General features: G+C 67.6%; 57 protein-coding genes. 12 read left to right on the forward strand and 45 right to left on the reverse strand.

Going from position 1 to position 57,671, the window contains the following annotated elements:
• The 4 genes from G154_RS27185 to rimP form a co-directional block, all read right to left on the reverse strand.
• Positions 1-343: translation initiation factor IF-2 N-terminal domain-containing protein (locus G154_RS27185; RefSeq protein ID WP_237742525.1), on the reverse strand; the 343-nt coding region annotated here is incomplete at its 3' end.
• A gap of 102 nt (positions 344-445) precedes the next feature.
• Positions 446-769: a YlxR family protein gene (locus G154_RS26105; RefSeq protein ID WP_081650065.1), complete on the reverse strand. Its 324-nt coding sequence runs from the start codon at positions 767-769 to the stop codon at positions 446-448.
• A 67-nt stretch (positions 770-836) separates the two neighbouring features.
• The gene (gene nusA / locus G154_RS20120; RefSeq protein WP_019512039.1) at positions 837-1,859 is read right to left on the reverse strand and encodes a transcription termination factor NusA; all 1,023 of its coding nucleotides are present in this window, start codon (positions 1,857-1,859) and stop codon (positions 837-839) included.
• Positions 1,856-2,398 carry a ribosome maturation factor RimP gene (rimP, locus tag G154_RS20125; RefSeq protein WP_019512038.1) on the reverse strand — a complete coding sequence of 181 codons (543 nt, stop codon included), beginning with the start codon at positions 2,396-2,398 and terminating at the stop codon, positions 1,856-1,858. The genes nusA and rimP overlap by 4 nt, the downstream gene beginning before the upstream one ends.
• Before the next feature lie 135 nt (positions 2,399-2,533).
• Here rimP and G154_RS20130 point away from each other — a divergent pair, with 135 nt between their 5' ends.
• A complete protein-coding gene (locus G154_RS20130; protein WP_023985611.1) occupies positions 2,534-3,064 on the forward strand; it encodes a hypothetical protein in 531 nt (176 codons plus the stop codon).
• Positions 3,061-3,555: a ferritin-like domain-containing protein gene (locus G154_RS20135; RefSeq protein WP_019512036.1), complete on the forward strand. Its 495-nt coding sequence runs from the start codon at positions 3,061-3,063 to the stop codon at positions 3,553-3,555. The genes G154_RS20130 and G154_RS20135 overlap by 4 nt, the downstream gene beginning before the upstream one ends.
• Before the next feature lie 35 nt (positions 3,556-3,590).
• Here G154_RS20135 and G154_RS20140 read toward each other — a convergent pair whose 3' ends face one another.
• From G154_RS20140 to mqo, 9 genes are all read right to left on the reverse strand, one after another.
• Entirely contained in the window at positions 3,591-5,357 is a 1,767-nt protein-coding gene (locus G154_RS20140; RefSeq protein ID WP_019512035.1) for a proline--tRNA ligase, read from the reverse strand.
• A 78-nt stretch (positions 5,358-5,435) separates the two neighbouring features.
• On the reverse strand, positions 5,436-6,110 hold the full coding sequence (locus tag G154_RS20145; protein ID WP_019512034.1) for a VOC family protein: 675 nt from the start codon (positions 6,108-6,110) through the stop codon (positions 5,436-5,438).
• Positions 6,111-6,316: 206 nt separating this feature from the next.
• Entirely contained in the window at positions 6,317-7,807 is a 1,491-nt protein-coding gene (locus tag G154_RS20150; protein WP_019512033.1) for an MFS transporter, read from the reverse strand.
• Positions 7,808-7,933: 126 nt separating this feature from the next.
• Positions 7,934-9,160, reverse strand: a complete 1,227-nt coding sequence (cobA, locus tag G154_RS20155; RefSeq protein WP_019512032.1) for a uroporphyrinogen-III C-methyltransferase — start codon at positions 9,158-9,160, stop codon at positions 7,934-7,936.
• Positions 9,161-9,179: 19 nt separating this feature from the next.
• Complete coding sequence (locus G154_RS20160) at positions 9,180-10,538, reverse strand: cobyrinate a,c-diamide synthase (RefSeq protein WP_019512031.1); 1,359 nt, start codon at positions 10,536-10,538, stop codon at positions 9,180-9,182.
• Positions 10,532-11,146 carry a cob(I)yrinic acid a,c-diamide adenosyltransferase gene (gene cobO, locus G154_RS20165; protein ID WP_023985609.1) on the reverse strand — a complete coding sequence of 205 codons (615 nt, stop codon included), beginning with the start codon at positions 11,144-11,146 and terminating at the stop codon, positions 10,532-10,534. The genes G154_RS20160 and cobO overlap by 7 nt, the downstream gene beginning before the upstream one ends.
• Positions 11,147-11,165: 19 nt before the next feature.
• Positions 11,166-13,019, reverse strand: coding sequence for a magnesium chelatase subunit D family protein (locus G154_RS20170; protein ID WP_019512029.1), 1,854 nt, complete (start codon positions 13,017-13,019; stop codon positions 11,166-11,168).
• Positions 13,016-13,480, reverse strand: coding sequence for a GNAT family N-acetyltransferase (locus tag G154_RS20175; RefSeq protein ID WP_019512028.1), 465 nt, complete (start codon positions 13,478-13,480; stop codon positions 13,016-13,018). Before G154_RS20175 ends, G154_RS20170 begins: the two co-directional genes overlap by 4 nt.
• 13 nt (positions 13,481-13,493) lie before the next feature.
• On the reverse strand, positions 13,494-14,933 hold the full coding sequence (gene mqo / locus G154_RS20180) for a malate dehydrogenase (quinone) (protein WP_234713120.1): 1,440 nt from the start codon (positions 14,931-14,933) through the stop codon (positions 13,494-13,496).
• Between the two features lie 144 nt (positions 14,934-15,077).
• Between mqo and G154_RS20185 the strand changes: the two genes are divergently transcribed.
• Together G154_RS20185 and mtr are read left to right on the forward strand one after the other, a co-directional pair.
• On the forward strand, positions 15,078-16,070 hold the full coding sequence (locus G154_RS20185) for an alpha/beta hydrolase (protein WP_023985607.1): 993 nt from the start codon (positions 15,078-15,080) through the stop codon (positions 16,068-16,070).
• A gap of 9 nt (positions 16,071-16,079) precedes the next feature.
• Complete coding sequence (gene mtr, locus G154_RS20190) at positions 16,080-17,471, forward strand: mycothione reductase (RefSeq protein WP_019512025.1); 1,392 nt, start codon at positions 16,080-16,082, stop codon at positions 17,469-17,471.
• 5 nt (positions 17,472-17,476) lie between these two features.
• On the opposite strand, the gene G154_RS20195 is transcribed toward mtr, so the two are convergent.
• The 17 genes from G154_RS20195 to dxr all read right to left on the reverse strand — a co-directional run bounded on the left by G154_RS20195 (position 17,477) and on the right by dxr (position 34,803).
• On the reverse strand, positions 17,477-18,565 hold the full coding sequence (locus G154_RS20195; RefSeq protein WP_019512024.1) for a HoxN/HupN/NixA family nickel/cobalt transporter: 1,089 nt from the start codon (positions 18,563-18,565) through the stop codon (positions 17,477-17,479).
• A gap of 72 nt (positions 18,566-18,637) precedes the next feature.
• Positions 18,638-18,958, reverse strand: coding sequence for a helix-turn-helix transcriptional regulator (locus tag G154_RS20200; protein ID WP_019512023.1), 321 nt, complete (start codon positions 18,956-18,958; stop codon positions 18,638-18,640).
• Positions 18,959-19,000: 42 nt separating this feature from the next.
• Positions 19,001-19,729: a FadR/GntR family transcriptional regulator gene (locus tag G154_RS20205; protein WP_023985606.1), complete on the reverse strand. Its 729-nt coding sequence runs from the start codon at positions 19,727-19,729 to the stop codon at positions 19,001-19,003.
• A 12-nt stretch (positions 19,730-19,741) separates the two neighbouring features.
• Complete coding sequence (locus G154_RS20210) at positions 19,742-20,515, reverse strand: 3-oxoacyl-ACP reductase (protein ID WP_019512021.1); 774 nt, start codon at positions 20,513-20,515, stop codon at positions 19,742-19,744.
• Positions 20,516-20,526: 11 nt separating this feature from the next.
• A complete protein-coding gene (locus G154_RS20215; RefSeq protein WP_019512020.1) occupies positions 20,527-21,894 on the reverse strand; it encodes an aldehyde dehydrogenase in 1,368 nt (455 codons plus the stop codon).
• A complete protein-coding gene (locus G154_RS20220; protein WP_019512019.1) occupies positions 21,891-22,655 on the reverse strand; it encodes a gamma-glutamyl-gamma-aminobutyrate hydrolase family protein in 765 nt (254 codons plus the stop codon). Before G154_RS20220 ends, G154_RS20215 begins: the two co-directional genes overlap by 4 nt.
• Positions 22,642-24,003, reverse strand: coding sequence for a glutamine synthetase family protein (locus G154_RS20225; protein ID WP_019512018.1), 1,362 nt, complete (start codon positions 24,001-24,003; stop codon positions 22,642-22,644). Before G154_RS20225 ends, G154_RS20220 begins: the two co-directional genes overlap by 14 nt.
• Before the next feature lie 112 nt (positions 24,004-24,115).
• Complete coding sequence (locus tag G154_RS20230) at positions 24,116-24,679, reverse strand: alpha/beta hydrolase (protein ID WP_023985605.1); 564 nt, start codon at positions 24,677-24,679, stop codon at positions 24,116-24,118.
• Between the two features lie 52 nt (positions 24,680-24,731).
• On the reverse strand, positions 24,732-25,400 hold the full coding sequence (locus tag G154_RS20235; RefSeq protein ID WP_023985604.1) for a hypothetical protein: 669 nt from the start codon (positions 25,398-25,400) through the stop codon (positions 24,732-24,734).
• 9 nt (positions 25,401-25,409) lie between these two features.
• Complete coding sequence (locus G154_RS20240) at positions 25,410-26,891, reverse strand: cobyric acid synthase (protein ID WP_019512015.1); 1,482 nt, start codon at positions 26,889-26,891, stop codon at positions 25,410-25,412.
• On the reverse strand, positions 26,888-27,745 hold the full coding sequence (gene map / locus G154_RS20245) for a type I methionyl aminopeptidase (protein ID WP_023985603.1): 858 nt from the start codon (positions 27,743-27,745) through the stop codon (positions 26,888-26,890). The genes G154_RS20240 and map overlap by 4 nt, the downstream gene beginning before the upstream one ends.
• 10 nt (positions 27,746-27,755) lie before the next feature.
• The gene (locus G154_RS20250; protein WP_019512013.1) at positions 27,756-28,355 is read right to left on the reverse strand and encodes a DUF1707 domain-containing protein; all 600 of its coding nucleotides are present in this window, start codon (positions 28,353-28,355) and stop codon (positions 27,756-27,758) included.
• Between the two features lie 9 nt (positions 28,356-28,364).
• Positions 28,365-30,209, reverse strand: coding sequence for a penicillin-binding transpeptidase domain-containing protein (locus tag G154_RS20255; protein ID WP_019512012.1), 1,845 nt, complete (start codon positions 30,207-30,209; stop codon positions 28,365-28,367).
• A 123-nt stretch (positions 30,210-30,332) separates the two neighbouring features.
• Positions 30,333-31,187 (reverse strand): GNAT family N-acetyltransferase, encoded by an 855-nt coding sequence (locus G154_RS20260; protein ID WP_019512011.1) that lies wholly within the window; start codon positions 31,185-31,187, stop codon positions 30,333-30,335.
• A 58-nt stretch (positions 31,188-31,245) separates the two neighbouring features.
• The gene (ispG, locus tag G154_RS20265; RefSeq protein ID WP_031601440.1) at positions 31,246-32,382 is read right to left on the reverse strand and encodes a flavodoxin-dependent (E)-4-hydroxy-3-methylbut-2-enyl-diphosphate synthase; all 1,137 of its coding nucleotides are present in this window, start codon (positions 32,380-32,382) and stop codon (positions 31,246-31,248) included.
• A gap of 31 nt (positions 32,383-32,413) precedes the next feature.
• Entirely contained in the window at positions 32,414-33,652 is a 1,239-nt protein-coding gene (locus tag G154_RS20270; protein ID WP_019512009.1) for an RIP metalloprotease, read from the reverse strand.
• On the reverse strand, positions 33,649-34,803 hold the full coding sequence (dxr, locus tag G154_RS20275; protein ID WP_023985601.1) for a 1-deoxy-D-xylulose-5-phosphate reductoisomerase: 1,155 nt from the start codon (positions 34,801-34,803) through the stop codon (positions 33,649-33,651). Before dxr ends, G154_RS20270 begins: the two co-directional genes overlap by 4 nt.
• A gap of 130 nt (positions 34,804-34,933) precedes the next feature.
• Here dxr and G154_RS20280 point away from each other — a divergent pair, with 130 nt between their 5' ends.
• The 3 genes from G154_RS20280 (at position 34,934) to G154_RS20290 (ending at position 38,146) form a co-directional block, all read left to right on the forward strand.
• Positions 34,934-35,617 carry a fasciclin domain-containing protein gene (locus G154_RS20280; RefSeq protein WP_023985600.1) on the forward strand — a complete coding sequence of 228 codons (684 nt, stop codon included), beginning with the start codon at positions 34,934-34,936 and terminating at the stop codon, positions 35,615-35,617.
• 125 nt (positions 35,618-35,742) lie between these two features.
• Positions 35,743-36,345 (forward strand): fasciclin domain-containing protein, encoded by a 603-nt coding sequence (locus G154_RS20285; protein WP_019512006.1) that lies wholly within the window; start codon positions 35,743-35,745, stop codon positions 36,343-36,345.
• A gap of 91 nt (positions 36,346-36,436) precedes the next feature.
• Complete coding sequence (locus tag G154_RS20290) at positions 36,437-38,146, forward strand: cytochrome c biogenesis protein DipZ (RefSeq protein WP_019512005.1); 1,710 nt, start codon at positions 36,437-36,439, stop codon at positions 38,144-38,146.
• An 8-nt stretch (positions 38,147-38,154) separates the two neighbouring features.
• On the opposite strand, the gene G154_RS20295 is transcribed toward G154_RS20290, so the two are convergent.
• Positions 38,155-39,633 (reverse strand): amino acid permease, encoded by a 1,479-nt coding sequence (locus G154_RS20295; RefSeq protein ID WP_023985599.1) that lies wholly within the window; start codon positions 39,631-39,633, stop codon positions 38,155-38,157.
• A gap of 152 nt (positions 39,634-39,785) precedes the next feature.
• Here G154_RS20295 and G154_RS20300 point away from each other — a divergent pair, with 152 nt between their 5' ends.
• From G154_RS20300 to G154_RS20310, 3 genes are all read left to right on the forward strand, one after another.
• A complete protein-coding gene (locus G154_RS20300; RefSeq protein WP_019512003.1) occupies positions 39,786-40,040 on the forward strand; it encodes a DUF2631 domain-containing protein in 255 nt (84 codons plus the stop codon).
• A 119-nt stretch (positions 40,041-40,159) separates the two neighbouring features.
• On the forward strand, positions 40,160-42,367 hold the full coding sequence (locus G154_RS20305) for a beta-glucosidase (RefSeq protein WP_023985598.1): 2,208 nt from the start codon (positions 40,160-40,162) through the stop codon (positions 42,365-42,367).
• Between the two features lie 10 nt (positions 42,368-42,377).
• Entirely contained in the window at positions 42,378-42,917 is a 540-nt protein-coding gene (locus tag G154_RS20310; RefSeq protein ID WP_023985597.1) for a TetR/AcrR family transcriptional regulator, read from the forward strand.
• A gap of 1 nt (position 42,918) precedes the next feature.
• Here the strand turns inward: G154_RS20310 and rlmN are convergent, their stop codons facing one another.
• From rlmN to G154_RS20335, 5 genes are all read right to left on the reverse strand, one after another.
• Entirely contained in the window at positions 42,919-44,016 is a 1,098-nt protein-coding gene (rlmN, locus tag G154_RS20315) for a 23S rRNA (adenine(2503)-C(2))-methyltransferase RlmN (protein ID WP_023985596.1), read from the reverse strand.
• A gap of 99 nt (positions 44,017-44,115) precedes the next feature.
• Positions 44,116-44,985, reverse strand: a complete 870-nt coding sequence (locus G154_RS20320; protein WP_019511999.1) for a phosphatidate cytidylyltransferase — start codon at positions 44,983-44,985, stop codon at positions 44,116-44,118.
• Positions 44,985-45,542, reverse strand: coding sequence for a ribosome recycling factor (frr, locus tag G154_RS20325; RefSeq protein WP_019511998.1), 558 nt, complete (start codon positions 45,540-45,542; stop codon positions 44,985-44,987). Before frr ends, G154_RS20320 begins: the two co-directional genes overlap by 1 nt.
• A 24-nt stretch (positions 45,543-45,566) precedes the next feature.
• Positions 45,567-46,310, reverse strand: coding sequence for a UMP kinase (gene pyrH / locus G154_RS20330; protein WP_019511997.1), 744 nt, complete (start codon positions 46,308-46,310; stop codon positions 45,567-45,569).
• A gap of 105 nt (positions 46,311-46,415) precedes the next feature.
• A complete protein-coding gene (locus G154_RS20335) occupies positions 46,416-47,102 on the reverse strand; it encodes a class I SAM-dependent methyltransferase (protein WP_019511996.1) in 687 nt (228 codons plus the stop codon).
• A gap of 36 nt (positions 47,103-47,138) precedes the next feature.
• On the opposite strand from G154_RS20335, the gene G154_RS20340 reads away from it, so the two are divergent.
• On the forward strand, positions 47,139-47,579 hold the full coding sequence (locus tag G154_RS20340; RefSeq protein ID WP_023985595.1) for a MarR family winged helix-turn-helix transcriptional regulator: 441 nt from the start codon (positions 47,139-47,141) through the stop codon (positions 47,577-47,579).
• A gap of 11 nt (positions 47,580-47,590) precedes the next feature.
• On the opposite strand, the gene G154_RS20345 is transcribed toward G154_RS20340, so the two are convergent.
• From G154_RS20345 to rpsB, 3 genes are all read right to left on the reverse strand, one after another.
• Positions 47,591-48,985: an amidase gene (locus G154_RS20345; protein ID WP_019511994.1), complete on the reverse strand. Its 1,395-nt coding sequence runs from the start codon at positions 48,983-48,985 to the stop codon at positions 47,591-47,593.
• 95 nt (positions 48,986-49,080) lie between these two features.
• Positions 49,081-49,908 carry a translation elongation factor Ts gene (gene tsf, locus G154_RS20350; RefSeq protein WP_019511993.1) on the reverse strand — a complete coding sequence of 276 codons (828 nt, stop codon included), beginning with the start codon at positions 49,906-49,908 and terminating at the stop codon, positions 49,081-49,083.
• 21 nt (positions 49,909-49,929) lie between these two features.
• Positions 49,930-50,742 carry a 30S ribosomal protein S2 gene (gene rpsB / locus G154_RS20355; RefSeq protein WP_036480300.1) on the reverse strand — a complete coding sequence of 271 codons (813 nt, stop codon included), beginning with the start codon at positions 50,740-50,742 and terminating at the stop codon, positions 49,930-49,932.
• A gap of 298 nt (positions 50,743-51,040) precedes the next feature.
• Between rpsB and G154_RS20360 the strand changes: the two genes are divergently transcribed.
• Complete coding sequence (locus G154_RS20360) at positions 51,041-51,535, forward strand: M23 family metallopeptidase (RefSeq protein ID WP_019511991.1); 495 nt, start codon at positions 51,041-51,043, stop codon at positions 51,533-51,535.
• 37 nt (positions 51,536-51,572) lie between these two features.
• On the opposite strand, the gene G154_RS20365 is transcribed toward G154_RS20360, so the two are convergent.
• From G154_RS20365 to G154_RS20390, 6 genes are all read right to left on the reverse strand, one after another.
• On the reverse strand, positions 51,573-52,460 hold the full coding sequence (locus G154_RS20365) for a tyrosine recombinase XerC (RefSeq protein ID WP_023985594.1): 888 nt from the start codon (positions 52,458-52,460) through the stop codon (positions 51,573-51,575).
• Positions 52,461-52,506: 46 nt separating this feature from the next.
• Positions 52,507-53,667, reverse strand: coding sequence for a lactate 2-monooxygenase (locus tag G154_RS20370; RefSeq protein WP_019511989.1), 1,161 nt, complete (start codon positions 53,665-53,667; stop codon positions 52,507-52,509).
• A 4-nt stretch (positions 53,668-53,671) separates the two neighbouring features.
• On the reverse strand, positions 53,672-54,523 hold the full coding sequence (locus G154_RS20375) for a siderophore-interacting protein (RefSeq protein ID WP_023985593.1): 852 nt from the start codon (positions 54,521-54,523) through the stop codon (positions 53,672-53,674).
• A 76-nt stretch (positions 54,524-54,599) separates the two neighbouring features.
• Positions 54,600-55,727, reverse strand: a complete 1,128-nt coding sequence (gene dprA, locus G154_RS20380) for a DNA-processing protein DprA (RefSeq protein ID WP_019511987.1) — start codon at positions 55,725-55,727, stop codon at positions 54,600-54,602.
• Positions 55,724-57,235 (reverse strand): YifB family Mg chelatase-like AAA ATPase, encoded by a 1,512-nt coding sequence (locus tag G154_RS20385; RefSeq protein WP_019511986.1) that lies wholly within the window; start codon positions 57,233-57,235, stop codon positions 55,724-55,726. Before G154_RS20385 ends, dprA begins: the two co-directional genes overlap by 4 nt.
• On the reverse strand, positions 57,235-57,603 hold the full coding sequence (locus G154_RS20390) for a YraN family protein (RefSeq protein WP_023985592.1): 369 nt from the start codon (positions 57,601-57,603) through the stop codon (positions 57,235-57,237). The genes G154_RS20385 and G154_RS20390 overlap by 1 nt, the downstream gene beginning before the upstream one ends.
• Positions 57,604-57,671 lie beyond the last annotated feature (68 nt).

Genomic DNA, 57,671 nt, shown 5'->3' on the forward strand with positions numbered 1-57,671 from the left:
GCGACAGTGAACGGTTGCGGGACTTCGCCGAACTTCCGTTTGGCGATGCCGTAGAGCATCCGGGTGAACAGTCGGGCGCCTGCGGCGCGGGCTTCGGTCCGGGCTTGGGGCCGCCGGACGGTGCCGCGGGCTTGCCGGGCGCTTTGGGAGCGGGCGCATCGCCGGCCGCCGGCTTGCCGCCGCCGAACGATTCCCGCAGACGGCGGGCCACGGGGGCCTCGACCGTCGATGATGCGGATTTGACGAACTCGCCCTGATCACTCAGACGGGCGAGAACTTCCTTACTGGTGACACCGAGTTCCTTCGCCAACTCGTGCACACGGGCCTTACCTGGGGCTGCCACTACTTCTCCTCGTTTGGAGGCGACAGCGGTGGGATAGGCCGCGCCTCGGGTTTAGCTATGACGCATGGTCATCGGGACTTCACGGTGTGCTCATGTTCTTCGCTACCTGTTCTCTGACTGGTGGAAAAGTTCTTCCACCACGGTGGTGTCCGGCGAACCGGAGATGCGCAACGCTCGGCCGATTGCTCGCCGGCGGAGTGCAACGTCCAGACACTGCGGATCGGGATGCAACCACGCACCCCGCCCCGGCAGATTACCCGCTGTATCCACAGTCACGGCGCAAGCGCCGGGCCTGTCGGAAACGGTGGACAGTCTGACCAGATCGACGGCCAACGCTCGCTTCCGACAACCCACACACGTACGCACCGGTCCCGCAGGATCTCGATGCGCACGAGGCTGGCCTGCCGGAGTCTCACGCTGGATCACGGTTCAGTCTACCGTTCCGGGGCGTCCAGACTTCAATCGCGTCTCACTACGCCCCGAGCCGGCTTCCCTACGTGGCGTGTTCTGCGCCGTCGGCATCGGGCGCGGCGGCCGAATCGCTGCGGATATCGATGCGCCATCCGGTCAGCCGAGCGGCGAGCCTGGCGTTCTGCCCCTCCTTGCCGATGGCCAGTGACAGCTGGAAATCGGGCACCACGACACGCGCGGCGCGGGCGTTCTCGTCGATGACGGTGACCGAGACCACCTTGGCCGGCGACAGCGCGTTGGCGACGAACCGGGCCGGATCCTCGTCGAAGTCGATGATGTCGATCTTCTCCCCCGACAGCTCGCTCATCACATTGCGCACGCGCTGGCCCATCGGGCCGATGCAGGCGCCCTTGGCGTTGAGTCCCGAGACCCTGGAGGTGACCGCGATCTTGGACCGGTGACCGGCCTCCCTTGCCACGGCCACGATGTCCACCGAACCGTCGGCGATCTCGGGAACTTCGAGGGCGAACAGCTTGCGCACCAGGTTCGGATGGGTGCGCGAGAGCTCGATCTTCGGTTCACGGGCGCCACGCGTCACGCCGATGACGTAGCAGCGCAACCGGTCGCCGTGTTGGTAACCCTCACCGGGCACCTGCTCGGCGGGACGGATCATTCCGTCGGAGCCCTTGGCCTCGGTCCCCACCCGCACCACCACGTTGCCGCGGGTGTTCTCACGCGCATCACGCTGGACGACGCCGGCGACGATATCGCCCTCGTGGGCGGAGAATTCGCCGTACATCTTCTCGTTCTCGGCATCGCGCAACCGCTGCAAGATCACCTGGCGAGCCGTGGTGGCCGCGATGCGACCGAAACCTTCTGGGGTGTCATCCCATTCGCTGATCAGGTTGCCGTCGGCGTCGGTCTCCCTCGCCATCACCTTGACCACACCGGTCTTGCGGTCGACGTCGATACGCGCGTCGGCCTCGTGACCCTCGGTGTGCCGATAAGCGGTCAGCAACGCCGATTTGATGGTGTCCACCACGATATCGACCGAGATACCTTTGTCCGCCTCGATGGCATGTAATGCCGCCATGTCGATATTCACGACCCGGCCCCCTCTTCTGACTGTTCGACCAACTCCAACTCACGTCGATTTGGCGTCGAAAACTCTACTTGCACAATTGCTTTGACGATCTCGTCGACGGCCACCGGCCGCAGGACGAGATTCTTGCCTTCGGCGACCACCAAGGCGACCATCCCGTCGCGGGTGGCACCGATGCGCCCGGTGACCACCGACCCGTCCACAAGGGTCACACCGACCTTGCGTCCCTTCGCCCGGCGGAAGTGTTTCTCCTCGGTCAATGGGCGGTCCACACCCCGGGACGTGACCTCGAGCACGTACGGATCGAAACCGCGATCCGCCTCGTCCAACGCGGCCGAGGCGAGCCGGGACAGTTCGGCCACCGCGTCCAGATCCAGCGGCGCATCTCCGTCGGCGACCACGGTGATGCTCGGCGGCCGGGCGGCCGTGATCGTGACATCTTCGATTTCGTAACCCGCGCGCGAGAACTCACCGGTGAGGAGTTCGATCACCTGCTCACGCGACGGAAGGCGCGCAGACCGCAGCGGGTCATCCGTTGCCACGGCGAGCTCCTCATCTTGAGTTGTGCGGACAACCTCCGACCGGCACGGCCGGAGAATCAACTACCAAACGATACGCCAGCCGTGACGCGACAATCACCAAACGAGCGGCCCGACCCAACATGGCAGGATGTGGGCGTGCCGAGCGCCCTGCCCATCCTGAGTCGGCGTCGCCTGCTGATCGGTGCCCTGCCGGCCGGCGTCGCGCTGGCCCTACTCGGCTCCGCCGCCGCGTGCGCGCCCGCACCGCCGCCCGCCGACCTCGACGACCTGCAGACCGGATTCGACCGGGCTCGCTCCGACAGCGAGTTGGCCGGTGACGCGGCGACGGCGCTGACCGGACCGTCGCGCCAGTCGCAGGTCGCCGCGCTGACCTCGATCGCCGCCGAGCGTTCGGCCCACGCCGACGCGCTGGCCGCCGAGATCACCAGGCTGACCGCGGGCGAGGGCCCGACGACGGCGACCAGCACGACCCCGACCACGACGGCGCCTGACCCGGCGACGGCCCCCACCGTCGCCAAGGTCGTCGAGGAACTCCGCGGTTCCGCCGAACAGGCCGCTCGCGCTGCCGAAGGACTCTCCGGCTATCGCGCCGGACTGTTCGGTTCCATCTCCGCGGCGTGCACCGCGGCGTACCTGGTGGCGCTCGGCGGAGACGAGAAACCATGACAGCTCCGAACACGGCACCCGAGCCGACCCCGGACCCGGACCGCCCGGAGGATGGCGCCGCCGCGGCGTGGTTCGACGCCGTCGCGACCGAGCACGGCGCCATCTACGGCTACGGCATCGTGTCGGCGCACTCCACGCCTGATGACAACTGGCTGGTCGCTGAGGCGATGGCCCAGCACCGGCAACGCCGCGAGGAGGCGCTGGAGATCCTGGCGGGCCGTCGGATCACCGCACCGCTACCGGCACCCGGCTATCAGCTGCCGACTGAGGTCGCCGATCCCGGCGACGCCGCCGAGCTGGCCGTCCGCATGGAGGCCGATACGGCCACCGCGTGGCGGGCCGTGCTGGAACAGGCAGAAGATCCGCAGGACCGCACCTTCGCGCTCACCGCGATGACGCAGGCCGCGGTGCTTGCCGCCCGGTGGCGCAGCATCCTGGGGGTGCCACCGGTGACGGTGGCCTTCCCTGGCGGTTCCGAACAGGCCGGTTAGCCGTTCAGGGCTCAGGCCCGACTCTCGCTCAGCGCTCAGGCCCGACTCGCGCTCAGCGCGGCGGCAACCTCGGCGGCCGCGCCGGCGACAACGAGCTCACGGGCCTCACCGCTGAACCGGTTACGCAGTTCGACCACGCCGTCGGCCCAGCCCCGACCGACCACCACGATCCAGGGCATGCCGAGCAGTTCGGCATCCTTGAACTTGACCCCGGGCGATGAGGTTCGGTCGTCGAGGAGCACCTCCAAGCCCAGCCCGGATAGTTCGGCGGCCAGTTCTTCGGCCCCGGAACGCGCACCGGCGTCCTTGTTGGCGATCACGACATGCACGTCGAAGGGCGCGACCGAGGCCGGCCAGCGTAGCCCGATATCGTCGTGCTGCTGCTCGGCGATGACGGCGACCAGTCGAGATACCCCGATGCCGTAGGACCCCATGGTGAGGCGCACCGGTTTGCCGTTCTCACCGAGCACATCGGCATTGAACGCATCGGCGTACTTACGGCCGAGCTGGAAGATATGGCCGATCTCGATACCGCGGGCCGAGGTCAGCACACCAGCGCCGTCCGGGGACGGATCGCCGTCGCGCACATCGGCGGCCTCGATGGTGCCGTCCGGGGTGAAATCACGACCCGTGACCAGCCCCACCACGTGCTTGTTGGGCTCATCGGCACCGGTGATCCAGGATGTGCCGAACACCACCCTGGGATCGACCAGATACCGGATCCCGTTGTCCAGCAATGCTTTCGGACCCACGTATCCCTTAACCAGGAACGGGTTGGCGGCGAAATCGGCGTCGTCGAGCAGGGCGAACTCGGCGGGCTCCAACGCCGCGCCGAGTCGCTTCTCGTCGACCTCTCGGTCACCGGGCACTCCGATGCCGAGCAATTCCCACTCGCCGCCGGGCTGGCGGGTCTTGAGCAGGACGTTCTTCAGGGTGTCGGCAGCGGTGACGGCGCGGTCACCGAACTGCGGCAGCCCGGCCGAATTCGCCCAGTCGACCAGGGTCGCGATGGTCGGGGCGTCGGGGGTGTCGTACACCTGCGCGGGCGGCTGCCCCTCGATGGGCAGCGCTTCCGGCGCCCGGGTGATGACGGCTTCCACGTTGGCGGCATAGCCCGATTCGACGCATCGCACGAAGGTGTCCTCGCCGACCTCGCTCTCGGCGAGGAACTCCTCTGACGCGCTGCCGCCCATGGCTCCGGACACCGCCGAGACGATCACATAGTCGATCCCGAGCCGGTTGAAGATGCGCTGGTAGGCCTCGCGGTGGTGGTGATAGGCGGTCTTGAGGCCGTCGTCGTCGAGATCGAAGGAGTACGAGTCCTTCATGACGAATTCACGGCCGCGCAGGATGCCTGCGCGGGGGCGGGCCTCGTCGCGGTACTTGGTCTGGATCTGGTAGAGCAGGACGGGAAGATCCTTGTATGAGGAGTACTCCCCCTTGACCATCAGGGTGAAGAGTTCCTCGTGGGTCGGGCCCAGCAGATAGTCGTTGTTGCGACGGTCCTGGAGGCGGAACAAGGTGTCGCCGTACTCGGTCCAGCGATTGGTGGTTTCGTAGGGGGCGCGCGGCAGCAGTGCGGGCAGCAGGATCTCCTGGCCACCGATGGCGTTCATCTCACTGCGCACCACGTTCTCGATCTTGCGCAGCACCCGCAGACCCAGCGGCAACCAGCTGTAGATGCCCGGTCCGACGGCCCGCACATAGCCCGCGCGGATCAGCAGCTTGTGGCTGGGAACTTCGGCGTCGGCAGGGTCGTCGCGCAGGGTACGCAGGAACAGCTCGGACATACGGGTGATCACGAGCGGTCAGCCTAGTCGGGCGACGTAGGAGCCCGACAATTCAGCCTCGTGGGCGACGTAGGAGCACGACAATCCGATTCAGTCGCGGCCCTGCCAGGTGCAGATGCAGGCCTCGTTACCCTCGGCGTCGGCGAGCACCCAGAACGCCGGTGCGGCGGCATCCGAGACCAGCCGCCCGCCCGCGGCCAGCGCCGCCTCGATGCGCGCGGCGGCGCGCTCGGGCGCGACGTCGATGTCGAGGTGAATCCGGTTACGTTGCGGGCGCGGCGAATCCATCTGCTGGAACCAGATCGTCGGTCCGCGCCCCAACGGGTCGATAAGCGCCCCCGCCGGCAGGTCGGTCGCGTCCGGGAGGTCGACGTAGCCGGTGATCGCCCGCCAGAACGGGCGCACCGACGCGATGTCGAGCGCGTCGACGGCGATTTCGAAGACTTGTGGCGTTATCTCCGCATCACCGGGCACCGTGGCCCACCCCGCGTCCGACAGGGCGCCGGTGATCCGGCCGGCCAGACTCAGATCATGGTCGGTGATCGTCCCCGTCGACCGGTCCTGCAGTCGCAGCACCACCCGGTCGTCACACAATTCGACGCGGAGATGTCCGGTGACGGCGTCCGCATCGGCGGCGTTCACGGCGGCATCGGCGACGTGCACGGCGGTGCGGAGCGAGTCGACGGTTACGTGCGTGATCAGCGTTCCGAGGATCAGGCGCCAGCCGAGCAAATCGACCGCGGTACTGATGTCCTGACGCCGCATGCCTGCCTCTGCTCCGATGGATGCGGAGTTATCCACAAGATTCGTCCACAGGTGTGGAGAAATTACACGCTTGTGTTTTCGGCGCGCGACAGCTGAAGCGACCGGCTCCCATCGGCGGTGTACCCATCAGCCGATGCAACCAAACAACACAGATGAAAATTTCTCGACCGGTCCCGATCCGGGGGTCTGCTCGACGGGTCGGGCGCTCAGTTCTCCAGCTCGCCGGCATCGATGGCGTCCTTGACCTCCTGGGCGTGCGCCACCTCCTCCGCGCTGTAACGGATGAACAGTGCGGCGGCACCCACCACCACGGCGACCGCGGCGACCCACAGCAGACCGTAGGTGTATCCCTGGTCCAGCGCGTGGTGCTGCGCCTCGTTCATGTTCTTGACCGGTCCCGTGGTTCCGCCCAGGTACAGGGTGCGTGAGGTGATGACGGCCTGGATGACCGCCAGCACCACGGGGCCACCGAGGTTCTGCAGCATCAGCGCGATGGCCGACACCGGTCCGATCTCGTCGAGGCCCACACCGGCGATGGCCGAGACCGTCAGCGGCACGACGATCATGCCGATACCGAATCCACCAATGGTGATCGGCAGCACGAGGTTGGGGAAGTACGGAATGTCGCCGTTGAGCGTCGAGCCGTAGATCATCGCGGCGAGCACCAGCACGCCACCGGCGATCACCAGCCATCGCGGCGCGAAGCGCGACACCAGCTGAGAGGACAGGCCCAGACCGATCCCGAGTGCGATCACGAACGGGATGAAACCGATACCGGCGCGCAACGCGCTGTAGCCCATAATGTCCTGGACATAGAGCCCGATGAGCACGGTCAGGGTGAACATCACGCCGCCCGCCAGGAAGACCGCGGCGAAGGTGGCGACGCGGTTGCGGTCACGGAACAGCGAGAACGGCACCACCGGGTTCTCCGCGGTGCGTTCGGCGTAGAGGAATGCCAATCCGAAGATTCCGGCGCCGGCCAAGGACGCCAGCGTCAGCGGCGAGGCCCAGCCCTTCTCCGGTCCCATCGAGAACCCGAATACGGCCGCGGTGCAGGTCAGGGTCGCCAGGATGGCACCCGCGGCGTCGAGTTTCATCGGGGCGCGATCGGTCTCACGCAGATGCGTGCGGGCCAGATACAGCATCACCAGGCCGATCGGCACGTTGACCAGGAATGCCCAGCGCCAGGAGACCTCGGTCAGGGCTCCGCCGACCACCAGGCCCATCACCGAGCCGATACCGGTCATGGCGGCGAAGACGGCCGTCGCGCTGTTGCGGGCGGGCCCCTTGGGGAATGTCGTGGCGATCAGCGCCAAACCGGTGGGCGAGGCGATCGCCGCACCCACACCCTGCAATAGGCGGGCGATGACCAGGGTGGCCTCATCCCAGGCCACACCGCAGAGCACCGAGGCGATGGTGAACAGGGTGACACCCACGATGAAGGTGCGCTTGCGGCCGATCGTGTCGCCGAGGCGGCCGCCCAGCAACATCAGACCACCGAAGGTCAGGACATACGCGGTGATGACCCAGCTACGACCGGCATCGGAAAGCCCGAGCTCGTCCTGGATCTTAGGAAGCGCGACGATGGCCACGGTGCTGTCCATCGTGGCCAACAGCTGCATACCGCCGATGGCGATGACGGCGGCGATGAAGTTCCAGGACGGCAGGAACGCCGGTGACTTGCCGTTTTGCTGCATATCCCCTCGGCCTACATGCACTGGCAGGGCCCGGTCGCTGCCACCTGCGCCGTCTCGGCTGGATTTGCGGCCAGCGTCGTTGAGAGCAGTCATACCGGGTTACCTTACAGTAATCTTAAGAATCCTTTAACTGCCGAACGCCGCCACAGCCCCGATGACGATGATGGCGGGCGGTCGAATCCCCTCCGAACGTACCTTTTCGGCAACGTCGGTCAGGGTCGCCCGGACCGTCCGTTGCGCCGCCGTCGTCCCATGCTGGACCACCATCACCGGCGTATCCGCAGGTCTGCCGCCCGACAGCAGCGCCTGAGCGAAGAGTTCGATCCGCTCGACGGCCATCAGCAGCACGATGGTTCCTGACATCGCGGCCAGCGCATCCCAATTCACTAACGATTCGGGGTGCCCCGGCGCAACATGCCCGCTGACCACGACGAACTCGTGGGTGATGTGCCGATGCGTCACCGGCACACCGGCCAGAGCCGGCACCCCGATGGCGCTGGTCACACCGGGTACCACGGTCACCGGTACACCTGCTTCCGCGCACGCGATCACCTCCTCGTACCCACGCGCGAAGACGAACGGGTCGCCGCCCTTGAGCCGCACGACGAACTTGCCCGCCTTCGCACGGTCGATCAGCACATCGTTGATGGCCTCCTGGGCCATCGCGCGCCCGTACGGGATCTTGGCGGCGTCGATCACCTCGACATGGGGCGGCAGCTCGGCCAGCAGCTCGGGCGGAGCGAGCCGGTCCGCGACGACGACATCGGCATTGGCCAGCAGTCGCCGGCCGCGCACCGTGATCAACTCCGGGTCCCCCGGCCCGCCGCCGACGAGGGCAACCCCCTCGTGCACGGTCACACCCTCGGCACCGGTGTTGCGCTCCCGGTCACTGATGAGCCCCTGCTGCAGCGCCTCGTGGATGGCCGAGCGGATGGCCGCCGACCGGCGGTGCTCGCCGCTGGCCAGCACCCCCACCGACAACCCCTCGTATTCGAAGGAGGCGGGCGTGACCGCCGTGCCCTCCCGGGCGACGTCGGCGCGCACGCAGAAGATCCGCCGCCGATCGGCGCCGGCGACGATCGCGGCGTTGACTTCCGGGTCGTCGGTGGCGGCGAGGGCATACCAGGCGCCGTCGAGGTCTTCGTCACGGAACGCCCGAAGGGTCACGGTGACGGTCGCCGACGAGTCGCCGAAGGCTTCCACCGCCGGGGTGGCCGCCAGGGTGATGACGTGGACATCCGCGCCGGCGGCGACCAGAAGCGGCAGCCGGCGCTGCGCCACGGTGCCGCCGCCGACCACGACGACTTTGCGGCCCTCCAGACGCAGACCGACAAGGTAGGCGTTGTCTGTCACTGGGCTCCTCGGGTGCGCGTCACCCGCCGAGCTTAAAGGTTGCCGCCGCGGTGACGAAGCGCGAGCACGCCTTCGGGTGCCCGGCCGGATGCGTGTGCAGATACCCCGCATGCACCCCGGCGTGCACCGCACCGTCCCGGCCGCCGGTCCCCGCGAACCCCCACGCGGGCTCGTAGTCTGTAGCGAAAGTCACTGCGGTCCGGTGGAACTCATGCCCGCTGACCCGCTCGCCCGCGATGTGCATGGACGAATCGGCCACCGCGACGGCATCCCGATAGCCCAGTGTGAGCCGCTCGGTGAACGATGCCGAACCGGCGAGTACGCCACACATCGGCGCCCCGTCCAGATCGTCCATCAGATAGGTCAGGCCGGCGCACTCGGCATGCACGGGGCCGCCCGCGGCCGCCAGCGTCCGAATCTCGGAGCGCACGGCCGTATTGGCCGACAACTCGGTGGTGAACTGTTCGGGAAACCCGCCGGGGATCACCACACCCGCGGTGCCCGCGGGCAGCAGATCGGTGAGCGGGTCGAAGTCGACGACATCTGCCCCGGCGGCGGTCAACAGTTCGCGATGTTCGGCGTAGCCGAAGCTGAAGGCACGTCCGGCGGCCAGGGCGATGGTGACCGACTCCCCGGCGCGGTGTTCGGGCTCCGGGCTCCAGGCGGGAGCCTGCACGCGGGCCGTGGCCGCCCCGGCCAGCGCGGCCACGTCGACGTGCTGGGCGACCAGATCGGTCATCGCCGCGACCGCACGCTGAGCCAGCGCACCGAATTCGACGGCCGTCACCAATCCGAGGTGGCGGGAAGGCACCTCAAGCTCGGCCGACCGCGGGATCGCCCCGAACACCGGCACCCCGGCCTGTTCACAGCCCTGGCGCAACACCTGTTCATGACGCGCCGAACCGACCCGGTTCAGGATCACCCCGGCCAGCCGGATCGAGCTGTCGAACGTCGAGAAACCGTGCAGCAGTGCGCCGATGCTGTGGGCCTGCCCGCGGGCGTCCACGACCAGCACCACCGGCGCGCCGAGCAGGGCGGCCACGTGCGCGGTGGAGCCCTGGGCCGGGCCGGTGTGGTGTGCACTGATGCGCCCGTCGAACAACCCCATCACACCTTCGACGACGGCGATATCGGCGGCCGCGGTGCCGTGCCGGTAGAGCGGTCCGATCAGGTTCTCGCCCACCAGGACGGGATCCAGGTTGCGCCCCGGCACACCGGCGGCCAGCGCGTGGTAGCCGGGGTCGATGAAGTCCGGGCCGACCTTGAACGGCGCCACCCGTCGTCCGGCACGCCGCAGCGCACCCATCAGACCCGTTGCGATCGTGGTCTTTCCGCTGCCCGACGACGGCGCGGCGATGACGATCGCGGGAGCTACCACTCGATGCCCCGCTGCCCCTTGCGGCCCGCATCCATCGGATGCTTCACCTTGGTCATCTCGGTGACCAGGTCGGCGGCGTCGATGAGCGCCTGCGGCGCATCGCGACCGGTGATCACCACGTGTTGGCGGCCCGGCCGGTCGGCCAGGGTCGCGATCACCTCGTCGACATCGATCCAGCCCCATTTGAGCGGATAGGTGAACTCGTCGAGGACGTAGAAGTCGTGCTGTCCGGCGGCGATTCGGCGGCTGATCTCGGCCCAGCCGTCGCGCGCGGTCTCGGCGTGATCCACCTCGGATCCCTGCTTACGCGTCCACGACCAGCCCGAGCCCATCTTGTGCCATTGCACGGGCCCGCCGGCGCCGTGCTCGTCGTGCAGCCGGCCGAGCTCCCGAAAGACGCTCTCCTCGCCCACTTTCCACTTCGCGCTCTTGACGAACTGAAAAACCCCGATGTCGAAACCCTGATTCCACGCGCGCAAGGCCATCCCGAACGCCGCGGTCGACTTCCCCTTGCCCGGCCCGGTGTGCACCGCCAGCAGCGGCGCATTGCGCCGGGCCTTGGTGGTCAGTCCGTCATCGGGCACGGTAAGCGGTTGTCCCTGTGGCATCGGGTCTCCTCGGTTGTTCTCAGGCCGCAGTCTTGACCAGCGAGGTCAGTTCACCGGCCTGCAGGTGCGCGAGCCGGACCGCCGGGGCCTCCAGCTGGCGTGCCAGCTCCTCGGCCAAACCCAGCCGCACGAACGATGTCTCGCAGTCCACCACGACCGCGGCGGCCCCCTCGGCCAGCAACATCCGCGCCGCCGTCCTGGTCCGGCCCAACGGGTCCGGTCCCCCGGTCGCCCGCCCGTCGGTGAGCACCACTACAAGGGGTCGGCGCGCACGGTCGCGTGCCTTCTCGCGCACCACCACGTCACGCGCGGCCAGCAGGCCTTGCGCCAGTGGGGTTTTGCCACCGGTGTCGAACCGGGCCAACCGGCGGCCGGCGATGTACACCGAGGAGGTCGGCGGCAGCAGCAGATCGGCCTGCTGGCCGCGGAAGGTGATCACCGCGACCTTGTCACGCCGCTGATAGGCGTCCCGCAACAACGACAGGGCAGCCCCACCGACCGCCGACATCCGGTCGCGCGCCGCCATCGAACCGGAGGCGTCCACGACGAAGATCACCAGATTGCCTTCGCGGCCCTCGCGGATGGCGCGCCGCACATCCTCGGGTTGGACCTGCGGCCTGCCGGGTCGGCGCTGGTTGTTGACCGCCGCGAGCAAGGTCGCGAAGACGTGTGTGCCGTGTCCCTCGCCCGCCACCTCGGTCGACCCGACGGTGCTGCCGGTGCGGTTGCGGGCCTTGGACCGTCTGCCCGGTGCCCCTTCGCCGACACCGGGGACCACCAGGGCGCGGGTGCGGAACGTCGACGATGGTGGTGCGCTGGACCGGGTCGGCGGAGCGGCAGCCTGGGGCTGCTCGCCGCGATCCGACGAATCGGCCTGTGCGGCCGACCCTTCGGTGGGGGCATCCGATCCCCCGCCGCCACCCGGCGGCTCGGGCTCGGGCTCGGGCTCCTCGGGGGCCTCGGCGGTCTGCGAGAGCGCATCGTCCAGCCGCTCGGGATCCAGGCCGGGATCATCGAACGGGTCGCGGCGGCGGCGATGCGGCAGCGCCAGCTCCGCGGCGACCCGAATGTCTTCTTCCTCCACGACCGTGCTTCCACGCCAGGCGGCGTGGGCAACCGCGGTGCGCGCCAGCACCAGGTCGGCCCGCATCCCGTCCACGTCGAATGCCGCGCACAGCGCCGCAATGCGTCGTAACTCGTTGTCCCCCAGCACCACCCCGGCGAGTGCCGCACGTGCGGTGGCGATGCGGCCGGCCAACTCGGCATCGGCCTCGGCGTAACCGGCGGCAAAGCCGTCCGGGTCGGCCTCGTAGGCCAGTCGCGATCGGATCACCTCGACGCGGGTATCGACATCGCGGGAGGCCGCCACATCGACGGTGAGGCCGAATCGGTCCAGCAGCTGCGGGCGCAGCTCGCCCTCCTCGGGGTTCATCGTGCCGATCAGGACGAACCGGGCGTCATGGGAGTGCGAGACACCATCACGTTCGATGTGCACCCGGCCCATCGCGGCGGCGTCCAGCAGGACGTCGACCAGATGGTCGTGCAACAGGTTGACCTCATCGACGTAGAGCACCCCGCCGTGGGCGCGCGCCAGCAGTCCCGGTGAGAAGGCGTGCTCACCTTCGCGGAGCACCTTCTGCAGATCCAGCGACCCGACGACACGGTCCTCGGTGGCCCCGATCGGCAGTTCGACCAACCGCGCGTCCTCGTCGACATGAGCGAGCACCGCCGCCAGCGCGCGCACGGCGGTCGATTTCGCGGTGCCCTTCTCGCCGCGGATCAGCACTCCCCCGATATCGGGGCGCACCGCGCACAGCACCAGGGCCAGCCGCAGCCGGTCGTGGCCGATCAGCGCGCTGAACGGATATGTCACGAGGCACCGCCCGACGCGGGGCGCACCATCGCGATGTGCGGAATGCCGTCCTCGATGAATTCCTCACCCTCACGGATGAACCCGTGCGCGGCGTACATATCCTGCAGGTAGGTCTGCGCGTCGATCCGGCACGCATAGGTTCCCACCTCGGCGAGCGCGGCCTGCATCAGCCGGGAGGTGTGCCCGCGGCCTCGGTCGGTCCGTTTGGTGCACACCCGGCCGATGCGGAAGACCTTCTCCCCGCCGGGGTGCTCCTCCATCAATCGCAGCGTCGAAATCACCTGTCCGTCTTCACCTTCCAACCAGAAGTGCCGGGTCTCGGCAAGCAGGTCGCGACCGTCGAGTTCCGGGTAGGGACAGGCCTGTTCGACGACGAAGACCTCGACACGCAGCTTGAGCAGTTCGTAGAGGGTGGCGGCGTCGAGATCCTTGGCCCAGTTGCGGCGCAGCGCGACGGTCATGGTGGGGTCACCGTCATACGGGCGCTGGTGCATCGAGTTTGAGCACCTTGGTGCCGTGATCCCAGATCTCGCGGAACAGTGCGGGCTCACCGGAGAGCTTGGTCCCCAGCGAGGGCACCATCTCCTTGAGCTTGGGCAGCCAGGTCGGGTATCGGTCGGCGAAGCAGCGCTCCATCACCTCGAGCATGGCCGGCACCGCGGTCGACGCGCCGGGGGACGCACCGAGCAGACCGGCGATGCTGCCGTCGGCGGCGGTGAGCACGGTGGTGCCGAATTCCAGCACACCACCGGCACCCTTGCGCCGGATCACCTGCACACGCTGACCGGCGATGTCCAGCTCCCAATCCGAATCGACTGCGTTGGGTGCGAATTCACGCAGCGCGTCGACCCGATCGGCCTCGCTGAGCAACAGCTGGCCGATCAGGTACTTCAGCAGGCTCATCTCGGTGAGTCCGACACCCACCATCGAGGCGAGGTTGTTGGGTTTCACCGAGAGTGGCAGGTCGGTGACCTTGCCCTGCTTGAGAAACTTCGGCGACCACCCGGCGAACGGCCCGAACAGCAGGTAGGACTTGCCGTTGATCACCCGGGTGTCCAGGTGGGGCACCGACATCGGCGGGGCGCCCAGCGGCGGCGCGCCGTAGACCTTGGCCTGGTGTCCGGCCGTGAGATCGGGATTGGCCGACCGCAGCCACTGACCGCCGACGGGGAAGCCGCCGAATCCCTTGGCCTCGGGGATGCCCGCCTTCTGCAGCAGCGGAAGCGCACCGCCGCCCGCGCCGACGAACACGAACTTCGCCTTGATCTTGTGCTTGGCCCGGGTGCGCCGATTGATCACCTTGACCGTCCAACCGCCGTCGGAATCCTTGGACAGATCGCGCACGTCGTGGCCGAAGAGCGTGGTCATGCCCTGGCTTGCGGTGTAACCGATCAGCTGGCGCGACAGCGAGCCGAAATCGACATCGGTGCCGGATTGCGTCCAGTTCAGGGCGACCGGCTCGGCGAACGTCCGCTTGGCGGCCATGAAGGGCAGCCGACGGGTGAACTCGTCGGTGTCGTCGATGTACTCCATGGCCGAGAACAGCGGGTTGGACACCAACGCCTCGTACCGGGCGCGCAGGTAGGCGACGTTGTCGGCGCCCTCGACGAAGCTGACGTGTGGGATCGGGTTCAAGAAGTTGCGCACGTCGGGCAGCACGCCGTTCTCGACGGCGTAGGTCCAGAACTGGCGCGAGACCTGGAACTGCTCGTTGACGTTGACCGCCTTGGCGATGTCGACGGTACCGTCGGAATTCTGCGGCGTGTAGTTCAGCTCACAGAGCGCCGAGTGGCCGGTGCCCGCGTTGTTCCACGGGTCACTGCTCTCGGCGGCCGCACCGTCGAGGCGCTCGACCAAGGTGATCGACCAGTTCGGTTCGAGCAGGCGCAGCAGAGCACTCAGGGTGGCGCTCATGATGCCGGCACCGACGAGTACCACGTCCGTCTTCACGGTCTTCGAGTCAGACACGACCACAAGGTTATCGTCGTCGGGCTCGGTGGCCTCGCTCGCCCCGGCCACGCCGACCCTCGGGCCGTACCGGTCACTAGAGTGGCAGACGTGACCGGCTGGGAGCCCGACGTCTTGCCAGGCTATTGGCAGCAGCAGTTGCCTCTCGGTGCCGACCCCGACGGCGAGGGCGAGCTGGTGGCGACACTGGTATCGCGCGGCCGACCGCAGCCGCGCGCCACCCGTGCGGTGCTGGTGGTGCACGGTTACACCGACTACTTCTTCCATACCGCGCTGGCCGACCACCTGGCCGGGCGCGGATTCGCCGTGTATGCCATGGATCTACCCAAGTGCGGGCGGTCGCGGCGCGCCGGCCAAACCCCGCATTTCACCTCCGACCTGGCCCATTACGATTCGGCGCTGCAGGCGGCGCTGACGGCGGTCGATGCCGAGCAGGTGCTGATGTATGGACATTCGGCCGGTGGACTGATCCTCTCGCTGTGGCTGGATCGGCTGCGCCGGCGCGACGACACCGGCCCGATCACCGGGCTGGTGCTCAACAGCCCCTTCCTCGACCTGCACGGCCCGGCGGTCCTGCGCACCCCACCCACCTCGGCGGCGCTGATGGCGCTGGCCCGGGTCCGCAAGATGACGGTGGTCCGCAAGCCGGGAGTCGGCGGCTACGGCACCACCCTGCACCGTGACTTCGCCGGCGAGTTCGACTACAACCTGGACTGGAAGCCCGTCGGCGGATTCCCCATCACCTTCGGATGGATCAACGCAATCCGGCGGGGCCAGAAACGGTTACACCGGGGCCTCGATATCGGTGTGCCCAGTCTGATCCTGCGCTCCGACCACAGCGTCGCCGAGGTCTCCGACCCGGATCTGATCCAGCGCGGCGACGCGGTCCTCGACGTCGACCAGATCGCGCGCTGGGCAGGCTGTATCGGCAACCGGCTCACGGTCGTGCCGATCACCGACGCCAAACACGACGTATTCCTCTCGCTGCCCGAACCGCGGGCTGCGGCCTACCGCGAACTCGATACCTGGCTGGACTGGTATCTGACGAGCGGGACCACATCGACCGCGCCTGATGCCGGATAGGACACTCACATGCAGCATTACGACCTGACGATCATCGGCACCGGTTCGGGTAACAGCATTCCCGACCCGAACGTCGACCCCCGCTATGCGGACATGCGCATCGCCATCTGCGAGCAGGGCACCTTCGGCGGCACCTGCCTCAACGTCGGCTGCATTCCGACCAAGATGTTCGTCTACGCCGCGGAGGTCGCCCACACGGTGCGCCAGAGCGCGCAATACGGCGTGGACGCCCATATCGACAAGATCCGCTGGCCCGATATCGTCTCGCGGGTCTTCGGCCGGATCGACCCGATCGCCAGCGGCGGTGAGGCATACAAGCGCAGCCTGCCCAATATCGACGTCTACGGCAGTCACACCAGATTCAGCGGGGTGTCCGACGGTCGTTACACACTGCGCACAGAGGATGGTGCGCAGTTCAGCTCCGATCAGGTGGTGATCGCCGCGGGCGCACGCGCGGTGATCCCACCGGCCATCACCGAATGCGGGGTGCGGTACTACACCAGCGACGACATCATGCGCATCAGCGAACTACCCGAGCACATGGTGATCGTCGGCGGCGGTTTCGTCGCCGCCGAGTTCGCGCACGTGTTCTCCTCGCTCGGTGTGCGGATCACCATCGTGGTGCGCGGACCTGGTCTGCTGACCCATTGCGACGAGACGCTGTGCCACCGTTTCACCGACCTGGCCGCCCAGAAGTGGGATCTGCGCACGCATGTCAACGTCGTCGGCTCACGCCCGCAGGACGGCGACGGTGTCGTCCTCGAACTCGACGACGGCACCGAACTGGCCGCCGACATGCTGCTGGTGGCCACCGGTCGCCGGCCCAACGGTGATCAGCTGGATGCCGAACTGGCCGGCGTCGACGTCTCCGACGGCATGGTCGCCGTCGACGAGTTCCAGCGCACCAGCGCGCGCGGGGTGTGGGCACTGGGCGACGTGTCCTCGGATTATCAGCTCAAGCACGTGGCCAATCACGAGATGCGGGTGGTGCGGCACAACCTGCTGCAGGATTGGGACGACACCGCAGCGATGGTCGCCAGTGATCACCGGTATGTGCCCTCGGCGGTGTTCACCGATCCCCAACTGGCCACCGTCGGACTCACCGAGGCGCAGGCCCGCGACGCCGGACACGATGTCATCGTCAAGGTGCAGAGCTACGGCGACACCGCCTACGGCTGGGCCATGGAGGACACCACCGGGATCGCCAAGCTCATCGGCGACCGGGCGACCGGCAAGCTGCTCGGCGCGCACATCATGGGGTATCAGGCATCGTCGATCATCCAGCCGCTGATCCAGGCGATCAGTTTCGGCCAGACAGCCAAAGAGGTTGCCACCGGGCAGTATTGGATCCATCCCGCGCTGCCCGAGGTCATCGAGAACGCGCTGCTGGGTCTGGTCTAGCGAGATCAGACGCTGCCGCTCCAGCGCTGCTCGACCCGCCCGAGACGCCAGTACGCCAACGCGATCAGCCAGGTCCCGACGAACATTCCGACGATCATGAAACCGACGAATTCGAGATCGGCCGAACCGATCGCGGCCAGCACGCCGTCCTCCAGGCCGAAGCGATCGGTGACCAATCCGGCCAACACGATGACGCCCACGGCGAGTGCGACGAACACCGAGAGCACCGTCACGGTCAGGTTGTAGTACACCTTGCGGATCGGATGCAGGAACGCCCAACCGTATGCGCGGGACATGAAGATTCCGTCGAGCGCGTCGAAAAGGCTCATCCCGGCCGCGAACAGGACCGGCAGCACCATGATCGCGTACCACGGCAGTGTGAAGGCCGCGGTGCCCGCCGCCAACACCAGCAGCGCGACCTGTGTGGCGGTGTCGAAACCGAGACCCATCAGCAGTCCGACGGGATAGAGGTGCCACGGCTTGCTGACCCGCCTCATCACCCTGCCCAGAAGCCGCGCCAGGAAACCACGATTGTTCAATTGCCGCTCGAGCTCGGCCTCGTCGAAGTCACCGGAGCGCATGTCGCGCAACACCTTGGCGATACCCACGACGGCAAACAGGTTGGTCACCCCGATCAGGATGAGGAACGTCCCTGCGACCACCGAACCGATGAGTCCGAGGGTCTGCAGCATCGACGAGCTCTCATCCTGCACGGGGCCGGCCAGCGCCCGCACCCCGAGAGCGAGCAGCAGCGCCAAGCCGAAGACGACGCTGGAATGTCCGAGCGAGAACCAGAAGCCTGTCGACATCGATCGCTTGCCCTCACCGACCAGCTTGCGGGTGGTGTTGTCGATGACCGCGATATGGTCGGCATCGAACGCGTGCCGCACGCCGAGCAGGTAGGCGGTGACCCCGAGGCCGACGCCGAAGACCCCCGCCGACCCGAGCGTGATGTGTTGGGGGGCAACGGCCAGCACCAAGACTCCCCACCCGAAGGCGTGTAGCGAGATCACGACGGCGGCCATCGCGGCGATCGTCATCCGGTCGGTTCGGTCGAAGGAGACCTTGCTCGACCACGGAGCGGGGATGTTCATCGACCGAGCCTAAGCCGACACTCCAACATCTGTCCAAGCGAAAAGATGTCGGGCCCGCTCCCCGCGCTCGACTCAGCTGTGCCCGGCGCCGATCCAGTGCAGCAGATCGTGCACGATCTCGTCGTCGAGCCGGTAACTCACCGTCCGGCCGATCCGTTCGCTGTCCACCCAGCCTTGCCCACGTAGCACCCGAAGCGCTTGTGAGACGGCATTTTCGGAACGGTTCAGGGCGGCGGCAAGGTCACCGACGCAGATACCGGGCACGCGGTGCAAGCTCAGCAAGATCTCCAGGCGGTGTGGATCGGAGAGCAGATCGAAGCGCCGGGCCCATTCACCGGTGTCGACATCGTTCAGCGCCGATGACGCCTTTCCCACCGCCGACGCGTCCTCCATGACTGGCAATCTAGTCGTCGACCGCGGTGGTCGTCGCGGCGCTCAGTCCAGGAAGCCGTGCAGCAGCGCCGCAGAGCCGGCCAGATGCGCACACATGGCGTCGGCGGCCGCGTTCGCGTCCCCGGCCAGGATGGCCTCGACGATGGCATCGTGCTGTTCGTCGGAATGTGAGATGTTGCGGCCCAGCAGCGGGATCTGGTCGAGTAATGCGTTGATCCGCATCCGGTTCTCGGCGACCAGCGGCACCAGCGAGACCGAACCGGCGGCCTCGGCGATCGCCAGATGCAGCCGCGAGTCCAGGCGCCGGTAGTCCTCGGCGGCGGCACCGCGCACATCCTCGCAACGCGAGCGCAATTCGGCTGCTTCGGCCTCGGTCAGGGTGCGGGTGGCCGCCATCCGCGCCGCCCCCACTTCCAGGATCTCGCGCAGCCGCAGCACGTCATCGAGGACATCACGGGTGACCACGTCACCGTCCGGCGGCTGCGCGGTCTCGGGCAGCGCGTCGGCCAGGAACGTGCCACCGTAGCGGCCGCGTTTGGAGACCAGATACCCGGTGTCGGCCAGCGATTTGATGGCCTCGCGCACGGTGTCCCGGCTGACGCCGAGCCGGGCGGCGAGCTCCCGTTCCGGCGGCAGCGAGTCACCGGGGGCCAACACACCGAGCCGGATCATCTGCAGCAACCTGCCCACGGTGTCCTCGAACGCGTTGCCGAGCCGGACCGGACGCAGCAAAGCATCGCTGGCCGGCTGCGGATCCGGTACCACCGACAACGGAACCTCCCCCTACAGCGGTGTCACATAGGCCGAGCTGATGCCGCCGTCGACGAGGAACGACGAGCCGGTGATGAACGAGGCGTCATCGCTGGCCAGGAAGGCCACCGCGGCGGCGAGCTCCTCGGGTTCGGCGAACCGGCCGACCGGCACGTGCACCAGCCTGCGGGCCGCGCGTTCGGGATCCTTGGCGAACAGCTCCTTGAGCAGCGGGGTGTTCACCGGTCCGGGGCACAACGCATTGACCCGGATACCCTGGCGCGCGAATTGCACACCGAGCTCTCGCGACATGGCCAGTACGCCCCCCTTGGAGGCGGTGTAGGAGATCTGCGAGGTCGCCGAACCCATCACCGCGACGAACGACGCGGTGTTGATGATCGACCCGCGCTGCGCGGGAACCATGTGCCGCAGTGCGGCTTTGGAGCAGAGGAAGACCGATTTGAGGTTGATGTCCTGCACCCGTTGCCAGGCATCCAGGCTGGTGTTCTCGATCAGGTCGTCCTCGGGCGGGCTGATTCCTGCGTTGTTGAAGGCGATGTCCACCCCGCCGTGTACCTCGAAGGCGGTGTCGAACAGGTTGTCCACCGCGACCGGGTCGGAGACGTCGACCTGGACGAAGGTCACGTTGAGATCGTTGGCGACCGACTGGCCGGTGGCCGGGTCGACATCACCGATGACCACGATGGCGCCCTCGGCCTGCATGCGCTTCGCGGCGGCCAGGCCGATCCCGCTGGCACCACCGGTGATGACGGCGACCTTGTCCTTGAGTCGCTGGGTCAGATCCACTTGCCTCTCCTCTACTGGGCTTCGCCGACGGCGATGAATACGTTCTTGGTCTCGGTGAAGGACAGCGGCGCGTCCGGACCGAGCTCCCGGCCGAGACCGGATTGCTTGAAGCCACCGAAGGGGGTGGTGTAGCGGACCGAGGAATGCGAGTTGACGCTCAGGTTGCCCGCCTCGACGGCGCGGGACACCCGTAGCGCCCGCGACAGGTTGTCGGTCCAGATCGAACCGGACAGACCGTATTCGGTGTCGTTGGCCAGCGCGATGGCATCGGCCTCGTCGTCGAACGGCAGCACCGTGACGACGGGTCCGAAGATCTCCTCGGTGACGGTGCGGTCGGTGCGCCGCGGGGTCAGGACGGTCGGCGGGAACCAGAACCCGGGGCCCTCGGGCGCCGATCCGCGGAACGCGATCGGCGCGTCGTCGGGCACGTAGCTGTGCACCGACTCCCAATGCCTGCGCGATACCAGCGGCCCCATCTCGGTCTCCGGCGATGTCGGGTCACCCACCTTGACCGCGGCCACGGCGGGCTCGAGGAGTTCCATGAATCGCTCGTAGACATTGCGTTGCACCAGGATCCGGCTACGTGCGCAGCAATCCTGTCCGGCGTTGTCGAACACGCCGTAGGGCGCGGTCGCCGCCGCTCGTTCCAGATCGCAGTCGTCGAAGATGATGTTGGCGCTCTTGCCGCCCAGTTCCAGGGTCACCCGCTTGACGTGCGCGGCGGCCCCGGCCATCACCCGGGTGCCCACCGCGGTGGATCCGGTGAAGACGACCTTGCGAACGTGTTCGTGGGTGACGAACCGCTCCCCGACCACCGGGCCGGCGCCGGGCAGCACCTGAAACAGGTCGGGGTCCAGGCCCGCGGTGACGGCCAGCTCGGCCAGCCGCAGCGTGGTCAGCGGGGTCCACTCGGCGGGTTTGACCAGCACGGCATTGCCTGCGGCCAGCGCGGGTGCGAATCCCCAGGACGCGATGGTCATCGGGAAGTTCCACGGGGTGATGATCCCCACCACTCCGAGCGGTTCGTTGAACGTCACGTCGATGCCACCGGCGACCGGGATCTGCTTGCCGGACAGGCGTTCCGGGCTGGCCGCATAGAAGTTCAGCACATCGCGGACATGACCGGCCTCCCATTCGGCCTGCCCGATCGGGTGCCCGGAGTTGGCCACCTCCAGGGCGGCGAGCTCGCCGATGTGGGTATCGACGGCCGCAGCGAAGGCACGCAATGCGGCCGCCCGCTCCGCGGGTGCGAGCCGGGCCCACTTCCGTTGCGCGACGACGGCACGGGCCACCGCATCGTCGACGGCGGCGACGTCGAGTAATTCGACCCGGCGCAGCAGTTGCTCGGTCGCCGGGTTGATGACGTCACAGCTGGTCATGAAACGCTTTCTGTCGATGGATGTCTGGTGTGCGCGTACTCCCGGGCGGCGGCGACGACGGCGGCGAACAGCCGCAGATCGTCCAGACGCTCCTCGGGATGCCATTGCACGGCGATCGCGAACTGGTCCGGGTGGGCACCGGGGTCGAGTTCCACGGCCTCGATGGTGCGGTCGGCACCGTCGAGCGCGCTGACGATGAGCCCGCGTCCGAGCCGGTCGATGCCCTGGTGGTGATAGCACTGGGCATCGGTGTTCTCACCGATCAGCGCGGCAAGCCGGGTGCCGGGCACCGTCACCACCGCGGAGGTGGTGAACACCGCGTTGCCGAGTTGGTGGCGGCTGTGCCCGAGCACATCGGGCAGATGCTGGTGCAGTGTGCCACCGAGCACGACGTTGAGAACCTGTGCACCGCGGCAGATCCCGAGCACCGGAAGTCGACGCGCCAACGCCCGCTCGACGAGGGCGAACTCCCAGGCATCGCGATCACCGGCGGGCTCATCGGTCAGCTGGTGCCTGCCCTGACCGTAGGCCGCGGGATCGACATCACGGCCACCGGTGATGATCAGCCCGTCGAGCCCGTCGAGCACCCGGTCTGCGACGTCGGGCTGCTGGGGCGGTAGCAGTACAGCTGCGCCGCCTGCCAGGTTCACCCCCTGCAGATAGATGGCGGGCAGGAAGCTGGCCTGCACATCCCAGACACCGGTCTGGGCCTGCTGCAGATAGGTCGTCAGGCCCAGGACCGGATTCTCAGAGCCGTTCAAAACCACGCACTCTCTCCCAGTCGGTGACGGCGGCGTTGAAGGCCTTCAGCTCGACACGAGCGTTGTTGAGGTAGTGCTCGACGACCTCGTCACCGAACGCATCGCGCGCGACCTGCGATGCCTCGAAGAGATCGGCGGCCTCGGCCAGGGTGGTCGGCAGGCGGTCGGCACCGCTGGTATAGGCATTGCCTGCCAACGCATCCGGGAGTTCCAGCTCGTTGTCGATACCGTGAAGCCCACCGGCGATAAGTGCGGCGACGGCCAGGTACTGGTTGACATCACCACCGGGCGCCCGGTTCTCCATCCGCATGCCCTGGCCGTGCCCGACGACGCGCAGCGCGCAGGTCCGGTTGTCCAGTCCCCAGGCCACCGCAGTCGGGGCGAAACTGCCGTCGGCGAATCTCTTGTAGGAGTTGATGTTCGGCGCGTACCACAGGCTCATCTCGCGCAGCGTGGCCAGCTGGCCGGCAACGAAGCTGCGGAACATCGCCGACATCCCGAGCGGATCATTGTCATCGGCGAAGACGGCTTCTCCGTCATTGTCCGCGCCTGCACCCCGAAGAGATATGTGGATGTGGCAGCTGTTGCCCTCGCGTTCGTCGAACTTGGCCATGAAGGTCAGCGACTTGCCGTGCTGGTCGGCGATCTCCTTGGCACCGTTCTTGTAGATGGTGTGGTTGTCGCAGGTGACCAGCGCTTCGTCGTACCGGAAGGCGATCTCCTGCTGGCCGAGGTTGCACTCTCCCTTGACACCCTCGCAGTACATCCCGGCGCCGTCCATGCCGAGTCGGATGTCGCGTAGCAGCGGTTCCATCCGGGTCGAGGCCAGCATCGCGTAGTCGATGTTGTAGTCGCTGGCCGGGGTCAGCCCGCGATATCCCGCCTTCCACGCATCGCGGAAGGTGTCGTCGAAAACCATGAACTCCAGCTCGGTGCCCACATACGCACTCAGCCCGCGGTCGGCCAGCCGCTTGAGCTGCGCGGCCAGGATGCTGCGCGGCGCGGGGGCGACCGGCTTACCGTCTGTGAACGACAAATCGGCCATCAGCAGCGCCGAGCCGGGCAACCAGGGCAGCAGGCGCAGCGTGTCGAAGTCGGGGGTCATGACCATATCGCCGTAGCCGGTTTCCCAGCTGGACATGGCGTAGCCCTCGACGGTGTTCATGTCCACGTCGACGGCCAGCAGGTAGTTACAGCATTCGGCGCCGTGGGCGGCGACTTCCTCGACGAACAGCCGTGCTGATACCCGTTTACCGGTCAGCCTGCCCTGCATGTCGGGGAAGGCGACGATGACCGTGTCGATCTCTCCGGCGGCGACGAGACGCTCCAATTCGGCTTGCGTCAGCATGCTGGCTCCGTCCTGTCGGCTCGGCGCGGATCGGCATCGACCCAGCCGTCACCTCTAAAGGTAGGCCATCAGACCAATGGAAAGCGAGAGGACCCGCCCGGTCGGGAGGAAGTCACCAGGTGCTGGTGCGCATCACGATCTCGGCGGCCAGTTGCGCCGTCGATTCGCCGGCATTACGACGGCCCAACAATTCGACGAGACGGAACTCACCGTAGACATAGCGCTGGCTGGCCTTGGCGACATCGGCGGCCTTGGCGTTGCTGACCAGTACCGTCGTCGCCACCTCGACCGGCGTGCAGTTCTCGTCACGGGTCACCCCGGCCTCATCGGCGACCCGCGGGTGACCGCGATCGATGACCACCAGACCGGTGAACCGGTCCAGGCGGGTCGCGGCAAGCTCCCAGGCGATCTCGGCGCCGGCGCGATCACCGACCAGGGTGCTCCACCGGATGTCGAAGGTGTCCATGATCGCGATGACCGTCGCCGCATCCAGTTTCGGGTGAGCGGCGATCACCACGGTGCGCAGCGATGCGGTGTGCAGCCGTTGGCACACCCCGTCATAGGCGGCGGGTGCCAGTTGTGCCGAGCCGAGCAGCACCACCACACCGGCGTTCTCCGGACCCGCGACGTCCACCGCGAATCCAGTTCCGTCGACGGTCACGGTCGTGGTGGGCATCTCGGTCACGCTAGGTCATTCCGCTGTCCGGCGGGGCTGTTTTCACGGGTCTTCACGCCTGTTCCAAGCGTTCGGCCTGCTTGCCCATTGCCTCCAGAAAGGTCTGTGGCAGCGTCGCTTTGACCGGGATCCGGGGGTCCGGGGTGGGAAACGCGACGCCGAACACCGCCATCGAACCCACATTCTCGAACGAGAAGAACACGCTGCTGCGAGCCCCACCCAGATCCATGGTCTGTTGATAGACCAGCGCTCCGTCGCGGTCGGTGTCCAGTGCGGTCGTGGTCATCGGGATCGAGGGCGATCCCGGTCCGAAATAGGTGACGAACCGCTCACAGCGTTCGGCGATCGCCTGCAGTGTCTCGGTGTCCAGGGACCAGCTCAACACGGTGATCAGCATTCGCGCGCCGTTGTATCCGACGACGTACTTCGCGGCGCTGCCGGGACCGCGCTCGGCCGTGGCCCCGATCGACTTGCTGAAGCCCTCGCTGCACCCCGGCGGGTCCGAGAGCATCGGCGGCGGCCCGCCCGCCCCGTCGGGAACGCCTTCCTCTTCGACGATGCGGTCGTACTGGACACCGTCCGGGAAATCGGCCGACGTCAGGACCACTTTTTCAAGGCGCGCACCGGGCCAGGTCGGCGTGCCCGACACGGCGCTCGTGCAGCCCGTCAGCGTCGCCAGCACGGCGACCAGTGCGGACAACCACCGGAGTGCGCGGATCATCAGCACAGGCTACCGAGCGTGGTGGGTGATGACCGGACGCTGCGGGGCGCCCGACAGCAGCGCCAGCAGCGCGTCGATGTCGACATGTGCCTGCAACGCATCGGCCATCGCGTCGAGCTGGGCGTCCCGGCGGGCGGGCACGCTGACATCGGTTGCCACCACGAAGCCGGTCCGACCGGCCGCCTCGGCGACCTCGGCCAGCCAGGCCCGGCGCAGTTCGTCGTTGTCGAGCAGGCCGTGCCAGTGGGTGCCGTACACCTGGTCGCGCCGGATGCCGACGCCCAACCAGTCGGCCTCCGCGCCACCGACGACCTGACCGTGGTGTATCTCATAACCGGTCAGTGGGGATTCCCAGTGCCGCAAAGTCTTCTGCTGCGCGAAGACGATATCGGCGGACAGCAGACCCAGTCCGGCGACGGTGCCCGCCTTCGACTCGACCGGATCATCGATCGATCGGCACAGCATCTGGAAGCCACCGCACACACCGAGTACCGGACCACCGGCCGCCGCGTGGGCGGTCACCGCGTCAGCCAACCCACGGGCCCGCAGCCAGTCCAGATCCGACACCGTGGCCTTGCTGCCCGGCAACACCACGACGTCAACGTCGACGAGCTCGGCGGGTTCGGTGATCCAGTGCACCTGCACGCCGGGTTCACAGGCCAGCGCCTCGACATCGGTGGAATTGGAGATGCGCGGCAGCCGGATCGCCCCGACGCGCAAACCGTCGCGTCCCACGGCGGGGACCGGTGCGCCCAAGGTGCGGCCGGCCTGTACCGACAACGAGTCCTCGGTGTCCATCCACAGCTCGTCCAGGTACGGGATCACCCCGTAGGTGGGGCGGCCGGTCAGCTCGCGCAGCTGGTCCAGTCCGGGCGCCAACAGTCCCGGATCGCCGCGGAACTTGTTGACCAGGAATCCGCTGATCAGTCGCTGGTCCTGCGGCGACAGCACGGCGACGGTGCCGAACAGGTGGGCCAGCAGGCCACCACGGTCGATATCACCGACCACCACCACCGGCAGGTCGGCGGCGCGCGCCAGACCCATGTTCGACAGATCGGTGGCGCGCAGGTTGATCTCGGCAGGCGAGCCGGCCCCCTCACAGATGACGACGTCGAATTCGGTTCGCAAGGACCGCAATTCGTCGTTGACGATCTCGGCGAGCTGGCTGCGCTTGGTGAAATAGTCGCCGGCGGCCATGGTGCCTGCGACCTGGCCGCGCACCACCAGCTGGGAAGTGCGGTCACTACCTGGTTTGAGCAGCACGGGGTTGAATCGCACGCTGGGCGCCAGCCCACAGGCGCGGGCCTGAACCGCCTGCGCCCGGCCGATCTCACCACCCTCGACCGTCACCGCGGAGTTGTTGCTCATGTTCTGCGCCTTGAATGGCGCCACGCTGATGCCCTTGCGCGCCAGCAACTTACAGAGCCCGGCCACCACCATCGATTTACCGGCATCGGAGGTGGTGCCGGCGATCAGCAGTGCGCCCCTCAAGGCAGGGTCAGAATCTCGGCACCGTCCTCGGTGACGACGAGCGTGTGCTCGAACTGGGCCGTCCACTTCAGGTCCCGGGTCGCCACCGTCCAGCCATCATCCCAGATCTCGTAGTCCAGCGATCCGAGGTTGATCATCGGTTCGATGGTGAACGTCATCCCGGGCTCCAGCACGGTATCGACGGCCGGCTGGTCGTAGTGCAGGACGACCAGCCCGTTGTGGAACGTCTCACCGATGCCGTGCCCGGTGAAATCGCGAACCACGTTGTAGCCGAACCGGTTGGCATACGCCTCGATGACCCGTCCGACGATCGAGAGCTGACGACCGGGTTTGACGGCCTTGATCGCCCGCATGGTCGCCTCGTGGGTGCGTTCGACGAGCAGTCGGTGTTCCTCGGAGACATCGCCGGCCAGGAAGGTCGCGTTGGTGTCGCCGTGCACGCCGTCGATATAGGCGGTGACGTCGATGTTGACGATGTCACCGTCGGCGATCACCGTCGAATCCGGGATGCCGTGACAGATGACCTCGTTGAGCGAGGTGCAGCACGATTTGGGAAAGCCCTTGTAGCCGAGCGTCGACGGATAGGCACCGTGGTCGATCATGTAGTCGTGGGCCACCCGGTCGAGGTGGTCGGTGGTGACACCGGGCGCGACGGCCTTGCCCGCCTCGAGCAGCGCGCCCGCGGCGATGCGCCCGGCGACTCGCATCTTCTCGATGACCTCCGGGGTCTGGACCCAGGGCTCGCTGCCCTCGGCTGCCGTGGGCTTCCAGACGTACTCCGGGCGCTCGATCGATTTGGGCACCGGCAGGGTCGGTGACAGCTCTCCGGAGCGCAATGGGGCACGAACAGGCATGACGATCAGCCTACCGAGATCGGGGGCCGCGCCGTACCGGTGTCCGCAGGCTCGGCTTCCAGGTGCGCCGCGGCCCGCGGATGTCCACCGACCCGCAGACCACCTTGCCGGTGAGGATGATGTGCGGGGTGCCCTCGGCGGGTGCGTCGGCGCGGTGATCGCGGGCGCTGCCGACCACCACCTCCACATCGTCGATGGAGGCGCTGGCGCCGGCGGGCAGGCGCAGGTCGAGTGAGCCGAACTTGAGATCGAGTTCGATCACCACCATCGGTCCGGCGAACCGCGCGCGGGTCAGGTCCAGGTCCACCGAACCCATGCGCCGGGTGAGCGCCAGCCGGGTCGGAACCACCCACTCCCCCTGGCGTTTCAGCGAACCCATCACGCCCCGCAGTTCGACCCGGTCGGCGGCGGAGGTGACGATCGCACCGGGGCCGGGCAGGTCGTCGACCAGGGCGGTCAGATCCGAATGCAGTCGGGCCGAGGCCACCCGCGCGGAGCGCTCCTCGAACTCCTCGATATCGATGAGCCCGAGCGCGACAGCGTTGTGCAGCCTGCGCAGCGTGCCGTTGCGGTCCGCATCGGAGACCCGCAGCGTCAGATCGTCGGTCACCGGTCCAGGCTAGGCCAAGTAATCCGGGGGCAACCCGTTGAGCATGTCGCGGCACATCCGCACCGCGTACTCCGAGCTGCCGCCGCCGACGATGAGCGCGGCGAACGCCATGTCTCCGCGATAGCCGGTGAACCAGGCGTGGGAGCCGCCGTCGAACTCGGCCTCACCGGTCTTGCCCCGCACATCGCCGAGTCCGTTGAGGTCCTTGGCGGTGCCGTTGGTCACCACCAGCCGCATCATCGGCCGCAGCCCGTCGACGATCTCCGGGTTCAGCGGCTCGCCCGCCTGCCCGTGGATCTCGGTCTGACGTCCCTCGATCAGGTGCGGCACCGGGGTCTTGCCCGCCGCGACCGTCGCCGCGACGAGGGCCATGCCGAAGGGGCTCGCCAGCACCTTGCCCTGGCCGAACCCGTCCTCGGTACGTTCGGCGAGATCGACCGTGGGCGGCACCGATCCGGTGACCGTCGGCACGCCGTCGACGATGAAGTCGGGTCCCAGTCCGTAGCGGGCGGCCGCGGTGGTCAGTCCACGCGGCGGCATCACGCTGGCCAGCTCGGCGAAGGTGGTGTTGCAGGAGTTGGCGAAGGCCCGCGACAGTGGCACGGTGCCGAGGTCGAAGGCGTTGTAGTTGGTCACGGTGCGGTGCCCGATGTCCAGGGTGCCCGGACAGCCGAGCAGGGTGTTGGGAGTGGCCATATCGCGTTCGAGAGCCGCGGCCGCGGTGACGATCTTGAACGTCGACCCTGGCGGGTAGAGGCCCATCGTCGCGGTGGGACCGTCGACATCGGCGGCAGCGTTCTGCGCCACGGCCAGGATCTCGCCGGTCGACGGCTTGATGGCCACGATCATCGCCTTCTTGCCGACCATGTTCACCGCGTCCTGCGCCGCGTTCTGCACCGAGCGGTCCAGGCTGATGGTCACCGACGGCGCCGGGGTGCCGGGCTCCTCGCTGAGCACGGCGACGTCGACACCGTTCTGGTTGACGCTGACCACCCGCCAACCCGGCTCACCGGCCAGATCACCGCTGACCGCCTTCTTGACCTCCTGGACGATCGCCGGCGCGAACTTCTCGTCGGTCGGCAGCATCTCCGGTTGCGGTGTGGCCACCACGCCAGGTCGCGAGCCGATCGCCGCGAACACCCGGTCGTGGTCGGTCTTGCGCAGGGTGATCAGGCTCAGCGGGGTGGCCTTCGAGCTGGCCTCCTCCGCCAGACGCTGGGCATCGAGGGTGGCGTCGAACGGTCGCAGCGCGTCGACGATGGCGCGGGCCGTCGGCATCAGCTCGGCGCCGGCGGCGCGTGCGTCGAGGGCGTAGTGATACAGGTAGCCCGGCACCAACACATCGCTGCCGGAGCGTTCGTTGACCGAGGCCCGCCGCGGCGGATCGGCGCGCAGGGCCAAGGTCTGGTTGGCACCGAGTCCCGGGTGCAGGCCGGTGGTGGTCCAGCGGACCTCCCACTGTCCCTCGTTGCGGACCATGTTGAGCTCACCGTCATAGGTCCAGGTCCGCTCCTTGGGCAGGTGCCAGGTGTAGCGGTATTTCACTGTGCCGGTATCGAGTTCGTACTTCGATCCGGTGATCTGGGTGTCCAGCCGGTTGGCCTGCAGACCCGCCCAGGCCTCGTTGAGCGCCTCCTTGGCCTCCTCGGGCTTGTCGGCCAGGGCCGCGGCGCCGGCGGTGTCCCCGGTGGACAGCGCCGCGAAGAACTTCGCGGCAGCGGGCTCGGGTCCGTCGGGTTTCGGCGTGCAGGCGCTCAGCGAGGTGCCGAGGGCAGCGACAGCCAGCACGGCGACCGCGGTCCGCAGCCGCGCACGCCGTGATACGGATGTGGTCACCGATGCCTGTGTTGTCATTGAGACAGATGTTAAAAGCGCAACGGGCGCCGACGGCTTAGGCGCACCGACACACAACTGTGATTGCGTCGAGATCAACACTTTTGCGGTCCACGGCGCGCGTAGACCACAGAAACGTCGATCTCAGTCGAGCAGGATCGTGGCGAACGTGCCGACCTGGGTGAAACCGATCCGGGCGTAGGTCGCGCGCGCGACGTGATTGAACCCGTTGACATAGAGGCTCGCGATACGGCCGCCGCGCAGCACTGCGGCCGACACCGCCGCGGTCCCGGCTGCACCCAGCCCCCGGCCACGCCAGTCCGGGTGCACCCAGACACCCTGAATCTGCCCGACCGTCGGTGACTGCGAACCGATCTCGGCCTTGAAGACGACCTCGCCGCGCTCGAATCGCGCCCAGGCACGCCCCGCAGCGATCAGGCCGGCGACCCGACGGCGGTAGCTGCGGCCACCGTCGCCCATCCGCGGATCGATACCGACCTCGCCGATGAACATCTCGATCGCGGCCACCAGGTAGGTGTCCAGCTCTTCCATCCGAACCTGGCGAACCGCCGGATCGGGGGCGCAGACCGGGGCGTCGGTCAGCGCCATCAGCGGCTGGTCATCGCGGACATCGCGGGCCGGTCCCCACCCGGGCGCCAGATGCCGCCACATCGGCATCACCAGCTCGGCCCGGCCGACCAGCGACGAACAGCGCCGCGGGCCGCTGAGCGCCTTGGCCGCGAAGGCGGCGAGATCGTCGCCACCGCCACGCAGCGGAATCAGGTTCGCCCCGGCGTAGCACAGGGATTCGGCAGGGCGCCGGCGCGTCCACAACTCGCCGCCGATGGCGCTGGGGTCCACCCCGAATTCCTGTACCCGGCAGGCCACCATGCATGCGGCGACGGGATCCTGGTCCAGGACCGCACGCACGGGCTCCAGGTCGCGCACCACCGAGACCCTGCGGTCTGCGGTGAAGCGGGACAGCGGTGGAGCCGACATTGGGGACTCTTTCTGGGGGCCGGCCGACAGTGATGGCCCCGCAGCGCAGGGCCGTTTCTCAGCTTACGGTGACAACCGGTGGGCCGGAGGGAGTTCCCTGCTCGTCCGCCTCCCCGGCGATCCGCATGGCCTCCTCGATGAGGGTTTCCACGATCTGGGCCTCGGGGACGGTCTTGACGACCTCACCCTTGACGAAGATCTGCCCCTTACCGTTGCCCGAAGCCACCCCCAGGTCGGCCTCCCGCGCCTCGCCCGGTCCGTTCACCACACACCCCATCACGGCGACCCGCAGCGGTACATCGAGCCCGTCCAGACCGGCGGAGACCTCGTTGGCCAGCGTGTACACATCGACCTGGGCGCGCCCGCAGGACGGGCAGGAGACGATCTCCAACCCGCGCGGACGCAGGTTCAGCGACTCCAGGATCTGGTTGCCGACCTTGATCTCCTCAGCGGGCGGCGCCGACAACGAGACCCGAATGGTGTCGCCGATCCCGCGGGAGAGCAGCGCACCGAACGCGACGGCGGATTTGATGGTGCCCTGGAACGCCGGCCCCGCCTCGGTGACACCGAGGTGCAGCGGGTAATCACACTGCGCGGCGAGCTGCTCGTAGGCCGCGACCATGATGACCGGGTCGTTGTGCTTGACGCTGATCTTGATATCGCCGAAGCCGTGCTCCTCGAACAGCGAGGCCTCCCACAGCGCGGACTCGACCAACGCCTCCGGGGTCGCCTTGCCGTACTTCTCCAGCATGCGCTTGTCCAGCGAGCCGGCGTTGACCCCGATCCGGATCGGAATACCCGCCGCGCCCGCGGCCTTGGCCACCTCCTTGACCCGACCGTCGAACTCCTTGATGTTTCCTGGGTTCACCCGAACCGCCGCGCATCCGGCGTCGATGGCCGCGAAGATGTATTTGGGCTGGAAGTGGATGTCCGCGATGACCGGGATGTTGGCCTTCTTGGCGATGATCGGCAGCGCGTCGGCGTCTTCCTGACGCGGGCAGGCGACGCGGACGATATCGCATCCGGAGGCGGTCAACTCGGCGATCTGCTGCAGCGTCGAGTTGATGTCATGGGTCTTGGTGGTGCACATGGACTGCACCGAGATCGGGGATTCACTGCCCACACCGACATCACCGACCTTGAGCTGCCGGGTCTTGCGGCGGGGGGCCAGCACGGGCGGCGGCGGGGCCGGCATGCCGAGGCCGATGGACGTCACAGTCGAACTCCTAGTCGAAGATGCTGATCGGGTTGACAAAGTCGGCGGTGACCGTCAACAGCATGTACCCGGCAACCACCGCCAGCACAACGTAGGTGGCGGGCATCAGCTTGAGATAGTTGACCGGTTCCGCGGCGACTTTGCCGCGGGCCGCACGGAACATGTTCCGTAACTTCTCGTAGGTGGCCACCGCGACGTGACCACCGTCGAAGGGCAGCAGTGGGATCAGGTTGACCGCTCCCAGCACGAAGTTCAGCTGGGCCAGGAAGAACCAGAAGGCCACCCACAGCCCGGCGTCGACGGTCTCGCCGCCGATGATCGAGGCGCCCACCACCGAGATCGGGGTCTCCTTGTCGCGTTCCCCGCCACCGATGGCGTCGACGAGGGCGCCGATCTTGGTGGGGATCTTCGCCAGCGCCTTGCCGAGTTCGACTGCCAGATCACCGGTGAAGGTGAAAGTCGCCGGGATGGCGGTCAACGGGTTGTACTGCGTGGGCCCGGGCGGTTGCACCGCGCTGACACCGATGGCACCGACCGTGTCCGGGGTGGCCGCCTCGGCCGAGGTGAAACGCTGGGTCCTGGCGACGTCGACGACGGTGGACAGGCGCTGGCCGTCTCGCTCGTAGACCACCTGGACCGGACCGTCGAGCTTGCGGATCTCGGCCGCCATCTCGGGGAATGTCGCCACATCGGTGTCGCCGACCTTGACGATGGTGTCCCCGGGCTGCAGTCCGGCCAGGGCCGCCGGGCCGGGGCCGGGCTGCGGACACGGACCGTAGAGGGTGTCCCCCTCCTTGGCCACCTGCGGTGCCACACAAGCGGTTTCACCGATCACGGCGGTCGTCGGTGGCGGCGTCAGGCTGGGCAGCCCCCACACGACGGCGATGCCGTAGATGAGGACCAGGCCGATGATGAAGTTCATCGCGGGCCCGGCGAACAGCACCGCGACGCGCTTCCACACCTTCTGGCGGTACATCGCGTAGGGCCGGTCCTCATCGGCGATCTCGTCGACGGCGGTCATGCCTGCGATATCGCAGAACCCGCCGAGCGGGACGGCCTTGATGCCGTATTCGGTACTGCCGAGCTTGTTGGGTCGCCGCGTCGACCACAGCGTCGGACCGAAGCCGACGAAATAGCGGCGCACCTTCATACCGGTGGCTCGGGCCACCCACATGTGCCCGCACTCGTGCAATGCCACCGACGCGAGGATGGCCAGTGCGAAGAGCACGATGCCGACAGTGAACATCATCGGCTTGCGACTACCTCCCGGTCGATGGCGCTGCCGGCCCGTGCTCGGGCCCAGTCCTGCGCTTCGAGTATCTCTTCCACGGTAGCTGGTTGCGCGGCCCACTGATCGGCGGCGTGCAGCACATCGGCGACGGTTCGGACAATCGCCGGAAAACGGATCCGGCCGTCGAGGAATGCCGCCGCGGCCTCCTCGTTGGCGGCGTTGTAGACCGCGGTCAGGCTGCCGCCCCGGCGGCCGGCCTCGCGGGCCAGGTCGACGGCCGGGAACACCGCCGCGTCCAGCGGCTCGAACGTCCAGGTCGAGGCGGTAGACCAGTCACAGGCCGCGGCGGCGCCGGGCACCCGTGCCGGCCATCCCAGCGCCAGCGCGATCGGCAACTTCATATCCGGCGGACTGGCCTGGGCCAGCGTCGACCCGTCGGTGAAGGTCACCATCGAATGCACGATCGACTGGGGATGCACGACCACCTCGATGCGGTCGTAGTCGACGCCGAACAGCAGGTGCGTCTCGATCAGCTCAAGACCCTTGTTGACCAAGGTCGCCGAGTTCAACGTGTTCATCGGTCCCATCGACCAGGTGGGGTGGGCGCCGGCCTGTTCGGGGGTGACATCCTCCAGTGCCTGCGAAGCCCAGCCCCGGAACGGTCCACCCGAGGCAGTCAGGACCAGGCTGGCCACTTCCTCGGGGGTCCCGCCGCGGAGGCACTGCGCCAACGCGGAGTGCTCGGAGTCCACCGGCACGATCTGGCCGGGGGCCGCGGCGGCCAGGGCCAGCGGCCCACCTGCGACCAGGGATTCCTTGTTCGCCAGCGCCAGCCGGGCGCCGCTGTGCAGGGCGGCCAGGGTCGGTTTGAGGCCCAGCGCCCCGACAAGAGCGTTGAGCACCACATCGGCGTCGGTGTCCTCGACCAGTCGGGTGGCGGCCTCCGGTCCGCGGTAGCGGGCCTCGATGGGCGCATCGGGGTCGGCGACGGCCACGTTCGTGACGCCGGTCTCGGCGGCCTGGCGGGCCAGCAGTTCGGCGTTGCCACCGCCGGCGGCCAGCCCCACCACCTCGAAACTGTCGGGGTTCGCGGCGATGACGTCGAGGGCCTGCGTACCGATCGACCCGGTACTACCCAGGATCAGCACGCGCCGGCGGTCAGAACTCACATCGACCATTGTGCCCCGCCCAGACACGAATTCTGCTGCAGACCCATCCGGGCCGCGGTGGGCACCGAATGACCTATGTAGGGCCAACCGGGTCGGTACCAGCCACCCGCCAACAAGGAAGTTGAGTCTCATGACATTGACCCACCAGCATCGCATCGCATTTGCCGGGTTCGCCGCCGTCGCGGCGCTCGGGCTGTCCGCCTGTTCGGGCGGCACTTCGTCAGTCGAGAGCAGTGCCAGTGAAGCCAGTTCCTCAATCTCCTCCATGACCTCGTCGATGGCGGCACCGGAGACCACGTCCAGCATGGCCGCGCCGGCCGGCAACCTGATCGGTTCGGGCTGCGCCGCGTACGCCGAGCAGAACCCCGAGGGGCCCGGATCGGTGACCGGTATGGCCGCCGACCCGGTGACCGTCGCCGCCTCCAACAATCCGATGCTCAAGACCCTCACCCAGGCGCTCTCGGGCCAGCTCAACCCGAACGTCAACCTGGTCGACACGCTCAATGGCGGCGAGTTCACCGTCTTCGCCCCGACCGATGACGCGTTCGCCAAGATCGATCCGGCCACGCTGGAGACCCTGAAGACCGACTCGGACCTGCTGACCTCGATCCTGACCTACCACGTGGTCCCCGGCCAGGCGAGCCCCGATCAGGTCGCCGGTGAGCACACCACCGTTCAGGGCGCCCCGGTCACCGTCACCGGTGCGGGTAACGACCTCAAGGTCGGCGACGCCGGCCTGGTGTGCGGCGGCGTGAAGACCGCCAACGCCACGGTCTACATGATCGACACCGTCCTGATGCCGCCGGCTGCCTGATAGCCGGCACCGAGCCGGCGAGGCGGCCCGTTCCCCCGACCGGGCTGCCTCGCCCCTCCGGACGGCACCGCCGTCCCCACTCCCCATACGAAACGTGAACACGACCAAGTAAAAGGATTCGATCGATGACCCTCTCGCTGAACACCCGCAAGCTCGCCGGCGTCGCATGTACCGCCGCGGCCGCCACCGGCCTCATCTTCGCCTCCGCCGGCGTCGCCCAGGCCGCGCCGGTCGGCCCCGGCTGCGCCGCCTACGCCGCCCAGAACCCCGTCGGTCCGGCCTCGGTGACCGGTATGGCCGCCGAACCGGTAGCCGTCGCGGCGGCGAACAACCCGATGCTCAAGACCCTCACCCAGGCGCTCTCGGGTCAGCTCAACCCACACGTGAATCTGGTCGACACGCTGAACGGCGCACCCGCGCTGACGGTGTTCGCGCCCACCGATGAGGCGTTCGCGAAGATCGATCCGGCCACCATCGAGCGCCTCAAGACCGACTCAGCGCTGCTGACCAGCATCCTGACCTACCACGTGGTCGAGGGGCAGGCCAGCCCCGAGCAAGTGGTCGGTATGCACAAGACCATGCAGGGCGCCGACGTGAACGTCACCGTGCCGAACATGGCCATGCCCGCCGAACTGAAGGTCAACGATGCGAACGTGGTGTGCGGGGGCGTGCAGACCGCCAACGCCACCGTCTACCTCATCGACACCGTGCTGATGCCGCCGATGTGATCTGTTCTCCACCACATCAGCCCGGCCGCGATGCGGCCGGGCTGATGTGTGTTCGGGCCATCCAATTGCCTTGCCGTGACGAATAACTCATATGGCCACTCTGATCGCGATCGGCTTCCTCGGTGGCCTGATCACCGGCATCTCGCCGTGCATCCTGCCGGTGTTGCCGGTCATCTTCTTTTCCGGCACCCAGAGCGGGGACACCGACACACCTGCCCGCTCGGCGCCGACCTCGCGACTGCGGCCCTATTTGGTGATCGCCGGCCTGGTGCTCAGCTTCAGCCTGGTCACACTGGTCGGTTCGGCCCTGCTCGCACTACTGCGCCTGCCCCAGGACACGATCCGCTGGGTGGCGCTGGCGGCCTTGGTGGCGATCGGCCTGGGGTTGATCTTCCCGCGATTCGAAGCGCTGTTGGAGAAGCCCTTCGCACGGCTACCGCAGCGGCAGTTCGGTTCGGGTACCAGCGGTTTCGTACTGGGTCTCACCCTGGGCGTGCTGTACGTACCGTGCGCGGGTCCGGTGCTGGCCGCGATCGTCGTCGCCGGCGCCACGGGCAGCATCGGGGCCGACATCATCGCATTGACGCTGTCGTTCGCGATCGGCGCTGCCCTGCCGCTGCTGTTCTTCGCGCTGGCCGGGCGGCGGGTCACCGAGCGGGTGGCGGCATTCCGCCGCAGGCAGCGTGAGATCCGCGTGACTGCGGGCCTCGTCACGATCCTGTTGGCCGTGGCGCTGGTGTTCAATCTGCCCGCGGCGCTACAGCGCACCATCCCCGACTACACCGCAGCCCTGCAGGACCGGGTCGGTGGTGAGGAGCAGCTGCGCGAGAAGCTCAACCTCGGCGGGTTGGTCAACGAGCAGAACGCCGAATTGTCGAACTGCACCAACGGTGCGCCCGAGCTGGAAAGCTGCGGCACCGCACCGGATATCAAGGGCATCACGGCATGGCTCAATACTCCGGGCAATACACCGATCGACCTGAAGTCGCTGCGCGGCAAGGTGGTACTGATCGACTTCTGGGCCTACTCGTGCATCAACTGCCAGCGGGCCGCACCACATCTGGTCGACTGGTATGCGGCCTACCGTGATCGCGGACTGCAGGTCATCGGTGTCCACACTCCCGAGTACGCCTTCGAGAAGGTACAGGCCAATGTCGTCAGCGGCGCAGCCGATCTCGGCATCACCTATCCGGTGGCGATGGACAACAACTTCTCGACCTGGACCAACTACCGAAACCGCTACTGGCCGGCCCACTACCTGATCGACAAGAACGGCGTGGTGCGCCACATCAAATTCGGCGAGGGCGACTACGCCACCACCGAAAGGCTGATCCGCCAACTCCTTTCCGACGGCGACGGCCGCGCCCTACCCGCGGCGACGGAACGCTCGGACGACACCCCAACCGCCCCCACCACGCCTGAGACATACTTCAGCGTCGGCAAGGTGGTCAACTACGGCGGCACCGGGGTGTACGACGAGGGGACCCACACCTTCGACTTCCCGGACCGGCTCGCCGCGGACAGCTTCGCCCTGCGCGGGCCGTGGGCGCTGGACTATCAGGGCATCACCGCGCAGGCGCCGGGGTCGACGATCCGGCTGAACTATCGCGCGCGCAACGTCTATCTGGTCGTCGGCGGTGATGGCACCGTGCGGATCACCCGCGACGGCGTCACCCGCGAGATGCCGGTCACCGGCCCACCGAACATGCGGCAGATCATCGCCGACGACCCCGTGGGCGCCGGCACCGTCGAGGTGTCACTCGACGGTGGGCTGCAGGCGTATTCGTTCACCTACGGCTGAGTCGGTGTTCAGATCTTCCCATCCAGCGCCAACCGCTGCCCCAGCAACGAATGCCTGCGGCCGTACGCCAGGTAGATCAGCACACCGAACGCCATCCACACGACGAACCTGATCCAGGTCAGCGCGGTGAGATTGAGCATCAACCACAGGCACGCGACGATCGAGGCGATCGGCAGCAGCGGCACCCACGGCACCCGGAAGCCACGCTCGAGATCGGGGCGATTGCGCCGCAACACGATGACACCCGCCGACACCAGCACGAAGGCGAACAGTGTTCCGACATTGACCATCTCTTCGAGCCGATTGACCGGGAACAGCGAAGCGGCCAGCGCCACCAGCACGGCGACGATGACGGTGATCCGGACCGGTGTTCCCCTGGTGCCGGTGCGGGCGAGCGAGCGCGGGAGCAGGCCGTCGCGGGACATCGCGAACAGCACCCGCGACAGACCGAGCATCAGAACCATCACCACGGTGGTCAGGCCGGCCAGCGCGCCGATCGAGATGACCTTGGCTGCCCAATCCACACCGTTGAGCTCGAAGGCCGTCGCCAGGTTGGGATGCCCTCCACCGGCCTCCCTCATGTCGACATAGGAGGCCATCCCGGACAGCACCACCGAGACCGCCACGTAGAGGACCGTCACGATCGCCAGCGAGGCCAGGATGCCCCTGGCGACATCGCGTTGGGGGTTGCGGGTCTCCTCGGCCGTCGTCGCGACCACGTCGAACCCGATGAAGGCGAAGAACACGATCGACGCACCGGCGAGCAGACCGTAGACGCCGTAGTGGCTGCCCGCCGCACCGGTCAACAGCGAGAAGACCGACTGGTCCACACCGGAGCCCGCGGACTCCCCGGATTCGGTGGGCGGGATGAACGGGGTGTAGTTGGACACCTTGATGTAGAAGGCGCCGACGATCACCACCAGTAGCACCACCGACACCTTGATCGCGGTGATGACGAGACTGAAATGAGACGACAACTTGGTGCCCAGGGCCAGCAGTGCCGCGACGGTGCCGACGATCAGCAAGGCGCCCCAGTCGAAGTCGAGCGGCCCGACCGCGACGACACCACCGGAGAATCCGAAAACGGTTCCCAGGTAGCTCGACCAGCCCTTGGCCACCACGGCGGCGCCGACGGCAAACTCCAGGATCAGATCCCAGCCGATGATCCAGGCGATGAACTCGCCGAAGGTGGCATAGGAGAAGGTGTAGGCGCTGCCGGCCACCGGCACCGTCGAGGCGAACTCGGCGTAGCACAGGGCGGCCAGGCCGCAGGTGACGGCGGCCAGGATGAACGACAGCGAGATGGCCGGGCCGGTGATGTTGGCCGCGGTCGAGGCGGTGACGGTGAAGATGCCGGCGCCCACGACGACCGACACACCGAAGACCGTCAGGTCCCACCAGGTCAGATCCTTGCGCAGCCGGGTCCCCGGTTCGTCGGTATCGGCGATGGACTGCTCCACGGATTTCCTGCGCAATCGTTCCGTCACGCACGCAACGTACCCACTACAGGCCCTTTTCCACGCCTTTTTCCGGGCCTGTTTCCGGGCCTGTTTCCGGGCCTGCTCGCGAGCCTCGTTCTGGCGCGTCCGTCGCGGTGTGCCAGAATGGGCGCACTGTCCACCGGACGTGAGGAGAAGGCGTGTCCAGCACCGAGGTCGAGCGTCACAACGGCGTCGATACCGAAGATGTGCCCTCGGCGGCATGGGGCTGGTCCGTGGAGAACCCCCGGGTACTGCACATCATCGGAATCTTCGCCGCGATCTTCCTGGTCGTGATGACCCATGGCAACCATGTCGGACACGTCGAGGACGTCTTCCTCATCTTCTTCGCCGTGCTGATCCTCGGCATCGTGGCGCGCGACTGGATCGCCCGCAGCCGCGGCTGGTACCGCTAGCCCACACCATTTACGAGAACGCCCCGGAGCCCTGGCTACCGGGGCGTTCTCGTGCGCGGGGGTCCGTGGACGGATCAGCTGTGGGCCTTGGGACCGCGGAACTGTGGACAATGGGACAGGTGACCGAGCGCTCCGATGACATCACCGCACTGTCCACCGCCGAACAGGCCGCCCTCGGAAGTGGCGCCACGTTCTGGACCACCAAAGCCGTCGGGGATGTCCGCTCCATCCTGCTGACCGACGGCCCCCACGGGGTGCGCAGGCAGTCCGGCGCCGCCGATCACGTCGGGATCGCCGCGAGCGAGCCGGCCACCTGTTTCCCTCCGGCAGCGGGTCTGGCGCAATCCTGGGACCCGGAGCTGGTGCACCGGGTCGCCATCGCGTTGGGTACCGAGGCGCGGGCACTCGGGGTGAACGTGCTGTTGGGCCCCGGGATCAACATCAAGCGAGATCCGCGGTGCGGCCGCAACTTCGAGTATTTCTCGGAGGATCCGTTGCTCACCGGGGTGCTGGGTGCGGCGTGGGTGTCCGGCGTGCAGAGCCGCGGTGTAGGTGCCTCACCGAAGCATTTCGCCGCCAACAATGCCGAGGACGATCGGATGCGTGTCAGCTCCGAGGTCGACGAGCGCACCCTGCGCGAGATCTATCTGCGCGGTTTCGAACACGTCATCACCCGTGCCCTCCCCTGGACGGTGATGTGTTCCTACAACCGCATCAACGGCGTGTACGCAGCCGAGAATGATTGGCTGCTGAGCACCGTGCTGCGCGACGAGTGGGGTTTCGACGGCGTCGTGGTCAGCGATTGGGGTGCCGTGCGAGACCGGGTCGCCGCGGTCGCCGCTGGGCTGGATCTGGAGATGCCGGGTACCGGCGGCAACACCGACGACGCGGCCTGCGCCGCGGTGGAGTCCGGCGATCTGGATCCCGACGTTCTGACCCGTGCCGCCCAGCGGGTGGCACGGTTGGCCACGAGAGCCCACGAACACGATTCGGCGACAGCGACTTTCGATATCGACGAGCATCACGACCTGGCTCGGACCGCGGCCACACGCTCCATCGTGCTGCTGAAGAACGACGACGATGTGCTGCCGTTGAGTCCGGCATCCTCGGTCGCCGTCGTCGGCCCGTTCGCCGTGGCGCCGCGCTATCAGGGCGGGGGTAGCTCCCATGTGAACCCGACCCGGCTGGACATTCCACTGGAGGAGATCGAGATTCGGGCGCGCACAGTCACCCATGCCGACGGCATCACCGAGGACACCCTTGCCGCGGTGGCTGCCGCCGACGCCGCAGTGGTCTTCCTGGGCCTGCCCGCCGAGGACGAGTCCGAGGGTTTCGACCGTGCCGATATCGAGCTGCCCGATGAGCAACTCCAGCTGCTGGCCGCCGTCGTTCGCGCCCAGCCGCGCACGGTGGCGGTGCTGAGCCATGGCGGTGTGGTGCGGCTGCAGCCGGTCGCAGACCTGGCACCGGCGATGCTGGACGGCGCCCTGCTGGGGCAGGGCGGCGGAGCGGCCATCGCCGATGTGCTCTTCGGCGCGGTCAATCCCTCGGCCAAGCTCACCGAAACGGTGCCGGTACGCCTGCAGGACTGCCCCGCGTATCTGAACTTCCCGGCCGAGAACGGCAAGATCGTCTACGGGGAACGGATTTTCGTCGGGTACCGGGGCTACGACGCGCGCGATCTGGAGGTGACATTCCCGTTCGGGCACGGCCTGTCCTATACCAGCTTCAGCTATGACGACCTGACGGTCGAAGAGGGAACCGACCTCTGGACGGTGCGGGTGACGGTGACGAACACCGGATCACGGCTGGGTCGCGAGGTGGTGCAGATCTACGCGGGGCGCGCCGAGTCCCGGGTATCTCGGCCGCCGCGATGGTTGGTCGGTTTCGGTGAGCTGACGCTGCCGCCCGGTGACCGCCGCACCGTCGAGATCGCCGTCGCACGTGCCGAACTCGCCCATTGGGATGTCACCGCGTCGCGGTGGGTCGTCGAAGCCGGCGACTATTCCCTGGCCGCGGGCGCCTCCAGCCGTGACGTGCGCTTGAGCACCACGGTGAGCGTCTCCGGCGATGCGGTGCCGACGTCGTTCACCGTGGACTCCACGCTCGGGGAACTGCTGTCCGATCCGGCGGCCGCACCGGTGGTGATGACCGCGATGGCCGGGGCGGCGCCAGAGCACGATTCGGGCCAGGGACTGGGTACCGACATGCTGCGGATGCTCTCCTCGATCCCGATCGGCCGGCTCGCATCGCTCAGCGGCGGCACCGTACGCCCGGAGCAGGTTCAGGAGCTGCTCGAGACCATCAACGCTCGGCGGTCCTACTAGCATCATGGGCGTGAACAAGCCCCTGACCGCACATCCCGACGGTGCCGAGGACACCTCGACGCAGCGCCGGATCCTGGCCGCCACGGCCGAGGTGCTCGGCCGCAACGGTCAGACCAAACTGAGCCTGTCGGAAGTTGCGTTGCAGGCCGGAGTGTCCCGGCCCACGTTGTACCGATGGTTCGCGTCGAAGGAAGAGCTGTTGCGCGCCTTCGGAAGATACGAATCCGAGCTGTTCGACACCGGGATGGGCGCAGCCACAGCCGGTCTGCGCGGCACCGAAAGGCTGGATGCCGCATTGCGTTTCATCGTCGAGTACCAGCAGTCGTACTCCGGGGTGCGGGTGGTGGACATCGAACCCGAGGTTGTCATCAAGCAACTGGGTTATGTCATCCCGATCATGCGGGCACGCCTGCTCAAACTGCTCGGCGGCGCGAACGCCGAGGTGAAGGCTGCGACGGTGATCAGGGTGGCGATATCGCATTACATCGTGCGCAGCGACGACGATGCCCAGTTCCTGGCGCAGCTGCGCCACGCCGTCGGCATCAAGTAGATCAGCCCTCGGCGGCCAATTGCCCGCAGGCCGCGGCGATCTCGCGGCCACGGGTATCGCGCACGGTGCACGACACTCCCTTGGCCTGCACCCGTCGCACGAATTCACGCTCGACCGGCTTGGGACTCGCGTCCCATTCGCTGCCTGGTGTGGGATTCAACGGGATCAGGTTCACGTGGACCAGCGGGCCGAGCTTGCTGTGTAACTTCTTGCCCAGAAGGTCTGCGCGCCAGGGCTGATCGTTCACATCGCGGATCAGCGCGTACTCGATGGACACCCGGCGTCCGGTCGAATCGGCGTAGTAGCGCGCGGCGTCGAGCACCTCGTCGACACTCCAGCGGTTGTTGACCGGGACCAGGGTGTCGCGCAGTTCGTCGTCGGGGGTGTGCAGCGAGACCGCCAACGTCACGCCGAGCTTCTCGTCGGCCAGTTTCCGGATAGCGGGTGCCAGTCCGACGGTCGACACCGTCACCGACCGCGCACTGATGCCGAAGCCCTCCGGAGGCGGCGCGATGATGCGCTTCACGGCGGCCAGTACCCGGTTGTAATTGGCCAGCGGCTCCCCCATCCCCATGAAGACGATGTTAGACAGCCTGCCGTCATGTTCATTACGCATTGCCGCCGATGCCGCCCGCACCTGTTCCAGGATCTCGGCGGTGGACAGATTGCGCTGCAGGCCGCCCTGACCCGTCGCACAGAACGGGCACGCCATCCCACAGCCGGCCTGTGAGGAGATGCACACGGTATTGCGCTGGGGATAACGCATCAACACCGACTCGAAGGTGGTGCCATCGACCGCGCGCCACAGCGTCTTGCGGGTCTCGCCGGCATCACACTGGATCTGCTTGGCCGGCTGGATCAGGGTGGGGAACAGCGCTTCGGCCACCTGTTCGCGCACCGCGGCGGGCAGATCGGTCATTTCCCGTGGGTCGGCGCTCAGCCTGCCGTAATAGTGGTTGGCCAGCTGTTTGGCCCGGAATTTCGGCAGCCCCAGCTCGGTGACGGCGGCTATCCGGCCGTCGGCGTCGAGGTCGGCAAGATGCCGCGGCGGCAGAGCGCGTCGCGGGGCGTCGAAAACCAGCGGAAGGGAAACGGCCATGATCTGGTCCAGTATCTCATCCGGCGGGGCCGGGCCACCAATCTGCGATTTGTGGAGTCTGCGCCGCGACCATGGCGGCTGCGGCGCCACAAATCACAGTCAGGCGAGCAGCGTCAGCACGATCCAGCCGACGACGGCCGAGGGCAGCATCGCGTCGATGCGATCCATGATGCCGCCGTGCCCGGGGAGCAGCGTGCCCATGTCCTTGATGCCGAGGTCGCGTTTGACCTGAGATTCGACCAGGTCTCCCAGGACACCGGTGATGACCAGCAGCACACCCAGCGGTACACCGATCCAGGCCGGCCGGTCCAGCAGGAATGCCACCGAAAGGATCGCGGCGGCGGTGCCGAAGACCAGCGAGCCGCCCATCCCCTCCCAGGACTTCTTGGGGCTGATCGCCGGGGCCATCAGGTGTTTACCGAACAGCACACCGGCGACGTAACCACCGATATCGGCGAACACGACGGTGGCGATGATGGTGAACACCCGTTCCCCACCGTCGTCGGCGAAGATCAGCAGCGCGGTGAACGCCGCGAACAACGGCACCCACGTCGCCAGCAGCACCGACGCCGCGATATCGCGCAGATAGTTGATGGGCTGCTTGTTCAGCCCTTGGCCCAACAGCCGCCAGAACATGCAGATCACGACGGTGCCCGCATAGGCGCCCAGCAGTCCGGCGGCGCCGAACGGCCACGTCAGCCAGATCATCGCCTGGCCGCCGACCAGCAACGGCACGGTCGGTAGGACGAAGCCGTGCTCGCGCAGCCGTCGGATCACCTCATGGGTGGCGATGGCGATGGCGACGGCCAGCAGCGGCAGCCACCACAGCGGCGCGAACAACAACGTGCCGATGGCCATGCCGCCGAGCACGACGCCGACAGCGATGGCCGCGGGCAGGTCACGACCTGCACGCGAGGGCTTCTTCGGTTTTTCGGCGTCTACCACGGGAGTGCGCTGCTGAAAGGTCATCAGACCTCCAACAGCTCGCCTTCTTTGTGCTTGACCAGTTCGTCGATCTGGGTCACGTACTGCCCGGTCGTCTTGTCCAGGTCCTTCTCGGCGCGTCCGACCTCGTCCTCGCCGGCCTCGCCGTCCTTCTTGATCCGGGCCAGCTCGTCCATGGCCTTGCGCCGGATATTGCGCACCGACACCTTGGCGTCCTCGCCCTTGCTCTTGGCCTGCTTGACCAGTTCGCGACGGCGTTCCTCGGTGAGCTGCGGAATCGAGATCCGGATGACGCTGCCGTCGTTGGACGGGTTGACCCCCAGGTCGGAGTTACGGATCGCGTCCTCGATGGCCTTGAGTTGGTTGGCCTCGTACGGCTTGATCACGACCAGCCGCGCCTCCGGCACGTTGATGCTGGAGAGCTGGGTGATCGGGGTCATCGAACCGTAGTAGTCGATGTTCAGACGGGAGAACATGCCCGGGTTGGCACGGCCGGTGCGGATCGACGACAGGTCGTCGCGAGCCACCGACACCGCCTTCTCCATCTTCTCCTCGGCGTCGAAGAGGGTTTCGTCGATCACGTGTCTATCTCCTTAGAAGCGCGCTCAGCTGGTGACCAGAGTTCCGATCTTCTCACCTGCGACCGCTCGCGCGATATTGCCATCGGTGAGGAGATTGAACACCAGAATCGGCATGCCGTTGTCCATACAAAGGCTGAAAGCGGTCGAATCGGCCACCTGCAGGCCCCGGTCGATCACCTCGCGGTGGGTGATGGTGGTCAGCAGCTCGGCATCGGGCACCTTGCGGGGGTCCGCGGTGAAGACGCCGTCGACGGCCTTGGCCATCAGCACCACCTCGGCGCCGATCTCCAATGCGCGCTGCGCTGCGGTGGTATCGGTGGAGAAGTACGGCAGGCCCATGCCTGCACCGAAGATGACCACCCGGCCCTTCTCCAGATGTCGGCGCGCCCGCAGCGGGATGTAGGGTTCGGCGACCTGACCCATCGTGATGGCGGTCTGCACCCGGGTGTCGATGCCTTCCTTCTGCAGGAAATCTTGCAGCGCAAGGCTGTTCATGACGGTGCCGAGCATGCCCATGTAGTCGCTACGGGTGCGTTCCATACCGCGCTGCTGCAACTGTGCGCCCCGGAAGAAGTTGCCACCGCCGATGACGACGGCAACCTGCGCTCCAGCGCGCACCACGTCGGCGATCTGGCGGGCCACCAGGGCGACGACATCGGGATCGAGCCCGACCTGTCCCCCGCCGAACATCTCCCCGCCGAGTTTGAGCAGGACCCGCGTATAGGCGGGTCGGATGACCCCGGGGCTCGCGCTGCCTGGCTCTGCCATCAGACTCCTTCGGTCCCGTGACACAGAATTCGCAGACAATCCTGCCTCATCAACGTGCCCCTGCGACGCTCGGGTCGCAGGGGCACGTCATGACCGGTTCGACAGTCAGTCCAGATGGGCAGACAGCAGCCACGCACCGACCGATTTGAGGCCGGTGGGCTCCTCGCGGATGTCGTTACCCGCAAAAGGTCCGGCCGCCAGGATCGCATCGGGGAAGTTGGCATGGATGCGGGCAGGGCGGATCTCGTCGATCTGCCAGTACCTGCCGACCACATCCCGCAGTTCGGGCTCGGTGACGGCGTTCACGGGACCGCCGTTGGGCAGCGCTGCCGCATCGAAGACGAGCACGTGATAGGACGCACCGGGTGCGGCCGCCCGCACGATGGACCGTTGGTAGCCCTCGCGCAGCTCCACCGGCATCGAGTGGAACAGCGTCGAGTCGATGATGGTGCCGAAACGGCCGTCGTAGCCGGTGAACGAGCTGATATCGGCCACCTCGAAGTTGGCATTCGTCAGCCCGCGGCGGGCCGCCTCGGCGCGGGCGAGCTCGATGGCCGTCGGCGACTGATCCAGGCCGACGGTGGTGAAACCCCGGGCCGCGAGTTCCAGGGCGGTGGCGGCCTCACCGCATCCCGCATCCAAGACGTCACCGTGCACCTTGCCGGCCTCGATGAGCGCCGCGATCTCGGGTTGCGGCGCACCGATGCTCCACGGCGGACGGACGCCCTGGAACTCGGGCGCATCACCCCGGTAGGCCTGTTCGAACATTTCCTGCGGCTCGGGTGTCGTCATGAATCCGGTATATCAACCTGGTTGATATGTGTCAACATGGTTGACATGTCTTCTCCGCAGGCGGACCAACCATTGGGCTATCTGCTGCACCGCGCTGCGATGCGGTTGCGCGCCGACGTGACCGCAAATGTCCTCGAACCGTTGGATCTCGCCTTCCCGCAATACCTCTGCATGCGCATCCTGTCCAAGTCGCCGGGCCGGTCCAATGCCGATCTGGCGCGCGACCTTTCGGTCTCGCCGCAGGCGACGAACATGGTGCTGCGCGCCCTGCAGGAAAGAGGTCTGGTGACGCGGCCGGCCAGCGTGCCCTCCGGGCGCGCCCGACCGGCCGAGCTGACCCGCGAGGGCCGGATGCTGCTCACCCGCACCGATGAGGGCATCCGCGCGGCCGAGCACCGCGTGCTCGGGCGGCTGAGCGATACCGACCGCAGCGCGCTGAAACGGATCCTGGCCGCGGTCGGCGCGGAGCACAACTAGGTTCGCAAACGTCAGTCCTGGATACGCGGGAACGGGCTGGCCTGCTCCAGCTCGAAAGCCAGCTCCAACAGGACGCGATCGTTGCCCTGAGTTGCGGAGAACATCGCACCGAGCGGCAAACCGTCATCAGATGTGCCCAGCGGCAAGGAGATCGCCGGGTCACCGGTGATGTTCTGTAGCGGTGTGAAGGCCACCCAGTCGATCAACCGGTCGATGATCTGCCGATAGTCCGCGGTGGGATCGAGGTGCCCGATCCGCGGCGTGACATCGGCCAGCGTCGGCATCAGAAGGACATCGTATCGATGCCCCAGTTGCGCGGTGATCCGGCGGATCCGCGACAGTCGGGCGATGACCAGCGGCATGCGGTGCAGATTGCGGGCGGCCACCCGCTCCAGCCCCCGCGTCAGGTTGTCCAGCCGGTCCGGGTCGAAGCTGGGCCCGAAGGTGCGCTTACCGCCACGCACGAGCGCGAAGGCAAGCAACGACCAGTACTGCAGGAAGTCGTTGATGAACGATGACGGGATCGGATTGGCGATCTCGGTGACCTGGTGGCCGAGACCCTCCAACAGCGCCGCAGTCTTCATCGTCGCCTCACGCACCTGCGGGCCGGCCTCGCGCGCAATCGATTCGGTGGTGACCGCGATGCGCAGGCGACGCCGCCCCGGTCCGGTCACGTCACCGATGGCAGGCAGTTTGGGATTGCGGTAAAGCAACTCCATCTCCCGGTAGAACGCGGCCGTGTCGCGGACCGACCGCGTCACCACACCGTTGGCGACGATGCGCAGCGGCATCTGGCGCATCTGCCGGTCCAGCGGCAGTCGACCCCTTGTCGGCTTCAGGCCGACCAGTCCGTTGCACGCGGCCGGGATCCGGATCGAACCGCCACCGTCGTTGGCATGGGCGATCGGGACCACGCCGGCGGCGACGAACGCACCGGATCCCGATGACGACGCGCCCGCGGTGTGGTCGGTGTCCCACGGGTTGCGCACCGCACCGAGGCGCGGATGCTCGGCCGAGGCGCTGAACCCGAACTCCGAGAGCTGCGTCTTGCCCAGTGCGACCAGTCCGGTACCCAGATAGGCGCGCGCGAAATCACCGTCGGCGGGTGCGGGCCGCGGCGTCCAGGCGTCGGTGCCATCCATCGTGGGCATACCGGCCACGTCGGCGTTGTCCTTGACGAAGGTGGGCACTCCGGCGAAGAAGCCGCCCCGTGCGGCGGATGCGCGCGCCCGGTCATAGGCGCGGTAGGCCAATCCGTTCAGCGCCGGGTCGACCGTTTCGGCGCGGGCGATGGCTGCCTCGATGACCTCGGCGCGCGATACCGCACCGGCGCGCAACGCGTCCGCCAATCCGACCGCGTCGTGGTCACCGAGAGCGTCATCGCCGAAAGCGTGAATGCGGGCCATTCGACCGACGGTACCAGTCCGTACCACGGCGCTGTGCCAAAGCAGAGAACCCCGCGCCACCGAGGTGACGCGGGGTTCTGGCGAGACGAAACGTGTTAGTTCTGGCCGACCTCGAAGCGGACGAACCGGGTCACGGTCACGCCTGCCTCGTCGAGGAGCGCCTTGACGGTCTTCTTGTTGTCGGACACCGACGGCTGATCCAACAGCACGACGTCCTTGTAGAAGCCGGTCACGCGACCCTCAACGATCTTGGGCAGCGCCTGCTCGGGCTTGCCCTCGGCCTTGGCGGTCTCCTCGGCGATACGACGCTCGTTGGCGACGATGTCCTCCGGCACGTCCTCACGGGTGAGGTACTTGGCCTTCAGCGCCGCGATCTGCAGGGCCACGGTGTGCGCCGCGGCTTTACCCTTTTCGGCATCGCCGGCTTGGTACTCCACCAGCACACCCACGGCCGGCGGCAGATCCGCGGCGCGCTTGTGCAGGTAGGTCTCCACCTGACCGTCGAAGTACGCGGCGCGGCGCAGGACCAGCTTCTCGCCGATCTTGGCCGACAGGTCGGCAACGGCCTGCTCGACCGTCGAGTCGCCCACCTTGGCGGCATTGAGCGCCTCGACATCGCCGGCCTTCGCCTCCAGTGCGGCGGCCACGATCGTGTCGGCCAGACCCTGGAACTCGGCGTTCTTGGCGACGAAGTCGGTCTCCGAGTTGAGCTCGATCAGCACGCCGTCCTTGGCGGCCACCAGACCTTCGGCGGTCGCACGCTCGGCGCGCTTGCCGACATCCTTGGCGCCCTTGATGCGCAGCAGCTCGACGGCCTTGTCGAAATCGCCGTCCGATTCGGCCAGCGCGTTCTTACAGTCCATCATTCCGGCGCCGGTCAGCTCCCGCAGGCGCTTGACATCGGCAGCGGTGTAGTTAGCCATAAAGCCTTCTCCTGAAAAGATTTAGGAAGCGTCAGTGGTGGTCTCGGCGGCGGGAGCGCCCTCTGCGGCACCGGCCAGCAGCTCCTGCTCCCACTCGGCGAGCGGCTCGGCGGCGGCGTCCTGGCCTGCCTCGGCCTTACCGGCACCCGAGCGGGCCTGCAGACCCTCGGCGACCGCGGAGGCGATCACCTTGGTGAGCAGTGCGGCCGACCGGATGGCGTCGTCGTTACCCGGGATCGGGTAGTCGACCACGTCGGGATCGCAGTTGGTGTCCAGGATCGCGATGACCGGGATGTTCAGCTTGCGAGCCTCGGCAACGGCCAGGTGCTCCTTATTGGTGTCGACGACCCAGACGGCCGAGGGAACCTTGGCCATGTCGCGGATACCGCCGAGCGAGCGCTCCAGCTTGTTCTTCTCACGCGTGAGCATGAGGATTTCCTTCTTGGTGCGACCCTCGAAGCCACCGGTCTGCTCCATGGCCTCCAGCTCCTTCATCCGCTGAAGGCGCTTGTGCACGGTCTGGAAGTTGGTGAGCATGCCGCCGAGCCAGCGCTGGTTCACGTAGGGCATCCCCACGCGGGTCGCCTCTTCGGCGATCGATTCCTGCGCCTGCTTCTTGGTGCCGACGAACATGATGCTGCCGCCGTGGGCGACGGTTTCCTTGACGAACTCGTAAGCCGAGTCGATGTAGGTCAGCGTCTGCTGCAGGTCGATGATGTAGATGCCGTTGCGGTCGGTGAAGATGAACCGCTTCATCTTGGGGTTCCAGCGCCGGGTCTGGTGTCCGAAATGGGTGCCGCTGTCGAGCAGCTGCTTCATGGTCACGACGGCCATGGTTGTGCCTCACTAGGTGTTCGGTTGACGCCCGACATCGGTTGATGCCCGGCCCTGGCGCCTGCCGCTGCCGGACCCGTCCGGTTTCCCGGTCGGGACCGCCCGGCATGCTGAGCAACCTGTTTGTGCGGGTTGCGGTGCAGACGCGCGAAGTCAGCCCACGGATGTGAGCTGCGGGAAGAAGTTTACACCGTGCGAACCTGTGCTTTTACCACGCGCGTTTTCCACAAACGCCCGTTCATCCACAGTCGGCCGGTGTGGGGTTCCGATTCCGACGATAGCGCGCTGAACTGGGCAGATGAGATGGGCGGTGACCATCGTCGCCGCGGCGCTGGCCGTCGCGGCACCGGTGTCGGCCGAGGCGGCGCGGCTGTCCTGGCCGTTGCGGCCCGCCCCCGCCGTCACCCGGGGTTTCGACGCCCCGCAGCCGAATTGGCGGCCCGGTCATCGGGGGGTCGACCTGGGCGGTGCCGACGGGCAGACCGTGTACGCGGCGGGCGAGGGTGTGGTCGTGTTCGCCGCGGTGCTGGCCGGCCGGCCGTTGGTATCGGTGCAGCATCCCGGCGGATTGCGGACCAGCTACGAACCCGTCGAGGCCGCGGTGCGCCCCGGGCAGCACGTGTCGGCCGGGACCGCATTGGGCACGCTGCGCGCCGGTCATCCCGGCTGCCCGGTGTCGGCCTGCCTGCACTGGGGGGCCATGTGGGGTCCGGCCGCACGGGCGGATTACATCGATCCGCTGGGCCTGCTGGCCGGGACGCCGATCGTGCTCAAGCCGATTTCGGCGCGCTGACGCTCGCTCACCGAGCGCGAGCGCGCCGAAATCGTGTTCAAGCCCGCGGGTGCGCCTGATCGTGCACCGAGCGCAGCCTGGCCACGCTGACGTGCGTATAGAGCTGGGTGGTCGCCAATGTCGAATGGCCGAGCAGTTCCTGCACCACACGAAGGTCTGCGCCGCCTTCGAGTAGATGGGTGGCCGCGCTGTGCCGCAGGCCGTGCGGACCCAGGTCGGGCGCCCCGTCGACGGCGGCCATGGTCTGGTGCACGACGGTGCGCGCCTGCCGCTGGTCCAGCCGGCCGCCGCGGGCGCCCAACAACAGCGCCGGACCCGAGTGCGCGGTGGCCAGCGCGGGTCGACCGGTCTGCAGCCAGGCCGTCAGCGCATCCTCGGCGGGTTCGCCGTAGGGCACGGTGCGCTCCTTGTTGCCCTTGCCCAGGACCCGCAACAACCGGCGCGCGGTGTCGATATCGTCGACGTCCAGCCCGCACAGCTCGCTGACCCGGATCCCGGTCGCATACAGCAACTCAACGATCACCCTGTCCCGCAAGGCCAGCGGATCATGTTGCTGCGCACCGATGCTGAGCGCTTCCATGGCATCGAGGGCCTGGTCCTGGCGTAACACGGCGGGCAGCACGCGGTGCGATTTCGGTGTCTGCAACCGTGCGGCCGGGTCGGTGCCGAGCAACCCGCGGTGCAATGCCCAGCCGGTGAAGGTCTTCACCGCGGAAGTACGCCGGGCCAGGGTGCTGCGCGCCGCTCCGGCACCGGCCTGCGCGGCCAGCCAGGACCGCAGCCGGGGCAGGGTCAGGGTGCTCAGCCCGCCGCCGGTGAATTCGAACAGCGAACGCAGGTCCGACAGGTAGGCCCGGCGGGTATGTGCCGATCGGCCGCGGTTCAGCTCGAGATACTCGTCGAATTCCTCGAGCAGGGTCTCGATCGACGGTTCGGTCACCGCTTCACGGTCGCAGAATTCCCGAACGTGTCTAGTGGACGCGCCGCAACGTGTCCGGGGTGAGATCGGCCAGGCTGCGATAGCCGTCGATGGCCATCGTCAGGTCGGTCTCGGCCAGCAGCGACCGCAGCACGTGGACCACGCCGTCGGTGCCGCCGAGCGCGAGCCCGTAGACGTAGGGCCGTCCGACGCCGACGGCGGAGGCACCCAATGCCAGCGCCTTGACGATGTCGGTACCGCTGCGGACGCCGGAATCGAAGAGCACCGGTACGCCATCGGCGGCCTCGATCACCTCGGGCAGGCAGTCAAGGGCCGGCAACCCGCCGTTGGCCTGCCTGCCGCCGTGGTTGGAGCAGTAGATGCCGTCCATACCGACGTCGATGGAGTGCCGGACATCGTCGGGGTGCTGGATGCCCTTGACGATCAGCGGAAGTTCCGTCTGGGCCCGCAACCAGCGCAGGTCATCCCAGGTCACGGGTTGGCCGAAGGTGCTGACCCACTTCAGGATCGCGGCCTGCGGATTCTCTTCGGGCGACTGGGCCAGACCGGCCCGGAAGACCGGGTCACTCATGTAGTTGGACAGGCACTTGCCGCGTAGCTGCGGGAAGTTGGAGGTGCTCAGGTCGCGCGGGCGCCAGCCCGGCACCCAGGTGTCGAGGGTGACGATGATGGCCTTGTAGCCGGCCTTCTCGGCCCGCGAGACCAGGCTTGCGGCCAGCTCCCGATCCTTGGGGGTGTAGAGCTGGAAGAAACCGGGGGTGTCGCCGAACTCGGCGGCGACATCCTCCAGCGGGTCGGCCGTCAGGGTCGAGACCGTCATCGGCACCCCCGTGCGCGCGGCGGCCCGGGCGACGGCGAGGTCACCATGACCGTCCTGGCTGCAGATGCCGGTGACGCCGATGGGCGCCATGAATATCGGGGACGGCAGTGTCAGCCCGAACAACTCGATCTCGAGGTGTCGTTCGGTGGCCCCGACCCCCATCCGCGGGATCAGCCCCCAGTGCTCGAAGGCGGTGACGTTCACTCGCTGGGTGCGCTCATCCCCCGCCCCGCCGGCCACGTAGGACCACACCGACGGCGACAACGCATATTCGGCTCGCTGCTCCAGTTCGGCGAACAGAATCGGATACGACGGCAGCACCCCCGCCAGCCCTTGTAGATAGATCTCCAGCTGGTAGTCGCCGTATGCCATGGGGTCAGTCTGTCTGGCCCGCCTCGGCTTTGGCTAGCTCCGACTTCCATTCGCGGAAAGTTTCTTCGGTGCGGCCGCGGCGCCAGTAGCCCGAGATGGACGCCCACTTGGCCTCGACACCGCGTTCCTTGCGCAGGTAGGGACGCAGATTGTGCATCACCGCCTGCGCCTCGCCGTGGACGAAGACCTGGACCTGTCCGGGCAGCCACTTGGCCTCCTTCACCGCGGCGATCAGCGGGGCGTGGTCGCCTGCCTGTGCCTCGCTGACGAGGTCCGCGCGGCCGCCGCGGTAGATCCAGTGCACGTCGACGCCCTCCGGGCTGACGAATTCGATCACATCGTCGGGACCGCTGACCTCGATGAAGGCCTGGCCGATTGCGTTGGGCGGCAGCGCTTCCAGCGCCGCGCTGATGGCGGGTATCGCCGATTCGTCACCGGCGAGCAGATGCCAGTCGGCTGCCGGGTCGGGTGCGTAGGCGCCGCTGGGCCCCATCAGGTACACCGGCTGGCCCGGTTCCGCTGCCGCCGCCCACGGACCGGCCACCCCCAGTTCGCCGTGGACGACGAAGTCGATGGCGATCTGACGTGTGGCATCGTCGATGCTGCGCACCGTGTAGGTGCGCACCGTCGGGCGCTTGGACTCGGGCAGTTCGTTGAAGCTGTCGAGGGTCAGTGGGTGCGGCAGTGCCACGACGTCGACATCGGCCGGGACGATGACGATCTTGACGTAGGAGTCGGTGAACCCGCCGGGCTTGAAGGTGTCGAACCCGACACCGCCGAGCACCAGGCGAATCATGTGCGGTGTCAGCTGCAGCTTGCTGATCACTTCGAACGTATGAATAGGGCGTCCTGCCATGGCACTACCTCGCAATATCGTTAGCTGATCCGTTCACCACTCTACGAGGCACGCGTGGGTCGTGGTGGGCTCCGCGTCAATCGCAGGTGATCCGCCACCGCCCGTCGCGACGCTCAACCCGGCCGGCGATCTCCAGCAGCGCCAGCGGTCCCAGCACGAGTTCGGGCGGCACACCCGCGTCGACAGCGATCTGCTCGACGCTGCGCAACCCGCGCGCGGGCAACGCCTCGTACACCAGCATCTCCTCTCTGGACAATCCGTCGAGGGGCATCTGCGGATGCTCGGGATCATCGGCGAGTTCGCCTATCCTGCCCACGATTTCGACGATCTCCTCGGCCCGGCCGACCAAATCCGCCGTCCCGTTCCTGATCAGCACATGACACCCCGCCGAAGCGGCCGAGGTGACCGGTCCGGGCACCGCGCACACGGTCCTGCCCATCGCCCTGGCCCAGGCGGCGGTGTTCGCCGCGCCACTGCGCACACCCGCCTCGACCACCACGGTCGCCCCGCCGAGCGCGGCCACCAACCGGTTTCGGGTCAGGAACCGGTACCGGGTGGGCCGCTCCCCCGGCGCGTACTCGCTGAGCACCAGACCACTCGTCGCGATCCGATGCAGCATTCCGGAATGCCCAGCGGGGTAGGACACGTCGACGCCGCAGGCCAGTACCGCCACGGTGATGCCCTCGACCCCCAGCACCGAGCGGTGCGCAGCACCGTCGATGCCGTACGCACCGCCGGACACCACGGCCACATCACGCTCGGCCAGACCGGCGGCCAGATCGGCCGCCATGTGCTCACCGTATGACGTACACGCCCGGGTTCCCACGATGGCCGCCGACCGTGCCGCCACATCATCGAGCGCCGCGGGTCCCAGCGCCCACAACACCAGCGGTGACCGGCCCGATTCGCGGTCGGTGACCTTCGACGAGCCGAACACCCCGAACGCCAGGTGCGGCCACTGCGGATCATCGATGGTGATCAGCCGGCCGCCGCGCCGATCGAGCATCTCCAGATCCACTGCGGCACGGTCGATATCCCGGCGCGCGGATACCGCGTTACGCAACTCGTCCGGTTCGGCCCCGGCCCGGATGATCGCGGCGGCCTCGACGGGACCATGGGTGGCAACAAGTTTCGCGAGTTCGTGGTTGGGCGGCTCGGCGACCCGCGACAGGTACGCCCAGGCGCGCCGCACATCGTCGGTCATCGCGCACCCCCTTGGCGGAAGCTCAACGCGGTGGCCACGTGCTCGGGAGTCGGTGATTGCGCGCCGGCAAGATCGGCGATCGACCAGGCGATCCGCAGCGTGCGATCGGCACCGCGCAGATTGAGCTTTCCGCGGTCCACCGCCGCCCGCAGCACTGCCATCGTGGCCTTGCCGGGCCGGAAGGTGGTGCGCAAGGCCGTTCCCGGTACCTCGGCATTGGTCCGCACACCCAATCGTTGCCACCGATCGGCCGCTGTGGCGCGGGCCATCGCGACCCGGTCGCGCACCGCCGCGGTCGGTTCCGCCATATCGTGGGTGAACGCGCCCGAGCGAATCGCGTGCATCTCGACCTTGAGATCGACGCGGTCCATCAGCGGGCCCGACAGCTTGCCCAGATATCGCCGCTTGGCCCCCGGATTGCACAGGCAATCGGCCGGATTCGTGGGTGCGCACGGGCACGGGTTGGCCGCCATCACCAGTTGGAACCGCGCCGGGTACCGGGCCACGCCGTCGCGACGGGCCAGTCGGATCTCGCCGTCCTCCAGAGGAGTTCGCAGTGCTTCCAACACACTGGTGGCGATCTCGGCGCACTCGTCGAGGAAGAGCACACCGCGATGAGCCCGGCTGACCGCGCCCGGGCGCGCGAGTCCCGTACCACCGCCGACCATCGCCGCCACGGTCGAGGAGTGGTGCGGCGCGATGAACGGCGCCCTGGTGATCAGCGGGGTGTCCGGCGACAATGTGCCCGCGATCGAGTGAATAGCCGTGACCTCGATGGACTCCTCATCGGTCAATACCGGAAGCAGACCCGGTAACCGTTGCGCCAGCATCGTTTTCCCGATACCGGGCGGCCCGGTGAACAACAGATGATGCGCCCCCGCCGCCGCGATCTCGACGGCCATCCGCGCCTCGGTCTGCCCGATAAGATCGGCCAGGTCCGGGCACGGCGGCGCCGACGGCGTCTCCACATCCTCGATCCGACCGGTCAACCGCCCCGCGCCCTTGAACCAGGCGTGCAACTGCCGCAGACTCTGCACGCCCCACACCTCGATCCCGTCGACCAGGCTGGCCTCGGCCAGATTCCCGACCGGCACCACCACCGCGGGCCAACCATCGCGCTTGGCCGCCAACACCGCGGGCAACACACCGTTGACCGGCCGCACCCGGCCATCGAGCGCCAACTCGCCCAGCAGCACCGTCTTCTCCAACGCCGGCCACTGCTGCTTGAGCTGCGCCGACATCACCGCCGAGGCCAACGCCAAGTCATAGGCCGAGCCGCCCTTGGGCAACGTCGCCGGCGACAGCGCCAACGTCAACCGGGTGTCGGGCCAGCTGTTATCGCAGTTGGTGATCGCCGCCCGCACCCGGTTCCGTGCCTCCTGCAACGCGGTATCGGGCAACCCCACCAGGAACACCCCCGGAAGACCGCTGGTGATATCGGCCTCGATCTCCACCGTGATGCCGTCCAGCCCGCGGATGGCCACCGCGAACGCCCGTCCCAACGCCATCAGCCGACCGCCTCGAGATGACGCAGCTCCGGCTCCCGGCTGCGCCCGAATCGGATTCCGATCACATCGAGGCGCAGCCCGGCATAGCCGTCGGGATGCGCCGCCAGCCACAGCCCCGCCAACCGCCGCAACCGGCGCACCTTCTCGGGGGTGACGGCATACGCGATACCGCCGAACCGATCGCTGGTGCGCGCCTTCACCTCCACGAACACCACGACCCGAAACACCGGATCGAACGCGATCACATCCAACTCGCCGTATCGGCACCGCCAATTACGCTCCAGCACCGTCAAACCGAGCGAGCTCAGATGATCCGCCGCGATCTGCTCGCCCAAAGCCCCGATCTCGGCGCGGGTCCAGGTTTCCATGCCCCGACCCTGCACCCGGCCACAGACACCCACCGCCACGAAAGACCGACGCCGACCTACTTATCCAC

Origin of the sequence: Mycobacterium sp. VKM Ac-1816D, assembly GCF_000416385.1 — a bacterium.
GTDB classification, from domain to species: Bacteria; Actinomycetota; Actinomycetes; order Mycobacteriales; family Mycobacteriaceae; genus Mycobacterium; species Mycobacterium neoaurum_A.

Excerpts from the sequence above, each read along its gene's own strand:
- G154_RS20135 (WP_019512036.1), top strand. The coding sequence starts at position 3,061 with ATGACAGCTCCGAACACGGCACCCGAGCCGACCCCGGACCCGGACCGC.
- G154_RS20145 (WP_019512034.1), bottom strand. The coding sequence starts at position 6,110 with ATGCGGCGTCAGGACATCAGTACCGCGGTCGATTTGCTCGGCTGGCGC.
- G154_RS20150 (WP_019512033.1), bottom strand. The coding sequence starts at position 7,807 with ATGCAGCAAAACGGCAAGTCACCGGCGTTCCTGCCGTCCTGGAACTTC.
- cobO (WP_023985609.1), bottom strand. The coding sequence starts at position 11,146 with ATGCCACAGGGACAACCGCTTACCGTGCCCGATGACGGACTGACCACC.
- G154_RS20175 (WP_019512028.1), bottom strand. The coding sequence starts at position 13,480 with ATGACCGTCGCGCTGCGCCGCAACTGGGCCAAGGATCTCGACGCCGCC.
- mqo (WP_234713120.1), bottom strand. The coding sequence starts at position 14,933 with ATGAGCGCCACCCTGAGTGCTCTGCTGCGCCTGCTCGAACCGAACTGG.
- mtr (WP_019512025.1), top strand. The coding sequence starts at position 16,080 with ATGCAGCATTACGACCTGACGATCATCGGCACCGGTTCGGGTAACAGC.
- G154_RS20195 (WP_019512024.1), bottom strand. The coding sequence starts at position 18,565 with ATGAACATCCCCGCTCCGTGGTCGAGCAAGGTCTCCTTCGACCGAACC.
- G154_RS20200 (WP_019512023.1), bottom strand. The coding sequence starts at position 18,958 with ATGGAGGACGCGTCGGCGGTGGGAAAGGCGTCATCGGCGCTGAACGAT.
- G154_RS20215 (WP_019512020.1), bottom strand. The coding sequence starts at position 21,894 with ATGACCAGCTGTGACGTCATCAACCCGGCGACCGAGCAACTGCTGCGC.
- G154_RS20225 (WP_019512018.1), bottom strand. The coding sequence starts at position 24,003 with ATGCTGACGCAAGCCGAATTGGAGCGTCTCGTCGCCGCCGGAGAGATC.
- G154_RS20230 (WP_023985605.1), bottom strand. The coding sequence starts at position 24,679 with ATGCCCACCACGACCGTGACCGTCGACGGAACTGGATTCGCGGTGGAC.
- G154_RS20235 (WP_023985604.1), bottom strand. The coding sequence starts at position 25,400 with ATGATCCGCGCACTCCGGTGGTTGTCCGCACTGGTCGCCGTGCTGGCG.
- map (WP_023985603.1), bottom strand. The coding sequence starts at position 27,745 with ATGCCTGTTCGTGCCCCATTGCGCTCCGGAGAGCTGTCACCGACCCTG.
- G154_RS20255 (WP_019512012.1), bottom strand. The coding sequence starts at position 30,209 with ATGACAACACAGGCATCGGTGACCACATCCGTATCACGGCGTGCGCGG.
- G154_RS20260 (WP_019512011.1), bottom strand. The coding sequence starts at position 31,187 with ATGTCGGCTCCACCGCTGTCCCGCTTCACCGCAGACCGCAGGGTCTCG.
- ispG (WP_031601440.1), bottom strand. The coding sequence starts at position 32,382 with ATGCCGGCCCCGCCGCCGCCCGTGCTGGCCCCCCGCCGCAAGACCCGG.
- G154_RS20270 (WP_019512009.1), bottom strand. The coding sequence starts at position 33,652 with ATGATGTTCACTGTCGGCATCGTGCTCTTCGCACTGGCCATCCTCGCG.
- G154_RS20280 (WP_023985600.1), top strand. The coding sequence starts at position 34,934 with ATGACATTGACCCACCAGCATCGCATCGCATTTGCCGGGTTCGCCGCC.
- G154_RS20285 (WP_019512006.1), top strand. The coding sequence starts at position 35,743 with ATGACCCTCTCGCTGAACACCCGCAAGCTCGCCGGCGTCGCATGTACC.
- G154_RS20290 (WP_019512005.1), top strand. The coding sequence starts at position 36,437 with ATGGCCACTCTGATCGCGATCGGCTTCCTCGGTGGCCTGATCACCGGC.
- rlmN (WP_023985596.1), bottom strand. The coding sequence starts at position 44,016 with ATGGCCGTTTCCCTTCCGCTGGTTTTCGACGCCCCGCGACGCGCTCTG.
- G154_RS20320 (WP_019511999.1), bottom strand. The coding sequence starts at position 44,985 with ATGACCTTTCAGCAGCGCACTCCCGTGGTAGACGCCGAAAAACCGAAG.
- pyrH (WP_019511997.1), bottom strand. The coding sequence starts at position 46,310 with ATGGCAGAGCCAGGCAGCGCGAGCCCCGGGGTCATCCGACCCGCCTAT.
- G154_RS20335 (WP_019511996.1), bottom strand. The coding sequence starts at position 47,102 with ATGACGACACCCGAGCCGCAGGAAATGTTCGAACAGGCCTACCGGGGT.
- G154_RS20340 (WP_023985595.1), top strand. The coding sequence starts at position 47,139 with ATGGTTGACATGTCTTCTCCGCAGGCGGACCAACCATTGGGCTATCTG.
- G154_RS20345 (WP_019511994.1), bottom strand. The coding sequence starts at position 48,985 with ATGGCCCGCATTCACGCTTTCGGCGATGACGCTCTCGGTGACCACGAC.
- tsf (WP_019511993.1), bottom strand. The coding sequence starts at position 49,908 with ATGGCTAACTACACCGCTGCCGATGTCAAGCGCCTGCGGGAGCTGACC.
- rpsB (WP_036480300.1), bottom strand. The coding sequence starts at position 50,742 with ATGGCCGTCGTGACCATGAAGCAGCTGCTCGACAGCGGCACCCATTTC.
- G154_RS20360 (WP_019511991.1), top strand. The coding sequence starts at position 51,041 with ATGAGATGGGCGGTGACCATCGTCGCCGCGGCGCTGGCCGTCGCGGCA.
- G154_RS20370 (WP_019511989.1), bottom strand. The coding sequence starts at position 53,667 with ATGGCATACGGCGACTACCAGCTGGAGATCTATCTACAAGGGCTGGCG.
- G154_RS20375 (WP_023985593.1), bottom strand. The coding sequence starts at position 54,523 with ATGGCAGGACGCCCTATTCATACGTTCGAAGTGATCAGCAAGCTGCAG.
- dprA (WP_019511987.1), bottom strand. The coding sequence starts at position 55,727 with ATGACCGACGATGTGCGGCGCGCCTGGGCGTACCTGTCGCGGGTCGCC.
- G154_RS20385 (WP_019511986.1), bottom strand. The coding sequence starts at position 57,235 with ATGGCGTTGGGACGGGCGTTCGCGGTGGCCATCCGCGGGCTGGACGGC.
- G154_RS20390 (WP_023985592.1), bottom strand. The coding sequence starts at position 57,603 with ATGGAAACCTGGACCCGCGCCGAGATCGGGGCTTTGGGCGAGCAGATC.